Here is a 55,720-nt window from a genome sequence, read left to right on the forward strand (position 1 = left end):
GTCCGAATCGCGTCTGGCGCTCGCGCGGTCCGATTTGCAGACGGCCGAAGCGAACCTGATCACCAGCCGGGAGAATTATGTCGCGCTGGTGGGCGATGCGCCCGACGATCTGGAGCCGCCGCCCGCCTTGCCGGGCCTGCCCGATTCGCCTGCCTCGGCGGTACAGGTGGCGCTCAACGACAATCCCGACATCCTTGCGGCGAAGAAGGCCGCCGACGCCGCGCGCTATGATGTGAAGGTGGCGAAGGCAGGCACGTCGCCGCGCCTGTCGGCCTTCACGCAGGCGGGCTATACCAATTATCTGGACTCGCTGGAGAACAGCACGGGAAGCCAGATCAACAAGCAGGCGGCGGCGGGCGTCCAGATCAATGTGCCGCTCTATCAGGGCGGCGGGCCCGGCGCGCGGGTGCGGCAGAGCCAGGCGCTCGAATCGCAGGCGATGGAGCAGCAGGTCGAGGTGGAGCGCAGCATCATCGCCCAGACGCGCGCTTCCTATGCCAGCTGGCAGGCCTCGCTCCAGACCATCGCATCCAGCCAGAAGGCGGTGGATGCCGCCAGCCTGTCGCTGGAAGGCGTGCGCGCGGAAAATTCGGTGGGTAGCCGGACGATCCTCGATATCCTCAATGCCGAGCAGGAATCCTTGAACGCCCGCGTGGAACTGGTGTCGGCGCGGCGCAACGCCTATGTCGCGGGCTTCAGCCTGCTCGCCGCCATGGGCCATGCCGAAGCCCGCGATCTGGGGCTGGAGGGCGGCGCGCTCTATGACCCGATGGTCAATTACGACCGGGTGAAAGGCAAGTGGTTCGACTGGGACTATGACCCCGCGCCCGTGCCGCAGGCCACGCGCACCGTTGACACGCCCGCGCAAAACGCCAATGTGGAGGCGGAAACCGCACGGCCTTGAGTTGGCGGATATATTTGCGTGGCCTTTCAGAGCGGACAGGCCGGAAAAGCCGTTAGGGGACGTCCATGGGTGACATGAGCAAGGAACCCTCGATGGAAGAGATCCTCTCGTCCATCAAGCGCATCATCGCCGAGGAAGGCGAGGAAGCCGTCGCGCAGCAGTCCGCGCCGCGCCGCAGCCGGGGCGAAGGGACCAAGGCTCCGGTGGAACTGGGCGTGCCCGCTCCGGCGATCGAACCCGCCGTCGAGGAAGTGCTGGAACTGACCGATGAGGTCGGGATGGAGGAGGAACCCATGCCCGTTTCCAGGCCTGCGGCCGTCGACGCGCCGGAAACGCCGGAAGACGACGGCATCCTGTCGGTCGAAAGCGAAGTCGCCGCGCGCCATTCCCTGTCGGCGCTCTCCTCCATGCTGGTGACGCCCAAAGAGGGAAGCGGGAACACGCTGGAAGGACTGGTCCGCGCCATGCTGCGCCCGATGCTGAAGGAATGGCTGGACGCCCGCCTGCCCGCGCTGGTCGAGGATATGGTGGCGAAGGAAATCCAGCGCATTACGGGGCGATAGGGTTTTCGGGCGGCTGGTCGCTGGCGGTTGCTTTCACCCAGGATGTATTGGCTCGACCATCACTACACCGGCAATGAGGATGAGTTCGCGCCGAACTCCAATCGCCGCGCCGCCTGTGTCCGCCGAAGCATGACCGGCAATGGCGCCATGCCTCATCTGAACTTCAGAAGGCCGGACATCGCCGGACGCTCTGCATCCACAAATTCATCGATTCCCCATGTCGCGGCGTTCGGATTCTGCTCCACCACAAGGCGCGCCATCGTCGATGCCCGGGGCGCGAGATTCACGCCGCTCCGTGCTATCCTGACCTTGCCCGCCAGATAGACGCCATCGTCATAGGACTGGATTTTCGCTGGCGGAGCCTCCCGATAGGCGCCGGTGGCCTTATCCGTCACGCTCACATAAAGCCGCGAGGGTTCAGGAGGCGCGCCGATCGTCGTTGAAATTTCGACGATCTGCCTGGCGGACTCCCTGACCTTCAGCAGGAAACGGCAATCGCTCCCGCCAGCGCTCACAATCGCGGCCGCCCGGTCGATCAGCGCGCTGTCCTCCGGCTTGAGCGCCTTGAGGCAGGCCATGATCCCTGCGGCAGCACCCTGCTCGACATCCTCGCCCGGGAAGCCTCCGGGGACACCGACCGCCACCGTCCGAACCACCAGTCATCAGGCGTAAATCTTGGCGGTTCCGCTGCAACGGCGCCGATGGGAAGGTCGCAAATGTAGCTGACATACAGCGCCGGGCTATGCCCGATGCTGAAGCCTTCGCCGTTGAGCCACCAGCCCAGACGGCGGGCAAATGCCCACGCGTCGTGGTATCCCTCCAGATGATGCCGCCCATTGCCGACGAAGAAGCGGATATCGTGAAGCCGCGAGGGCGGCCCATCTTTTGTCATGGTCTGATGTTAATCGCAGTGTCCGGCAAATTCCACGCGTTTGAGCCGCCAAATTCATCGGCCCATGGTGCTTGCGGTCTCTGCTGCCGCAATGCCATGGGGGAGCCATGAAAAATATGTTCCGGTGGATAGGCGGCCTGTTTGCCGCGGTGGGATTGATCTTCCTCCTCTTCAGCGCCGTTCTGTTGCAGCGGGATGCCGGCTTTAGTGCGCGGGCGGCAAAGGCGCGAGGAACCGTCATGGAACTCGTCCGCCATGTCGACCGTGATCGCACGCAGGGCATCAGCTATACAGCCGTCATCGGCTTTGCGGATGGAAGCGGGCAGCGGCGGGAGTTCAGCGAGTCCGTGCGCTCCAACCCGCCGCGCTTTTCGGTGGGGGAGGACGTCTCGGTTCTCTATGATCCGGCGCGCCCGTCCCATGCCGTTGTCGATGATTTCTGGGGCCGCAGGGGTGCGATGGCGATCTTCCTCGGCCTCGGCGCGGTATTTGCCGCGCTTGGCACGGTTCTGCTGGTCATCGACCTGAAGCGAGGCAGAACAATTTCGCGATTGTTGCGCGAAGGCAAGCCAGTGGAAGCGGGTTTTCTCCATGTGTTTCGCGATAAGCGCATCACCCGCCATGGCGATCATCCCTTTCGGGTCGTGGCTCAGGCGATGGACCCGGCGACCGGGCGCCTGCGTCGTTTCGAGAGCGAAGCGATCTGGGTCGATCCGACGGCGCAACTGGCGGGGCGCACGCTGCGCGTGCTGCTCGATCCCGCCGATCCGCTGCGCTATCATGTCGACCTGTCGGACATCCAGCCCTTATAGGGTGACGAGGATGTGCGCCGGAGGCCATGGATGAGGCCCGCGACAAGGGCGCTGTCCGAACATCGCGGCTTTTGAAGCACAGGGCGGAGAGGCTACCGCGCGAAAATTGCGGTGGCATCCCGGATAAAAGGATATGCAGGCCGGTATGAGCGTAATGATGGGAATGAAATGGTCGATCATTGTCTTTGCCAGCGCGCTCGTCCTCGGTTTTCTCGGCATGGGAGCGCTCGGTGCGGCGCTCTACTATGCGTGCTACCCGCTACTGGCGCCATTCTATGGCAATCTCGTCAACTGGCACGGCGACTGGGTCTGGAGCGCGACCATCTGGGCAGGCGTTCTGTGGCCATTCACATTTCTCATTGCAGGCGGGCTCAATCTCTATCTCACGCCTTATGCGCCCGTTCTCCTGAGAGGGGCAGGCTATGTCCTGGTGCTGTGGCTCGGCGCGGCCCTGATCTGGGCGCTCATACTGGCTATATCCTACAAGACGCCGGAAGCGGCCTGTGCCGAGACCGGCAGCGCGCGTTTCGGGCCTTGCACACGGGCAGACATCATGACCGGGAACGCGACGCCCGTTTCCGCGCGAACAGGCGCCGCCATCCGATCACGACGCCGCTCATGGAAATGACGATGCCTGCCACGGACAGGAGCCAGACGACGATATGCCGCAGCGGCGGCCAGACAAGCAGCCACGGCAAATCAAAGCTGTGCAGCGCATTGAACAGCCAACGGTAGGAGCGCCCGCCCGATCCCAGCTTTCCGAGCAACGCGCCCGTGACCGGATCGATGTGGAGCCATGTGTGGGAAGGATCGTCGAATTTCAGCCGCCATATCGGCAGCGGCCGGCTGTCATCCCGTTCGTCGCCCGTCGAATACCAATAGCGGTCGGGGCGCTCCAGACGCTCCATGTCGACGAGTCGGGCGCCAGGCATGGCTTTCCCCGCCAGGGCGGCAATGCGCGTCCAGTCCAGGGCCACCACACCGGCCGTCCGCCCATCCAGCAACGTGGCAGGTCCGCGCCCCCACAGGCTGATGACCGGATCGCCGCCCAGATAGGCGAAACGCAGTTCGCGGGCGCCATGCGCGATCCGGGTCAGCGCCGCGATGTCGGTCGCGGGAAAGCCGGGCTTTGCGCCGACATAGAGGCTGGCCGCATCGGCATGGCTCCTGTCCCGCAGTCCGCCCCAGGGACTCATCGAGAGCCAGCCGCTGAAGACCCAGCCGATGAGAAACACGCCGCCGAGCAATCCGATGACATGATGCCATTTCATCCAGCCCGCATAGGGGCTGATCGAACCCGACCGATACCGCCGGGTCAGGCGGACGCGCAGCATGCCGACCCAGAAACCCGCGACCGCGCCCAACATGCCGATGCCCGATGTCCAGAGCACGACCTGCCGCCACGGTTCCTGAAACAGGCGCAGCGCCTCGAAATAGATCCAGTGCGGGACAGCGCCCAGCCAGTTCCAGAATCGCTCATGCGCGGTCGTGTTCTGCACGACCTCCCCGGTCTTCTGGCTGACATAGATGTCGGTCGACGCCGGATCGGCGAGCCGCACGCGCCAGAAGGGCGCCATCGCGTGATAGGCGCGGGTGACGACCCATTGGTCATGGGCAACGGGATCGACGGAGAGCGCCCGCGCCCCGGCAAGCTGCTCCGCGATCTGCCGGGCGCGGGGCGCGTCGACGCCGCCGATCTCCCGGCCGGTCCTTGCCGACACCGCCCGCCGCCCTGCTTTCGTGACGAAGCGATAGACGGGCTCCCCGCCTGTCATGCCCAGCCGCATCTCGGCGGGGAAATCCTTTTCGCCCAGGCTCGCCAGGGCCTGGCCGGGATCGACATGCACCTGCGGCCAGTCGATCGGCGCTGCCGTCCCGACCCGCTCCGGCGCGCGAAAGGATGGGAAAGACACATAGAGCATCACCAGTCCCGACAGGAACCAGATGGCGAAAAGGAGGCAAAGGATGATGCCCGTCCAGCGGTGGAAGACGTAAAGCCAGCGCTTCGCCTTCTTCCAGAGGGCGACGGGGACGGTTGGTCCCCGCCGCGCCGCTTGCCCCGGGTCAGAAGCCGACATGGAGCGTCGCTTCCACCGTGCGCGGGTCTCCCAGCACCCATTGCGTCGCGCCATAGGTGGAGCGGGCATAGGTTTCGTTGAAGACATTGCGCAGGCGCAAGGCGATGCTGGCCCCTTCGACCAGTTGCCGCCTCAGGCCGATATCGGTGAGGGTATAAGCGGGCACCACGCGGGTGTTCGCTGCGTCCTGATACCGCTTGCCGACATGGCTGACGCCGCCGTCGACGACCCACCCTTCGGCGAACTCCCAGCTGACGAAGGCATTGGCGCTTTTCGCCGCGACATTGCTCGGCCGGTTACCGGCGCGCTGGAAGAGGACGCCGCCCACGGACTCGGTGAAATCGTCGTAGCGCGCCCGCAGCAGCGCGCCGTTGAGGGTGATGCTGAAACCGTCCACCGGCTCCAGGAACAGGGATGCTTCGACCCCGCGCGAGGATTGCTGGCCGACCTGGACCTGGATGGTGGGCACCAGGGGATCGGAAGTCAGCAGCTTGCGCTTCACGATGTCATAGACCGCCAGCGTCCACTGGCCGCGCGTTCCCCAGAAGACATGCTTGATCCCGGCCTCATATTGGCGGCCGGTCGACAGGTCGAAGGCGCTTTGGGCGAAGCTGGTGGAAACGAGCGCGCCCACCGGATCGGCCGCCGTCGCATATTGTCCGTAGAGCGCCAATGCCGGCACCGGATTATAAACCGCGCCGACGCGCCAGGTGACGGCATCGGGGGTGGCCGTGAAATTATTGGCGGCGTTCACATAATCCGTCTTGGTGATTTCCGGCTGGTCGTAGCGCAGCCCGCCCACCAGCGAGAATTGCTCGCTGAACTTCAGCCGATCCTCGGCAAAGATGGAATATTGGCGGATCTTGTTGGTATAGCGCGGCCTGGTCGGCGCGCTCGCCTGATGGATGAAAAGGCCGGGCACCGGATCGATGGCGTCGACCAGCCGCGTCGCGTTGTTGCCGCTGTTACTGACATTCTTGTAGCTGATCCGGTTGATGTCGAACCCCAGGACCAGCTGGTTTTCCAGTCCGCCGATCTGGTGCGCCAGGTTCGCGGTGGTCCGGTTCCCCGTCTGCTTCTGGATATGGTAGAGTTCGAGAAAGCTCGACTGCCGCACCTGTGCCGGGCTGTCCGCCGTCGCAGGCACATAGGTGACGCTTTCCGCATTCTTCCAATATTTATTGGCCCAGAGATGATAGAAGGTGCTGCGGATCGTCAGCGCTTCGGAAGGAGTCCATTCCACCTTCGCCTGACTCCAATTGTCCCGGAAGCGCAGGTTGGCGTCGGCGGCATTGTAATTGTTGCGGCGAAGCGACCGGTCGAGCTTGCCGTTCACCAGCGGTACGCCGAACCAGGTGCGCGGGCTCTGGCTGCTATAGTCGTGCGAAAGGGTGATGCTGAGGTCCGCAGCCGGTTTCAGCCGAACCGCCCCGGAAAGCGCCAGCGCATGGGAATCCCCCCGATCCATCCAGCCTTCCGACCGACGATAGCTGGCATCGGCGCGGAAGCCGACGCCCGCGACGACCGGACCGCCCGCCCCCGCCGCAACGTTCAGGCTGTCATAGGACGCAAAGCCGATGCGGCCGCTGGCCATCATCTCGTCCGAAGGTTCTTTGCGCACGACGTTGACCGCGCCGCCAATAGCGCCCTCGCCATAGAGGACCGAGGCGGGACCGCGCAGGATTTCCACGCTCTGCGCCATCCACGGATCGGCCGGGAAAGTCAGCGTGTTGTTGTACATGCGCATCCCGTCATAAAGCGTCATAACCGAGTTCTGTCCGGTGAAACCGCGCGCCGAGAGGCCGTAGCCGAACACGCCCGACATATTGACGATACCGGTCGCGCGGGCGGCCGCATCCTGGATGGTGAGGTCGCCGCGCAGGCGAATCGCATCCCCATCCAGCGTTTCGACGCTGGCGGGCATCTCCAGCGGCGTCAGGCCAAGACGGCTCGCGCCTTCGGTCTTATGGTTCAGGCGGAGCGGATCGACCGTGCCGGTGACGACGATCGTCGCATTGTCCGCCACCGCACCGGGATGCTCGGCGTGGACAACGACCGGTGCGGCCAGTGCCGGGACCGCGATCGCGGCCGAAACATATTTCAACATTCTCTTCCCCCGTCGGCGTCTCACGACAAATGGGCGGGGGCGTGCCGTTCGCGAACGGTCGGCAACCGGCATCGGCCGGACGCCTGAGGCGACCGACACGCGGCTCCGATGCGGCCCCTGCCGCTCGTTCGTCGCTCAGACGGAGTTCACCGTGCCGCGGCCATCCCCTGGACCAGGGCAAGAGCGACCAGACGCCGGCAGGTCTCCTGGCTCATGGGTCATCGCTTGACATACGGCCTTCCCAGGCCCCGCAGGATTTAGCGTCCGGCCCAGTGGCTGGCGGCTCGGGCGCAATGCCGTCCGCACTTATATGTCGCGCTCGCCACTTACAGTTGCAGGGACAGCTGCGGGATAAGGCCTCGAACGACCCGCACCGCATTCCCTTTTCATCCCCGTCTCCGGGGAAACCGACGCGATCTTCATCCTCCCTACGGCCGAAGGACGCGGAAAGGACAAGGCTCTTTATATTTTAGGCTTGAACTAGGCAATAGCTATCCGACAGGGTCCGGCTGGCGCGGTCGCATCATGGCCGCCAGCGGCAGAAATCATCCTGCATGGCCCGGTCCAATGTCGCGCGGCAATCCGCATAGGCCGGGTGGGCCGGTTCGATCACGCCCATCGCCATGTCGGGCAACTGCGCCTGCGGCACGAAGGCAATCGGACAGGCAACCGGCACCAGTTGCGATCCCGCGCCGACCTGCAAGGTTGTCAGCAGGCCGAACATCCGCCCCTCGCGCGTCGGACGGCTGAGGATGATGAGCCGGTGCTGCCCCTGCTCATTGGTCGAAAGATAGATATGTCCCGACAGGTTGGGCATCGACACATGGCCCGACTGGGCGAAGGCGCCGTCCGCGCGGTCCGCCTCGGCGAAGCGCAGATAGCCCGCCGCCTCGTCCCATGCGACCCGCGTCCGATAGGCGATGACCGCGCCCGGCGTGCCGAAACTGGCCCGCAGCGTCACATAATCCTGTTCGATCCAGCGGATCGCGGCGCGGCTGTAGGCACCCATATGATCGGGCGCCAGATCACGCCCCACACCCGGATCGCCACCATTCCCGCCACGCAACGCCGCGCCCAGCGCCTCCTCGATCCTCACTACCGTCGCCAGGGTGAAGGGGCGGCTGCCCGATAGCGCCTTTTCCAGCGTCGACAGGCTGATCCGCGCCATATCCGCCAGCGCCTGCCGCGACATGCGCCGCCGCGCCAGTTCTTCGCGCAGCCTTTCGGCAAATCCCTCGTCCGCTTCCGGCTGCATCGGCTTCCCCCATAAGGACCGGACAATTCCGCACAAAACCGCACAATCCGTCAAGCCCCTTCGCGCGCGCCGCACATCCCTGCCCGCTCCGGCAAGAAACGGCATGGCTTGCCGATGGCTGTCCGGCATGGCGCGCGCCTAGTGGAAAGGCTCCTCATTTCATGGAGTCCGCCATGCCCCTTTGCCTCTTTCCCCGCCGGTCGCGCAGTCGTCTGGCGCTCGGCCTCTCGCTGCTTCTGGGCCTTGTCGCCCTCATCTTCCTGACGAGCCGCCTCACCGCCGCCGAACCGGCCGCCGATCCCGACGCCATCGGCAGCGGCACGCTGATGCTGCAAGGAAAAGGGGTCGCCACCGCCATGCCCGCCATGCGGCTGGGCACCGACATGGACGTAACCGTCAGCGGCCAGACCGCCCGCGTGCGCGTGACGCAGGCGTTCCGCAACAGCGGCAATCAGTGGATGGAGGCGACCTATCTCTACCCGCTGCCGGAAGAGGGCGCGGTCGACAGCCTGAAGATGGTAGTCGGCCAGCGCGTCATCATCGGCCATATCAAGCGCCGGGAGGAAGCCCGCGCCATCTACGAGAAAGCCCGCGAGGAAGGGAAGAAGGCGGGCCTCGTCGAATCCGAACGCCCCAATCTGTTCCGCAACAGCGTCGCCAATGTGGGACCGGGCGAGACGGTGCTGATCTCCATCGAATATCAGGCCCCCGTCCGCCAGCTCAGCGGCGAGTTCGCGCTGCGCCTGCCGCTGGTCGCGGGGCCGCGCTACACGCCGCAGCAGACCCCCGCCGCCGACGCGCAGGCCGTGACCGCGCGCCTCGCGCATCCCACGCTGGGCAAGGATCTGAACCCCGTTTCGATCACCGTCCGCCTCACCCCCGGCTTCAAGCCCGCCAATCTCATCAGCCCCTGGCACCGCATCGCGGTCGAGCAGGACGGCGAGCAGAACCGCACCATCCGCCTCGCCGACGGCGAAGTCCCCGCCGACCGCGACTTCGAGCTGCGCTGGCGTTCGGCCAGCGCCGATCCGACGATCGGCCTGTTCCGTCAGACCCTGAATGGCGAAGATTATCTGATGGCCGCCATCACCCCCCCGATGCAGGAGCGGAAACGCGCCGCGCCTCCCCGCGAAATGGTTTTCGTCATCGACAATAGCGGCTCCATGGGCGGCCAGTCGATGGATGCGGCCAAGGACAGCCTGCTCTATGCGCTCGGCACGCTCCGCCCGCAGGACCGCTTCAACATCATCCGGTTCGACGACACGATGACGCGCCTGTTCGACGACAGCGTCCCCGCCACGGCGGAGCAGATCGCGCTGGCCCGCCGCTTCACCGAGGGGCTGGAGGCCAATGGCGGCACCGAAATGCTGCCCGCGCTGCAATCGGCCCTGATCGACAGCCGTCCCGCCGACATGCAGGGCGTCCGCCAGATCGTCTTCCTGACCGATGGCGACATCTCCAACGAGAAGGAGATGATGGCCGCCATCGCCGCGAAGGCAGGCCGCAGCCGCATCTTCATGGTCGGCATCGGCTCCGCGCCCAACCAGTATCTGATGCGCCGCATGGCCGAAGCGGGCCGGGGCACCTTCACCAATGTCGGCACCGGCGAGGAAGTCGCCGCGAAGATGACGGCGCTGCTCGACCGCCTCGCCAGCCCCGCCGTCCGCGACCTCAAGGTCAGCGTCGAAGGCGCCAGCCTCGACCTGACCCCGCGCAAGCTGCCCGACCTCTATGCGGGCGAACCGCTGGTCCTGCTGGGCCGGGAGAAGCTGATCGGGGGCAACGCGCCTGGCGGAAAGCTGACCGTCACCGGCATGATCGGCGACAAGCCCTGGTCGCAGACCTTGGACCTGCGTGACGCCGCCGAAAGCCCCGCCGTCGCGAAGCTCTGGGCCAACCGCCGCATCGCCGATGCCGAAGCCGCCCGCTGGGCCGATGAGACGGACGACGCCACCGCCGACGAAACCATCGCGCAACTCGGCCTCGCCTACTCCATCGTCACCAGCCAGACGAGCCTCGTCGCGGTGGACGAAACCCCGGCCCGTCCCGAAGGCGCGAGCCTGACGCGGGAGGAACTGCCGCTGCTGCTGCCCGCTGGCTGGGATTTCGATGTCCTCTTCGGCGGACAGGCCGCCGGGGCCGCGAAGGGCGGCGACACGCAGCCCGCCGAACAGGCGCAGGCGATGGACCTGCCCCAGACCGCCACCGGCTATATGGGCATGATCGCCGGGGGCATGGCCCTGCTGCTCATCGGCCTTGCAGGGCTTGGCATCCAGCGCCGGAAGGTCCGCGCATGACCGCCGCCGCCGCGATGAAAGGGGGACGCGCCTTCAGGCGCGTCCTTCCCACGATCCTCCTGACGGCGCTCTGCCTGCTCGGCCTCACCCTGATGGCGAGGGGCGCGATCGTCCCGATCAAGGCATGGGCCGCGCAAATCCTGCTCGACCGCGCCTTCGACCAAAGCCTTGCCCGCCACCAGCCGGTCAAGCCATGGCCCTGGGCCGACACCGCCCCTGCCGCCCGCATCGCCGTGCCGCGTCTGGGCGTCAGTCAGGTCGTGCTGTCGGGTGGATCGGGACAGGCCATGGCGTTCGGCCCCACGGTCATGCCCGCCAAGCCGCCGGTCACGATCATGGCCGCCCACCGCGATACCCATTTCGCCTTCCTAAAATCGGTGCGCCCCGGCGACATGGTGGAGGTCCAGTCCATCGATGGAGAAACCCACCGATACACCATCATCGGCTCGACCGTCGTCCGCTGGGATCGCTTCGCCTATCCGGCGCATCCGGAACGCCCGCTGCTGGCGCTCACCACCTGCTATCCATTCGATGCGAACAGCCATGGCCCCCTGCGCTATATCGTCTGGGCGGAACGGCATGACGGATGAGATTGCCGGCATGATCGGGATCGGCGAGCGGCACGGGAAGGATGGCATCGAGCACTCGACTTTCTCCGCCCGGCAGCTAAAGCTGGGGCCATGATGAAGCTGTTCATTGGCAACAAGGCCTATTCGAGCTGGTCGCTGCGCGGCTGGCTGGCGTGCAAGCTATCGGGCCTGCCCTTCGAGGAGGTGGTCGTCCCCCTCTATGACGAGGCATGGGAAAAGCGGCGCGAAGGCGACGAGTTTGCCCCTTCCTCGGGCAAGGTGCCGATCCTTTGGGACGGCGACGACATCGTCGTGTGGGACAGTCTGGCCATCATCGAATATCTCAACGAGAAATCGGGTGGCGACAAATTCTGGCCCATCGATCCCGCCGCGCGCGCCATGGCCCGTTCCATGGCGGCGGAAATGCACAGCAGCTTCGCCGCCCTGCGCCGTGAGCACGGCATGAACATCCGCCAGATCTACGACCCGGCCCCGGTGTCGGAAGCCGTGGAACAGGACATGGCGCGCATCATGCAGCTTTGGGCGCAGGCCCGCGCCCGCTATGGCGGCGAAGGCGATTTCCTGTTCGGGGCGTTCGGCGCGGCGGACGTGATGTTTGCGCCGGTGGTGACGCGCTTCATCACCTATCAGCTTCCCGTCGCCCGCTTCGCGCAGGCCTATATGCACGCGATCATCGCGCATCCGTGGATGCAGGAATGGATCGGCGGCGCGCAGGCGGAAGAATGGGTGATCGACCGCTTCGAAGCGCCGCCGCAAACCTTGTGAAACCAAGGATGCGTGGCGCTGGCCGCCACGCCCATTCATGCCGAGCCGGGGCTCGATAGAGCTGGCGGCAAGCGACTTCGCGCCTCCCCTGTTTATATTGTGTATTTTATTTGCATGTTTTTCCGCGCCGCTATAGATGCATTTCATATGCATGATTGGAGTCGCGGCGCATGGCCGGGTTGCGGATGGATGAAAGCGGATTGGGACGACTGGTCGACGCTTTCTATGCGCGGATCAGGGAGGATGAGGCGCTAGGCCCCATCTTCAACGACGCCGTGGAGGACTGGCCGGAGCATATCGAGAAGCTGACCGCTTTCTGGTCGTCGGTCATGCTGGCGAGCGGGCGTTACAAGGGTCAGCCGGTTCCCGCGCATAACAAGCATCGCGAACGGATCAGCCCGGCGCTGTTCGACCGCTGGCTGGCTTTATGGGCGCGCACGACCGACGAGATGATGGAACCGCAAGCCGCGCGCGCGTTGCAGGACAAGGCGGCCCGGATCGCCGAAAGCCTGCAACTGGCGCTGTTCTTCCGATTGGATCGCACGGATTCTCCTGGGTGCGTGGCGGCACTGCCATGAGCGTGGCGATCCCGCTGCCCTATCGGTCGACGCCGGTATTCGATCAGGACAGCCTTCCCGCGGCATTGCGCAGCAACCATGCGACGAAGGCCAAGGTCTGGGGCGTGATCCGGGTGATCGAGGGACGGCTGAAGCTGACCTGCCTCGATCCTTTTTCCGAGCGGATGCTGGACCCCGATCATGCGGCGGTGTTGCAGCCCCGACAGGTGCATTTCGTCACGCCCGAAGGCGCGATGAAGATGCGGATCGATTTCTACGACCAGCCGCCCGGCGGCTGATTCCCCGTTTTCATGTCCCAAGGAGGTTTTATGTCGCAGACGTTGAATGAGCAGACCATTGCACTCGTCAAGGCCACCGTTCCCGCGCTGGAAGCGCATGGGCTGGACATCGTGCACGAAATGTATGGGCGCATGTTCCAGAACCCCGACATCCGCGACCTGTTCAACCAGTCGCATCATGGCGACGCCGGGTCGCAGCCTCGCGCGCTGACGGGCGCGATCCTCGCCTATGCCAGCAATATCGACAATCTGGGCGCTCTGGCCCCCGCCGTCGAGCGGATCGCGCAGAAGCATGTGGGCCTGCAGATTTTGCCGGAGCATTATCCGCATGTCGCCGAGGCGCTGCTGGGCGCGATCAAGGCGGTACTGGGCGACGCGGCGACCGATGAGATATTGGCCGCATGGGGCGAGGCTTACTGGTTCCTCGCCAACATCCTGATCGCGCGGGAAAAGCGCGTCTATGAGGAGCAGAAGGGGGCCGAAGGCGGCTGGAACGGCTGGCGCGAGTTCCGCGTCGAACGGGTGGTTCGCGAAAGCAGCGTCATCCGGTCCTTCATACTGCGTCCGGCCGACGGAGGGCCGGTGATCCGGCACAAGGCGGGGCAATATCTGACCTTCTGGTTCGAGATTCCGGGACATCCTCCGGTCAAGCGCAACTATTCCATTTCGGACGCGGCCAATGGCGAAACCTATCGCATTTCGGTGAAGCGCGAGCCGATGGGGCTGGCTTCGGGATGGCTGCACGACCATGTAACAGAGGGAACGATCCTGAAAGTCGCGCCACCGGCGGGCGAGTTCTTCCTGGCCGAGCATCCGGAGCGTCCGGCGGTACTGCTGTCGGGCGGGGTCGGACTGACGCCGATGGTCGCGATGCTGGAGACGATCGCATCGCGCCATCCGCAGCTTCCCACATGGTACATCCATGGCACGCATGACCGCGAAACCCATGCGATGCGCGACCATGTGCGCGCCGTCGCGGCGAAAGGGAGCGCGATCAAGGTCGTGGATTTCCACCAGACGCCGCTGGCCGGGGAAGTGGCCGGGCAGGATTATGACTATCCGGGGATCGTCACCGACGAATGGCTGATCGCCAACACGCCGGTGGGCGAGGCGGATTATTATATCTGCGGGCCGCGTCCCTTCCTGCGCGCCGCCGTTTCCGCGCTGTCGCTCGCCGGCGTGGAAGCGGGGCGCATCCATTATGAATTCTTCGGGCCGGCGGACGAATTGCTCGCCGCCTAGGGAAAGGATTTCCGCATGGACGACTTCATCCTGGCGCGCGTCCTTCATGTCGTCGCAGTGCTGATGTGGATCGGCGGCGTGGCGTTCGTGACGCTGGTGGTGATGCCGTCCGTGCGGGCCGGGCATGAGCCGGAGGACAGGCTGGCGGCCTTTCACCGGATAGAGGGCCGCTTCGCCCCGCAGGCGCGGTGGTGGGTGCTGATCGCGGGGGCGAGCGGGCTGTGGATGACGTGGCGGGCGGATATATGGGACCGTTTCGCCGATCCGCGCTTCTGGTGGATGCACGCCATGCTGATCCTCTGGCTGCTCTTCGCGGCGATGCTGTTCGTGGTGGAGCCTTTGTTCCTGCACCGGCGGCTTAAGGCGTCCGCCGATCCCGCCGCGGATTTCGCACGGATGGAACGGATGCACCGGATCGCGCTGGCGGCGTCCATCGTGACGGTGATCGGCGCTGTCGGGGGCAGTCACGGTCTTTTTTGAAGAAGGGCCATGCGGGCGGCGCGGAAACGGCTATCGATCGAGAAGGAACATCAAACAAAAGAGGCCGGAAGCATATGCCCCGGCCCCTTTTTTTTTGGATTTTACGCCTGATATCAGGATCAGCCGACGATCTCTTCCGGCTTGAAGAAATAGGCGATCTCGATCGCGGCGTTTTCCTCGCTGTCCGAACCATGCACCGAATTGGCTTCGATCGATTCGGCATATTCCTTGCGGATCGTGCCTTCGTCGGCATTGGCCGGGTTGGTGGCGCCCATGATGTCGCGGTTGCGTTTCACGGCGTCCTCGCCTTCCAGCACCTGCACGACGACCGGGCCGGAGATCATGAAGGCGACCAGATCGGCGAAGAAGGGGCGTTCCTTGTGGACCGCGTAGAAGCCTTCGGCCTGTTCGCGGCTCATGCGGATGCGCTTCGATGCGACGACGCGCAGGCCCGCTTCCTCCAGCTTCTTGGTGACGGCGCCCGTCAGGTTGCGACGGGTCGCATCGGGCTTGATGATCGAAAAGGTGCGCGTGACGGCCATGAGACCCGAAAACTCCGAATTGTTGGGATAAGATCGCGCGCCCTTTAGACCGGGCGGCTTCCCGCCGCAAGAGGCCTATGCGCCGCCGCCCGTCAGGCCACGCGAATCCATTTGCGCCCGTCCTGCCGCCAGAAGCGGGGTTCCACCCCTTCCCGCTTCGCCAGCGTCCGCCAGCTTTCCCGCGCCGCCTCGATCGTGTCGGCATCGAAGAAGTGGAAGGCGCGATCGAACCCCAGCGCCTCGTCCCGCCACCGGCCGTCCGCCAGCGCCACATGCCGCGCGCCATTATCCGCCGCGCAGGCGTGAGACAGCAGGATGGGCTGGACATACTCCCGCCCCTCCCCGGCGCGGCCATGCGCAAGGTAGCTCTCGGGCGGCCCGCTCCAAAGCCCGGCGGAAATCCGTGCCAGCTTTTCCGGCTCATCGGCCACTACCAGCAGCCGCTCCCCCAGGTCCAGGACACGCGCCGCGATGGCGGGCAGCACCTGTTCCACGGGATCGCGGCTCAACTGGTAGAAATCGACCTGCATCAGCCTTCGAACTTGTCCGCCACCAAACGGTCGATCAGCCGCACGCCATAGCCGGTCGCGCCCTTGTCCCACACCGGACCGGGCTTGTCGGCCCACACCATGCCGGCAATGTCGAGATGCGCCCATTTGACGCCATCGTCGACGAACCGCTTGATGAACTGCGCCGCCGTGATCGACCCGGCAAAGCGCGGCCCGATATTCTTCATGTCGGCGATCGGGCTGTCGATCAGCTTGTTATAGGCATCCGACAGCGGGAAGCGCCACAGCGGATCGCCCACCGCCTTGCCGGCCGCGACCAGATCGTCGGCGAGGCCGTCGTCATTGGAGAAGATGCCCGCATATTCGCTGCCCAGCGACACGATCATCGCGCCCGTCAGCGTGGCTAGGTCGACCAGCACCTCGGGATCGTAGGTCTTTTGCGCCCATGTCACTGCATCGCACAGCACCAGCCGTCCTTCGGCATCGGTGTTGAGCACCTCGATGGTCTGGCCGGACATAGAGGTCACGATGTCGCCGGGCCGCTGCGCCGCGCCGTCCGGCATATTTTCGACCAGGCCGCAAATGCCGACGACCCGCGCCTTCGCCTTGCGCCCCGCCAGCGCCTTGATCGCGCCCGCGACCGCGCCCGCGCCGCCCATGTCCCACTTCATGTCCTCCATGCCCGCCGCGGGCTTGATGGAAATGCCGCCGGTATCGAAGGTCACGCCCTTGCCGACGAACACCACGGGCTTCTTCTGGGCGCCGCCCGTGCCGTCCCATTCCAGCGCCAGCAGGCGCGGCTCGCGCATGGACCCCTGCGCCACGCCCAGCAACGCGCCCATGCCGAGTTCCGTCATCGCCGCCTTGTCGAGCACGGTGACCTTGACGCCCAGTTCCTCCAGATGCCGGCAGCGTTCGACGAAGCTTTCCGGATAGAGGATGTTGGCCGGTTCGGACACCAGTTCGCGGGTGAAGGCGACGCCCGCCGCGACGGCGGACAGCCTTTCCCACTCCGCCCCGGCATCGGCGGCAACGACCGTGATCGTCTGGAGCGTGGGCTTCGCCTTTTCCGGCTGGCGCGTGCGATAGGTATCGATCCGCCAGCCGCGCAGCAAAGCGCCGTAAGCCAGCCGCGCCGCATCCTTGCCCGAAACGCCCGCCGGAAACTCGACGGCGGCATGAACCGCGCCGCTGGTCGCCAGCTTCGCCGTCAGCGCGCCGCCCGCCCGTTCCAGATCGGCCTCGCCGCCCGCGCCGATTCCCAGCAGGACGACGCGCAGCACCTTGCCGCCTTCCTCCGCGAAGCTCTCGAAGCTCGTCCCCGCTTCGCCGGTGAAGCGCGCCGCGGCGGCTCCGGCCGTCAATGTGGACGATGCCGCCAACGGCAAAGCTTCGACCGGGCCCTTCGATACGGCCAACACCAGCGTATCGGCGTCGGGGCGGGAGGAGCTGAATGCGATATCCATCCTGGAACCTTTTCTTCATTTCTCATGCGGCCCATGCGGACCCATGCCTGCCAGATAGGCGGCTTTCTTCGTCTGGCAAAGGCCGTTCGACCGATTTTAGAGCAAAAGAGCCGCCACGACCGATTGCGGCGCGCGCCAAGCAATGCGATAGGCGATCGCAAAGAAGCGCCCCCGAAAAGGCACAATCCTTTGCAAACAACCCTTTCCTCTTCCCTTTTCCGTTCCGCGCTGCTCGCCGGCGCCGCGCTGCCCATGCTGGCCCTGTCCGCGCAGGCCATGGCGCAGCAGCTCAACGAACCGCAGGCGCCGATCAGCGCGCCCGACGCGCCGGTGCCAGCAACCGATGACGAGATTGGCTTCGCCGCGGACTCGCTGGTCTATGACAGCGATACGGAAATCGTGACCGCCAGCGGCAATGTGCAGCTTCTGCGCGAAGGCAACCGGCTGCGCGCGGACAAGGTGGTGTGGAACCGCAACACGGGCCAGGTGGTGGCGCAGGGCCATGTTTCCGTCACCGATCCGGAAGGCAATACGGCCTATGGCGACCGTTTCGACGTCACCGATACGCTGAAGGACGGCGCGGTCGACAACATGCTGCTGGTGCTGGAACAGGGCGGCCGCCTCGCCGCTGCCAAGGGCGAGCGCGTCAACGGCGTCTATACGCTGCACAAGGCCGCCTATACCGGCTGTTCGGTCGAGGATAGCGACGGCTGCCCCAAGGAGCCCACATGGCAGATCAATGCCGTGAAAGTGACCTACGACCCCAATCGCCAGCGCGTGACCTATAACCGCGCGACGATCGAGCTGTTCGGCTTGCCGCTGATCCCGCTGCCCGGCCTGTCGCATCCGGTGGGCGACAATGGCGGCACGGGCCTGCTCATCCCCAATATCCGCTACGACCGCACCAACGGCTTCGAAGTCGCGCTGCCCTATTATTTCAAGCTCGCGCCCAATCGCGACCTGACCGTCACGCCTCATGTCTATTCCGACACGCTGCCGATGCTGGAAACCAATTTCCGGCACCTGTGGGACCGGGGCGCTTACCAGATCACCGGCTATGTCACCCATGGCCGGCGCGTCGGCATCGGCGAGAGGCTGCCGGGCGGAGGCATCAGCACGGCCAATTCGCAAAAGGACCTGCGCGGCTATTTCGACGCCAGCGGCGGCATGCAGCTGACGCCGGAATGGAGCGTCAACGGATCGCTGCGGGTGGCGACCGACCGCACTTTCCTGCGCCGCTACGACATCAGCCGGGACGACCGGCTGCGTTCAACCCTGGGCGTGCAGCGGATCGGGACCAACAGCTATTTCTCGCTGGCGGGCTGGGCGGTCCAGACGTTGCGCGCGGGCGACCCGCAGGGGCAGACGCCCATCGCGCTGCCCGTCATGGACTATCGCCTGCGGATGGCCGATCCCCTGCTGGGCGGCCGCATCCAGTTGCAGGCAAACACGCTGGCCATCACCCGCACCCACGGGCAGGACACGCAGCGCGCCTTCGCCGCGTTCGAATGGAATCTCCGCAAGCTGACCGGCATGGGGCAGGAGGTGAACTTCACCACCTATCTGCGCGGCGACGTCTATCACAGCAGCGACAACCTGCTGACCAGCGTGGAGAGCTATCGCGGCCGTCCGGGCTGGCAGGCCCGCGGCATCGCCGCCGCCGCCATCGACGTGCGCTGGCCCTTCATCGGCGAAGCGTTCGGCGGGGTGCAGCGGATCACGCCGCGCATCCAGGTCGTTGCCGCGCCGCGCCTGGCGAATCTGTCCGTCCCCAATGAAGACGCCCGCGCCGTCGACCTGGAGGACAGCAACCTCTTCGCGCTCAACCGCTTCGCGGGCTATGACCGTTTCGAGGATTCGACCCGCATCACCTATGGCCTCGAATACAGCCTGACCCTGCCCGATTTTGCGCTGGAAAGCATCGTCGGCCAGAGCTATCGCCTCAACAGCCGGGAAAGCATCCTCCCCGACGGCACGGGCCTGTCGGACCGCACCTCCGACATCGTGGGGCGCACCACCGCCCGCTTCAAGGATTTCATCAGCCTGACCCACCGTTTCCGGCTGGACAAGGACAATCTGGCCATCCGCCGCAATGAGATCGACGCGACCGTCGGCAGCCGCAAGACCTATGTCATGCTGGGCTATCTGCGGCTGAACCGCGACATCGACGACACGCTGGAGGATTTGCGCGACCGTGAGGAACTGCGGCTGGGCGCACGCGTCCAGTTCGCCAAATTCTGGTCTGTGTTCGGATCGACGGTGATCGACCTGACCGACGCGAAGGAGGACCCGTTCAGCCTGGCCGACGGCTATGAGCCCGTGCGGCACCGGCTCGGCATCGCTTATGAGGACGACTGCCTGACGCTGGGCCTCACCTGGCGGCGCGATTATCAGACGACCGGTGACGCCCGAAAGGGCAACGCCTTCCAACTGCGTCTGGCTTTTCGCAATATTGGCATATAAGGATCGGCGTTCCCGCCATCGCTCAGCACGGGTTAAGGCGGACCCGCGCATGACGCGTCGGACCGTATGGAGAGTTTAGTCGACGATGCATTCTGTTTCCCTGTCGAACCGCATCAGCCGGACCATTGGTTTTGGAGCGCGCGCGCTTTTGCTGTCCACCGCCGTATCTGCGATGGCGCTGTCGAGCACGTCGGCGCAGACGGTAGGCGATGACGACATGATCGCGTCGCATCAACTCAACCTGCCGCAGGACATGACCGTCTTCGGCAAGAGCGATCCCAATGTCCGAAAGGCGACGGCCATCGTCAACGGCCGCATCATCACCGGCACGGACGTGGACCAGCGCCTCGCGCTCATCATCGCGGCCAATGGCGGCAAGGTGTCGGACGAAGAGAAGGAAAGGCTGCGCGTCCAGGTGCTCCGCAACCTGATCGACGAAACGCTCCAGATCCAGGAAGCCGCCGCCAACGACATCCGCGTGGCGAAGGAGGAGATCGACGAAAGCTATCAGCGGGTCGCGGCCAATTTCCGCCAGTCGCCCGCGCAGTTCGATCAGTATCTGCGCGCGCAGGGCAGTTCCGCCGCGAGCATCAAGCGCCAGATCGAAGGCGAAATGGCGTGGAGCCGCCTGCTCCGCCGCAACATCCAGCCCTTCGTCAATGTGAGCGAGGAGGAAGTGAAGTCGGTCGTGGACCGGTTGAACGCCTCCAAGGGCGCCGATGAATTCCGCATCGGCGAAATCTACCTGTCCTCCACGCCCGAAAACATGGCGCAGATCGAAGCGAACGCCCGCAACATCATCGAACAGATCAAGCAGGGCGGCAGTTTCCAGGCCTATGCCCGCCAGTTTTCCGAAGCCTCCACGGCGGCGGTCGGCGGCGATCTGGGCTGGGTCCGTCCGGGCCAGCTCCCCGACGCGCTGGCGCAGGCGGCCAATGAAATGCAGGTGGGCCAGCTTGCCGGCCCCATCGCGGTGCCGGGCGGCGTGTCGATCCTCTATGTGATGGACAAGCGCAAGGTGCTGACCGCCGATCCGCGCGATTCGCTGCTCAGCCTGAAACAATTGTCCGTCTCCTTCCCCGCCGGCACCACGAAGGAGCAGGCAAGCCAGAAGGCGGGAGCCTTCGCCGCCGCCGTCAAGGACATCAAGGGCTGCGGTCAGGCCAATGAACTGGGCGCGAAGATCGGCGCCGAGGTCATCGACAATGACAATGTGAAGGTGCGCGACCTGCCGCCGCAGTTGCAGGAAATCCTGCTTGGCCTTCAGGTCGGCGAGGCCACTCCGCCCTTCGGTTCCATCAACGACGGCGTGCGCGTCCTGATCCTGTGCGGCCGCGACGACGCCAGCGCGGGCGGCGCACCCAATGCCGACCAGATCATGGCGCAGATGGAAGAGGAACGGGTCAACAAGCGCGCGCGCATCTATCTGCGCGACCTGCGACGCGATGCCATTATCGAATATAACTGATCCCGCCGCTCTCCCGCCCTTCGCCGTTTCGCTCGGCGATCCGGCGGGGATCGGACCGGAAATCGTCGCCAAGAGCTGGGTCATGCGCGAGGCGCGCGGCCTGCCGCCTTTCTTCGCGGTGGGCGATGCCGCCTCCCTTCGCGCGGTGTGGCTCGGCCCCATCGCGGCCGTCAGCACGCCGGAGGAAGCCATGCAGGCCTTCGGTTCCGCCCTTCCCTGCCTTCAGGTGGCCGAAGCGGGAGAGATCGTTCCGGGCACGCCCAGCATCGACGGCGCCCGCACCGCGCTTCAGGCGCTGGAGGTCGCCGTCGGTCTTGCCCGTACTGGCTCCGCGGCGGGGATCGTCACCGCGCCGGTCGGCAAGGAACAGCTTTACGGCGTCGGCTTCGCCCATCCGGGGCAAACCGAATTCATTGCCGAACGCTGCGGCGTGGCTCCCCATAATGCCGTCATGATGCTGGCCGGGCCATCCCTCAAGGTCGTTCCCGTCACCATCCACATCCCTCTGGCGAACGTGTCCGACGCCCTCACGATCGACCTCATCCGTGCCCGCGCGCTCACCTCCGTCAAGGGGTTGCAGCGCAATTTCGGTATCGCCCGCCCCCGCCTCATCGTCGCGGGGCTCAATCCCCATGCGGGCGAAGGCGGCGCGCTGGGCCGGGAAGAAATCGAGATCATCGGTCCCGCCATCGAATCGCTTCGGGCCGAAGGGCTGGACATCAAGGGGCCTTTCGCCGCCGACGGACTGTTTCATTCGCGCGCGCGGGAAACCTATGACGCGGCGCTTTGCATGTATCACGATCAGGCGCTGATCCCCCTCAAGACGCTGCATTTCGACGATGGGGTGAACATGACGCTGGGCCTGCCCATCGTCCGAACCTCGCCCGATCACGGCACCGCCTTTGGCATAGCGGGCAAGGACAGCGCCAATCCCGGCGCGATGATGGCCGCGCTCAAAATGGCCGCCGAAGCCGCCCGCGCCCGCATCGCGCATGACAACTGAGCTTCGCCCGTCCCTGCCGCCGCTGCGCGACGTCATCGCCGCGCACGGGCTTCAGGCGAGCAAGGCGCTGGGCCAGAATTTCCTGCTGGACGAACAGCTTCTGGACCGCATTGCCGCCATCCCCGGCCCGCTGAAAGGCGAGCGGGCTTTCGAAGTCGGCCCCGGTCCCGGCGGCCTGACCCGCGCCATCCTGCGGACGGGCGCGCGGCTGGTCGCGGTGGAGCGGGATTCGCGTTGCCTTCCTGCCCTCGCCGAACTGGAAACGGCCTTCCCCGGTCAGCTTCGCGTGATCCCGGGCGACGCGATGGAAATCGACGCCCGCGCCGAAGCGGGCGATGGCGCCCATGTCATCGCCAACCTGCCCTATAATGTCGGGACGGCCCTGCTGGTCGGTTGGCTGTCGGCGGGATGGAGCCCGTTGCCTTGGTGGTCGTCCCTGACCCTGATGTTCCAGATGGAGGTGGCCGAAAGGATCGTCGCGAAACCGGGCGGCGACCATTATGGCCGCCTGGCCGTGCTGGGTCAGTGGCGTTCCGACGCGCGCATCGCGATGAAGGTGCATCGCAGCGCCTTCACCCCTCCGCCCAAGGTCATGTCGGCGGTCGTCCACATCACCCCCAAGCCAGCGCCGGAAGGGGTGCAGCTCAAGCATCTCGAACGCTTGACCGCCGCCGCCTTCGGCCAGCGCCGCAAGATGCTGCGCCAGAGCCTGAAGGGACTGCCCGGTGCGCTGGACGCGCTGGAAGCCTTGGGTATCGACCCGCAACGCCGCGCCGAAACGGTGAGCGTCGAGGAATTTGTCGCAGCCGCCCGCCATCTGGGCGAGGCGGCCGCCTGACCCTGCGTTCCGGTCAGTGCGCCGCCGACGTGTCCACCTTTCCGGTGGGCTTGGGGGCCAGCCATACCATCGCGGCCGCCACGAACAGCAATATCATGCTGATGAAGAACACATAATCCATCGCGATGACCGTCGCTTCCCGATCGACGATGCTGGAGATGAACTGCCGGATCTGCTCTGCTGACATGCCGCTGGCGGAAAGCTGCGCCTGCGTGTCGCCGGCTTGAAGCACGGACGCCATCTCGTTGCGCGAGACCCGCTGCCCGTCGCCCCATGCCGTCAGCACGACGGACGTGGAGATGGCGATCGCCATGGTCCGCAGGAAATTCTGCATCCCTGCCGCGGACGCCGTTTCCGAAGGCCGCACCGCACTCAATGTCAGGGTCGTCAGCGGGATCATGAAGAAGGGCATGGCAAAGCCCTGGAATATCTGCGGATAGCACAGGGTCCAGAAATCCGCCCCGCTCGTCCAATGCGCGCGCCAGAAGGACATGATGCCCATCCACGCCACCGCGATGGACATCAGGATGCGCACGTCCACCCGCGCCATCCACCGCGCGGCGAAGGGTACGGCGAGCAACGCGGTCATCGCGGTAAAGGCCGTGACGAAGCCCGCCCATGTCGCAGTATAGCCCATGGAAAGCTGCAACCATTGCGGCACGATCACGATGCTGGCGAAATAGGCGCCGAAGCACAAAGCCAGGGTGAACACGCCCGACGAAAAGCCGACATGGCGGAACACCCGCAGGTCGACGATCGGATGCTCTTCCGTCAGTTCCCATATGATGAACACCAGGAAACCGATCCCCGCCAGGATCGCCAGAACGACAATCAGGGGATCGGCGAACCAGTCATGATCCCGGCCGATGTCCAGCATGATCTGAAGGCATCCGATCCAGAAGACCAGCAACGCCAGTCCCGCAAAGTCGATCGGCAGCTTTTTCGTTTCGGTTTCCACCGGCGTCATCAGCGCGGTGGCCGCCAGAATACAGACGAAAGCGATCGGCAGGTTGATGAAGAAAATCCAGTGCCAGCTCCAGTTGTCGCTGATATAACCCCCGATGATCGGTCCCATGGCCGGGCCGAGCAACGTGGTCATGGCCCATATCCCCATCATCTTGCCGCGCTGTTCGGGCGGGAATATGCGCATCAACAGCGTCTGCGACATCGGCATGATCGGGCCGCCGCATAGCCCTTGCCCGATGCGGCAGGCGACGATCATGCCCAGCGTCACCGACAGGCCGCACAGAAGCGAGAAAATGCCGAAACCGATCATCGCCGCAGTGAACACGCGCACCACGCCGAAACGCTGCGCCAGCCAGCCGGTCAACGGCACGCAAATCGCCTCCGCCACCGCATAGGATGTGATGATCCACGTCCCCTGGTCGGGCGTGATGCCAAGATTTCCCGCGATATGCGGCACCGACACATTGGCGATGGTGAGGTCGAGCACGACCATGAAGTTGCTCATCGCCAGCACCAGGCCGGCCAGCAGCCGCTGGCGGGGCGACAGAAGCGAGAATGTGTTTTCGGAGCCGCCCACCGGCTTTCTCCTCAGCGGCCCGAGACGTTGACGTCGACTTCCATCGACAGCCCCACGCGCAACGGATGCTCGGCCAGTTCCCTGGGGTCGAGCGCGATGCGGATCGGCACGCGCTGAACCACCTTGATCCAGTTGCCGGTCGCGTTCTGCGCGGGGATCAGCGACATGGACGATCCGGTGCCGCCCGCGAAGCCGATCACCCGGCCATGATAGACGACATCGCCGCCATACAGGTCCGACGTGACCTTGGCGGGCATGCCCACCTTCACGCGGCGCAACTGGCGTTCCTTGAAATTGGCGTCGACATAGACCTGCGAGATCGGAACGATGCTCATGATCGGGCTGCCCTGCGTCACGCGTTGGCCGATCTGAACCTGCCGCTTGCTGATAACGCCGTCGATGGGCGCGCGGATGACGGTCCGCTCCAGGTCCAGCTTCGCATTGTCGAGCTTGGCCTTGGCGGCGAGCACGGCGGGATCGGTATCCTCGGTCGATCCCTTCACCAGCGCGTCATTGGCGGCCAACTGCCCGGCGGCGGCCACGCGCGTCGCCTCCGCCTGCGCCACGCCCGCGCGGGCGAGGTCAAGCGCCGCCTTCGCCGCCGCATAGCCCTTGCGCGCGCTGGTCAGTTCGTCGCCCGACACCGCGCCGTCGGGGGCCAGCGCCTCGCGCCGTTGCAGGTCGATGCGCGCCTTCTCGAAATCCGCCTGCGCCGTGGCGAGCTGCGCCCGCGCCTGCGCGATGTCCGCCCCCCGCGCCGTCACCTGCGCGGACAGCGCGCCGCTGGTGGCCGTGGTCTGCCGGAAGCGGCGACGCGCTTCGGCCAGATCCGCTTCCGCCTGCTCCACGGCAATGCGGGCATTGGTGGGGTCGAGCTTGACCAGAATGTCGCCCTTCTTCACCGCCTGCGTGTCGGTGACGCTCACCTCCGTCACCTGCGCGGACAGCAGCGGCGTGACCTGCGCGATCTCCGCGTTCACATAGGCATTGTCCGTGCCGACATGATTGCGCCCGACCAGCACATACCAGATGCCATAGAGCGCCCCCAGCACCAGCACGACAATCAGCAGGCGAAGCAGCCATTTCCGGCGCGTCGCCATCCGCTCATCCTTGGCGGCGTCGGGCGCCTGCTCGGTATCGGCGGTGAATTCCTGCGCGGCGTCAGCCATTGGGTCGGTCCTTGGCGATCATGTCGCTGGCAGCAAAGCCGCCGCCCAGCGCACGGATGAGAGAGATGTCCAGCGAGAAGGCGCTCGCTTCCAGTTCCGCGACCGATTGGCGCGCGGAGAGCAGCTGGTCCTCGACGTTGAGCACGTCGAGATAGGTGGAAAGCCCGCCCTTGTAGCGTTTCCCGGCGATGGCATAGGCTTCCTCAGACGCCGCGAGCGCCGCCCGCGCATCGGTCAGCCGCTGATCCAGCGTCCGGCGGCCGGTCACGGCGTCGGCGACCTGCTGATAGGCGGTCAGGACCGTCTTGTCATAATTGGCAACCGCCTCGTCATACGCGCCGCGCGCGCCACGATACTGTCCCTGCAAGGCGCCGCCCCGGAAGATCGGCAGGCTGATCGCCGGACCGGCATTGCCGAACAGCGAATCCTTCTTGAACAGCGTGTCGGTGAAGGGCTTGGCCTTGCCCGCGTTCTCCCCGAACATCATGTCGTAACCCAGCGATTGCACGCCCACCAGCGCGGAGAGCCTGAGCGCCGGGAAGAAATCCGCCCGCGCCACCTTGATCCGCTTGGCGGCGGCCTCGGTGCGGGCCAGCGCGGCGGCGATGTCGGGACGGCGGGCCACCAGTTCGGTGGTCACATCGGCGGGCAGGCCGAGCGACGCCAGCACGCCCACCCGCGGACGGCCGATCTCCAGTCCGCGATCCGGCCCCGCGCCGATCAGCGCCGCGATCTGATGCTGGCGCAATTCGATCGCCATCTTCGCCGCGGCCAGTTGCGCCCGCGCCGACGATACGGTCGCATCCGCCTGCCGCGCGCTGCCCCGGGTTTCGAGGCCGTTGGTCATCCTGTCGGACACCAGCTTCTGGCTGGCGAGCCGGATGTCGAGCGCGCGCTGCTGGATATCCGCATAGTCATAGAGCCGGGCAAGGTCGGCATAGGCGTCCGCGATGCCCGTGGTCAGCATCAGCCGCGCCTGCCGCGCCTCGATCTCGGCCGCGCGCGATTCGGAGGTCGCGGCGGCCAGCGCCGCGCGGTTCCGTCCCCACAGGTCGAGGTCGAGCCCGACATTCAGCGCGACCTGCCCGGTACCCAGCCATCCCTTGGGCACGAATTCCTTGGGCATGCCCATATTGTAGCTTTGCTTGGTCGTGCCTGCCTTGGCATCCAGGTCGACCGATGGGAGCAGCGGCGCGCCCGCCTGCTGCGCCATGGCCTGCGCCTGACGGAAGCGCGCCGCCGCCGCCGCCATGTCCGGGGCGTTGCGCAGCCCTTCTTCGATCAACGCCGTCAGTTGCGGGTCGCCATAGGCGGTCCACCAGCCCTCGCCCGGCCACGCGCGCTCCTCCGCTGCAAGGCTGCGAGTCGCGGCCACGCTTTGCGGGGAACGGATTTCCGGCTTTTTGCCGAGATCGGGCACCGCCGCGCAAGCCGACAGCGCCATCATGAGGCCCGCCGCGACCGTGCCACGCACCGAAAAAGGACGACGACTCATGGGCATGCCCAACCGTACCGACTATTAAAAAAAAGCGCGTTTGCGCCTGACACCTCTGCTTGTCAATAAAATATCATACTATATAGTACGCTTTCGTGATGAGCCCTTCTTCCGTCCCTCCCCTCAGCCGCCGCGAAGCGCGCCGTCGTGATCGGCGGGAGGCCATATTATGCGTGGCGGCCCAGTCCTTCCTCGAAAACGGCTATGCCGGCACCACCATGTCGGGGATCGCCGCGACCCTGGGCGGATCGAAAGGCACATTATGGAATCATTTTCCATCCAAGGAGGAATTGTTCGAATCGGTCCTGGAGGAGAAGACGGCGGCCTATCGCGCCCATCTGTCCCAGATACTCGATCCCGATGGCGATCTGGTGACCACCCTTCACCACGTCTGCGTCAGTCTGCTGGAAAAGATCACCTCTGCCGAAGCGGTCGCGCTGAACCGGCTTGTCGTGTCCGAGGCGGGGCGCTTCACGGAAATGGGCAAGATTTTCTATCTGCGCGGCCCGCGCCGAACCCTCAGGATGCTCGCCGATTTCCTGTCGGGCGCAATGGGAAGAGGACAGTTGCGGAAAGGCGATCCGGAGGCCGCCGCGCGCGTGCTGACGGCGCTGGTGACGTCGGGGTGCCACCAGCAGCTCTTGGTCGGCCAGATCGGTTCCGCGACGCCGGAGATGATCCGGAACGACGCCGATTTTGCGGTGAGCATCTTCATGCGCGCCTATGCTCCGGAACAGCCCATGGCCGACTGAGGGCATCCGCATCCGTTAACCATTTCTTTGCGCTCGATTCCTATTCTTCGGGCAAAAGGTGGGACGATGCAGATTTTCAAGCGCGGCGAACGAAATCAGCCCAGCAGGGAGTCGATGAGGAGCGACAGGCGGCTGCGCGTCCTCGTCATCGATGAAAATTCCACGGCCCGCTCCGTCATTGCCCGCCGCCTGTCCCATCTGGGCTATGACGTGGCCCTGGCGGAAAACGGGTTCGCGGCGCTTGGCCTGCTCGTCACGCGGCCTTTCGACATCGTGCTGATCGACATGGGGGTGACCCTGCTGTCCGCCGTCGCGACCATGGATAAAATCCGGGAATCCGGCCTTTCTCCCCATGCCTGTTTCGTGACCATCGCAGGCCGCCTGGAACGCCCGCTTGCGGTCGAAGCGCTGGAGTCGGGCGCCGCCGACCATATCGCCAAGCCGCTGGACTTCGATCTGCTCGATGCGCGCCTGCGCCATCTGTGCGCCAAGGCCGAACGGATGGACGCGCTTTCCCGGCACAATGCGGAACTTGACGCCCGTATTGCCCGCCGTGCGGTGGAACTGGGTGAAACGCGCGAAGCCCTGCATGAATTGCAGGCCGACCGCGCCCGGCTCGTCTCATCGATCCAGGCCCTGAATGACGAGATCGCCCGGCTGAACGGTCGCGCCTAGCCTTCCATCTCCAGCCAGAGCGAGAGACCTTCCCCCGGCGAAACCGGCGGACCCTCCGCAACGATCCGCGCCGCGTCTGCCCGGGCGCGGTCCAATATCGCCGCCGGCACATCGGCCCGGTGATAGATGCGATCCGCCTGCCCCAGCCACCGCGCCGCGCGAAGCGTCAGATCGTCGGGTTCGCCGGAAAGCAGCCGGATCGTGAGCAGCCTGCCCTCCGTCCCGCCATCCTCCCGTTCCAGCCAGAGCGGCACCGCCCTGTCCGGCGCGTCTCCCAGCGGATCGATCGGGCCGCCCGCCGCCAGCCCCGCATCGATGGCCCGCCGCCGCGCGCCCGCATCGGGCCAGCGCATTCGCACCGCCTGACGCGCATCGCGCAGCGCCATCGCCAGGGCGCCCAGCCGCGCGGGCAGGAGCGCCTCGATCCGTTGGCGCAGCGCCTTGGCGAGGCCCGCCGACGCCCCGCCCGTCCCGATGGCGATCAGCACCGGATCGCGATCCACGATGGCGGGAAGGGTGAAATCGCACAGGTCCGGCTTGTCGGTCACATTCACCAGAACGCCCCGCGCCTTGAGCCGCGCCGCCACAAGGGCATCGCCATCGGCGACGATGGCGATGGCTGCGGCCCCATCCTCGCCCACGATCAGCGCGCCGGCGCGTTCCAGCAGGCGCCGCTTGGCGGCGGCCGCCTCGCCTTCCCCGGTCAGGATGACCGCCCGCCCGCGCAACCGCAGAAAGACGGGCAGACTGTGCATCAGTCCCGCACCCAGTCGGGGATGCTGTCCCCTTCGATCAGCGCCTCGATCGGCGGACGCGCGCGGACAACGGCCCATTTGCCACCCGACACCAGTACCTCGGGCGTCAGCGCACGGCTGTTATAGGTACTCGCCATGGTCGCGCCATAGGCGCCCGCCGTCATGAAGGCGACCAGATCGCCCGCCTCCACCACGTCCATGTCGCGATGCATGGCGAAGGTATCGCCCGTCTCGCACACCGGCCCCACCACATTGGCCGCACTCCGCTCGGCCGCGGGTTCCACGGCACGAATGTCATGCCAGGCATCATAGAGGCTGGGCCGAAGCAGATCGTTCATGGCGGCGTCGACGATCACGAAGGGCGCCTGCGCGCCCTGCTTCACCCGCACCACGCGGGACAGGAGCGCGCCCGCATTGCCGACGATCACGCGGCCCGGCTCGAACATCAGCCGGACATTCCAGCCCGCCGTCACCCGGGTCACCATCGCGCCATAATCGGCGGGGCTGGGCGGCAGGGGCTTGGACGGATCATAAGGCACGCCCAGGCCGCCGCCCAGATCGGCGGTACGGATGTCGTGCCCCGCTTCCCGCAATCTCCCGATCAGCGCGCCTACTTTCACGAAGGCCGCTTCCAGCGGTGCAAGGTCGGTCAACTGGCTGCCGATATGCACCGCCACGCCCTGCACGTCGAGGCCGGGAAGGTCGCGCGCCCCCGCATAGGATGCCAGCGCCCGGTCATAGGGGATGCCGAACTTGTTCTCCGACTTGCCGGTCGAAATCTTGGCATGGGTGCCCGCGTCCACATCGGGATTGACGCGGTAGGCGACCGGCGCGCGCTTGCCCATGGACAACGCGACCTCCGAAAGCATTTCCGCCTCCGGCTCGCTTTCGAGGTTGAACTGGAAGATTCCATGCTCCAGCGCCAGCCGCATTTCCTCCGCCGTCTTGCCGACGCCCGAAAAGACGATGCGATCCGCCGGGATTCCCGCCGCCACCGCGCGCAGCAATTCCCCGCCCGACACCACGTCCGCGCCCAGGCCCAGCTTCGCCAGCGTCGCCAGCACCGCCGCATTGGGATTGGCCTTCACCGCAAAGGCGACCAGCGGATCGTCGAGCTGGCCCAGCGCATCGCGGAACACGCCGACATGGCGCGTCAGCGTGGCGGTCGAATAGACATAGACCGGCGTGCCCACGGCCTGCGCGATCGCGGGCATCGGCACCTGCTCCACATGCATGACGCCGTCCACATAATCGAAATGGTCCAAGGGTTTGTCCTGTCGGCTCTTATTGGGGGTCACGTTCGGGCGGCAGGTCGAACTCGTCGTCGCCGCGCGATTTGGATTGGGTCAGCAACTCGACATTGCGTTCGGGCCGCGCCTGCGTGCCGGGCGTGGTCAGATCCTGCGCGGTGGGCGCCGTCGCGGCGCCGACCGGCACGGCGGGCAGTTTCTGCCCCTGGACCGGCTTGAGCGGCTGACGACCGCCACAGGAAGCCAGCGCCACGGCCAGCGCCGCCATCGCCAGCCCCTTCGTCCAACGCATCGTCATGCCTTCTGCTCCCGTTTCGTCCGCGCCTCGCCGATCCGCGCCCGCACCTGATCGGGGGCGGTGCCGCCATGGCTCTTGCGGCTGGCGACCGACGCGTCGACCGTCAGCACGGCATAGATGCGCTCGTCGATGCGCGAATCAATGGCCTTGAGCGTCCCGATGGGCAGGTCGGCGAGCGCCACGCCCGCCTCCTCCGCCGCCGCGACCGCGCGGCCGGTGATATGATGCGCCTCGCGGAAAGGCACGTCGCCTTCCCGCACCAGCCAGTCGGCAAGGTCGGTGGCAGTCGCGAAACCGCTCTCCGCCAGCGCCCGCATCCGGTCCGTGCGGAAAGCGACCGTCCCGATCATTCCCGTCATCGCCGCGATGGAAAGGCCCAGCAGGTCATGCGCCTCGAACACCGGCGGCTTGTCGTCCTGCATATCCTTCGAATAAGCGAGCGGCAGCCCCTTCATCGTGACGCACAGCGCGTTCATGCAGCCCATGATCCGTCCCGCATGGCCGCGCACCAGTTCGGCGGCGTCGGGATTGCGCTTCTGCGGCATGATCGAACTGCCCGTCGAATAGGCATCGGGCAGCTTCACGAAGCCGAAGGGCTGGCTCGCCCAGATGATGAACTCTTCGGCCAGCCGCGACAGATGCAGGCTGCACTGGGTCGCGGCCATCAGATAATCGAGCGCGAAGTCCCGGTCCGAAACGCTGTCCAGGCTGTTGTCGGTCGGCTTGGCGAAGCCCAGTGCCGCCGCCGTCGCATGTCGGTCGATGGGAAAGCCCGTCCCCGCCAGAGCCGCCGCGCCCAGCGGGCATTCGTTCATCCTGACCCGCGCATCGGCAAAGCGGCTGCGGTCGCGCCGGATCATCTCATGATAAGCCATCAGATGATGCCCCAGCGTCACCGGCTGCGCGGACTGGAGGTGGGTGAAACCCGGCATCACCGCGTCCGCATGTTCCTCCGCGCGCGCCAGCAGCGCGTCCTGCAACGCCGCCAGCCCCGCATCCACCTCGTCCATCGCGTCGCGCACCCACAGGCGGAAATCGGTCGCCACCTGATCGTTGCGCGAGCGCGCCGTGTGCAGCCGTCCCGCCGCCGGACCGATCAACTCGGCCAGCCGCGATTCCGTCACCATGTGGATGTCCTCAAGGTCCAGGTTCACCGGGACTCCATCCGCTTCATATTCCTGCGCGATCCGGCTCAGCCCCTCGGTGATCGCCTGCGCGTCCTCGCCATCGACGATGCCCTGTTTCGCCAGCATCGCGACATGCGCCTTGGAGCCGGCAATGTCCTGTTTCCACAATCGCTTGTCGAAAGGGATGGAGGCATTTATCTCCCGCATGATCGAAGCCGGACCCGCCGCGAAGCGTCCGCCCCACATGCTGTTGGAGCCTTCTCCCGTGCGAACTTCCTTGCCCTGCGTAATGACACTGCTCCTGCTGGCTGGCCTTGCCGCGTGCGATAGGCAATCGCCGCCTCCGGAGCAAGCGGCTGCGAACGCCGGAGCGCCCGCGCCCGTCACCAGCGGCGAAGCGACCGCCCCCGCCGCGAGCGGCAAGGGCGACTTCAGCTATACACTGGATCGGTCCAAGGCCGGAACCCCCGCCCCCGACATCCGCTTCCGCAATCCCGATGGCGGGGACGCGACGCTCCGGGATTTCGCGGGCAAGCCGATGCTGGTCAATCTCTGGGCGACATGGTGCGCGCCTTGCGTGGCGGAGATGCCGACGCTGGATGCCGTGGCGGCTTCCCATGGGCCAAAGGGCCTTGGCGTCCTCACCATCTCGCAGGACACGCAGGGCGAGAAGGCGATCGCCTCCTTCTTCGAGAAGCACGACCTGCCGCACCTCAAGGGCTGGGTGGACCCGGAAAATGGTCTGGGCTTCCATTATGCGACCGGGATGCTGCCGACGACGGTCCTTTACGACGCGCAAGGCAAGGAAGTCGTCCGGGTCATCGGCGCGATGGACTGGAACGGAGAGGAAGCCCGCAAGCTGCTCGAGGAGGCGATGGCGTCCTGAACGCGGCACGGAAGCACCGGCTATAAGGGTCGCGCTTCCCGCGCCACCAGCACAGGCACCCCGTCTCGTACCGGATAAGCCAGCCCCGCCGCATCCGACACCAGCTCGCTCCGCTCCGCGTCCCATCGCAACGGGCCGCGCGTCGCCGGACATACCAGCTTGGCGAGCAGCCATGGATCGACCGGCACCGCGGTCATCGCCCCGCACCCCTCATTGCATTGTCGCGCCGCCGTCGCGTTCGGCGCGGCCCACGATCTGCATCAATTGGATGATGAGGTCCGCCCGCTCGTTCAGCGTATCGGCCTCCAGCAAGGTCTGCTTCGCGGCGGGGTCGAAGGGGGCGATCTGCGCGATGCCGTTCACCAGCGACTGGTCGTCCAGCCGCGCCACCGCCGTCCAGTCGACGACATAACCCAGCATCTTCGCGAAGCGCTGCGATTCCTGCTCCAGCGCCGCGCGCTCCACGGCGGAAAGCACCTCGTCCGGATCGGGCGCCTGCTCCACGTCCGCCTCGATCTGGCGGAAGGCGGTGGAGACCTCCAGTTCCCGCATCACGCGAAAACGCGCGAGCCCTTTGAGGACGATATTGAACCGCCCGTCGTCCAGCGCCTCGATATGGGAAATATGGCCCAGGCACCCCATGTCGAACAAAGCGGGCCTCAAACCGTCCCCGCGCGGCTGGATCATGCCGATGCGCCGGTCCCGCGCCATGGCGTCGTGGATCAGCGCCCGATAGCGCGGCTCGAAAATGTGCAGCGGCAAGTCCATCCCCGGCAGCAGCAAGGCCCCGGACAGCGGAAAGATCGAGACGCGCGCGGTCGGCACCGGCCGCGCCGTCAGGAAAAGAGGATCTGCGACAGTCGCCGCCGCTGCGCCGCGACCCACGGGTCCTCCAGCCCGACCGCGCCGAACAGCGTCAGCAACTGCGTGCGCGCCGCGCCTTCATTCCAGTCCCGGTCGCGCCGCACGATCTCCAGCAAGGCATCGGCCGCGCCGTCCCTGTCGCCATTGCCCATCAGGCCCGTGGCCAGTTCGAAGCGGGCTTCATGATCGTCGGGATCGGCGGCGACCCGCGCCTGCACGGCGGAAAGATCGGCCACCGGACGGGCATTGCGGGCGAGCGCGATGGCGGCCCGCGCCTGCTCGACATGGCTGTCCTTCGCGGCTTCGGACGGCAGGGCGTCCAATGCCGCCTCCGCCTCGTCCACCCGCTCCAGCGCCACGAGGGCACGGGCGCGGCCCGACGCCACCTCGGCATTGTCCGGCGCCATCTGCGCGATCTGCTCGAACACCGACAGGGCGCGTTCATGCTCGCCGTCCGCCAGCATTTCCTCGCCCATGGCGATCAGGGGAGCGATCTCCTGGGCCTGCGCCTTTTCCTCCGATTCGATCGGAAGCTGGCTCAGAAGCTGGTCGAGATATTGCTTGAACTGTCCCTCGGTCCGCGCCTGGCTCAGGTCCGCGACGGGCTGGCCCTGGAACACGGCATAGACGGTGGGGATCGATTGCACGCGGAACTGGGCGGCGATGAACTTGTCCTCATCGACATTGATCTTGACCAGCTTCACGCCCTTGGACGCATAATCGGCGCAGACCTTCTCCATGACGGGGGCGAGCTGCTTGCACGGCCCGCACCATTCCGCCCAGAAATCCACGATCACCAATTGGGTATGCGACGGCTCCACCACGTCCCGGCGAAACGCCTCTACCGACGCCTTGTCGCCGTCGCTCAATCCCAGGGTTGCCACGCTGTCGTCTCCTGCCTCATGCGGTGAATTCCGCTTCCATATAGCGGAATATGGGGAGCGTCACCCTCCCCTCACAAGGGCACGGCGGCATGGCTGCTCAGAAAGTATAACCCACGCCCAGCGCGCCGATCCACTGGTTCTTCGATCCGGCGACGGACACGACCGGCGAATCGCCGTAACGGCCCAGCATCCGCGAATATCCGCCCAGCACGAAGACGGCCCATCCCTTGCGGATGTCGCCGGACAGGGACTTGCCCGCCGTCAGGTTGACGCCGACCTTCTTGAAACCCGCCTTGTCGCCTGCCCTGTCGTAGAGAGGCAGTCCCGACGCCGTGGCGTCCGCCCCGTCCACGTCATAATAATAGCGGCCATATTTCTTGCTCACATATTCCGCCGAGACGGACATGCCGACAAAGGTCGTGATCGAAAGCGGCGTCACATATTCGATGGCGGGGGTGATGACATAGCCCTTGTGCGCGCCCGCCACGTCCTTGGCGATCGCCACGCGCGCGGAGAGATTGTCATAGGCGCTGGTGATGACGCCGGTCTTGCCGATGCCGACGAAGCCGCCCACTTCCACCGCCATGTCCCGCTTGCCCAGCGCGCGGACGGCATCGTCCTTCATGCCCTTGCGGCTCGTGCGGTCGAACCGCAAATTGACCAGCGGCCCCAGTTCGAAATCCACGCCGTCGCTGTCGCGATTGGGGATGGCGTCGACATAGAGGGCCGGGCCGCGCGTCCAGAAGGCGAAGTCATGCACCTTGCCCCGTGCCTGGGCGATGGGGATGGCGCGATAATCGTCCGACCCTTCATAGCTGGGGATATAGGCCCCGCCGATGCCGATGGTCAGGCTGCTGTGATCTTCTTCCTGGGCGGAAGCCGACGGCGCAAGCGCCAGAGCCGCGGCCATGGGCCCGGCGGACAAAATGAAGCGGCGAATCATGAACCTGGATTTCCTTCCCTTGAACCACGGCTGGAATGCTTCGAATGCCCGCAATGTTCCAGAGGCGCGCGCAACGCGGCGGCAACAGAAGGGATGGAACGCCTTCCGTCCCGCATATCCGGCCCTCGATCGTTTGCCGCCCTTTGGGAGGCATGGGACAATCGGCACCCGGCAAACCCTTCAGGTCCGCGGCCGCGCCTGCCGGTAGCTGCCCAGCATCCGCACCCATTTGGTGTGGAACTCCAGTTCCGCCAGCGCCCGGTCGATCGCGGGATCACCCGGCATCCCTTCGATGTCGCAGAAAAATTCCGTCGCCGCGAAGCTTGCGCCGCGCTGATAGCTTTCCAGCTTCGTCATATTGACGCCATTGGTCGCAAAGCCGCCCATCGCCTTGTAAAGCGCGGCCGGAACATTCTTCACCTCGAACAGGAATGTCGTCATCACCGGCCCGACGCCGGGCTCGGGCATGTTCGCTTCGCGCGCCAGCACCAGGAAGCGCGTCATATTGTCGTCGCTATCCTCGATATTCTCCGCCACCAGCCGCAGGCCGTAAAGCTCCGCCGCCAGATAGGGCGCGATGGCGCCTTCCCCCGGCGTGCGCGTTTCCGCGACCAGCGCCGCCGCGCCCGCCGTATCGGCATAGGCGACCGGCTGGATACCCCGTTCCCGCAGATAATGGCGGCACTGGCCCAGCGCTTGCGGATGGCTGATCGCGCTTTTGACCGGCGTCGTGTCCGGCGCCATCAGGCAATGGCGGATGCGCAGGAAATATTCGTCGACGATGTGCAGCCCCGATTCGGGCAGCAGGAAATGCATGTCGGCGACGCGGCCATGCAGGCTGTTTTCGATCGGGATGATCGCCCGCGCGGCCTGCCCGTTGCGCACCGCATCGATCGCATCCTCGAACGCGAAGCAGGGAAGCGGCACGCAGCCGGGCGCATAGCCCAGCGCGGCCAGATGCGAATTGGCGCCCGGCGCGCCCTGATAGGCGACCGCCTTCGCCGGGTCGGCGGCGGCCTTCTCGCTAAGCTGGGCGACGAGCGCGCGGGCGGGGGCGGGATAATTTTCCATCGGTGGCTGCGCGCTTAAGCTCTCCCCTCCACGCGCGCAAGCATCCGGCGGCCATTTTCCGCGAAGGGGGAAAGGGGCGCTTTTGCCCTCAACCATGCTTGCACGTTCGCGATTGCGACATTATGGCAGCGCGCAGAGGGGGCGCGGGTAGCCGCCAGAACAGAAATTCAAGGGATAGCGAGCGAATGGGCGATCGTTTCAACACCATTGCAGGCTGGGCGTTGTTTGCAGGGATCATCGCGCTGGGCGGCGCCATCGTCAGCTCCCAATATTTCCATAGCGAACGCCCCGAAAAGATGGGCTATGCGATCGAGGGCGTCGAAGCGGAAGGCGAAGGCGGCGGCGACAGCGGCCCCGGCCTCAACACCTTGCTGGCGCAGGCCGACGTCGCGGCCGGTGAGAAGGTCTTCGCCAAGTGCGCGGCCTGCCACACGGTAAATCAGGGCGGCGCCAACGGCATCGGTCCCAATCTCTACGCGACGGTGGGCGATGAAATCGGTCACGGCAAGGCAGGCTTCGCCTTCTCCGACGCGCTCAAGAGCAAGGGTGGCACCTGGACCTTCGAAGCCATGGATCACTGGCTGAAGAGCCCGCGCGAATTCGCGCCGGGCACCAAGATGACCTTCGCGGGCCTGGGCAATCCGGTCGACCGCGCCAACCTGATCGCCTGGCTGAACACCCAGGGTTCGAACCTGCCTCTCCCGGCGGCTGACGCGGCTCCCGCGGCGGAAGGCGACAATGCCGCCGCTCCCGCCGGGGGCGCGAACGCCGCCAATTCAGCGGAAGCGCCTGCCGCAAACGCCGCCGAATAAACAGAGGCCGCATGAATCATGAGGAGCGTGGCCATGGCCGCGCTCCTTTTGTTTTAGGCTGGAAACGTCAGCATCCCCCATGGGCATGACGGCTTGCGGCCGGACGGAGCGTCCATGCCCGCTTCAGGCAGCATAACGCCAAGGAGCCCGTATCGGACGGAGGAACGAGGTTCCCACCTTCGCAACAGCACCGCTGGGTCTTGAACCCCGCCCGCAAACGCCATCGCGCTCATCCTGCACCCCACGATCGATGCCAGGCCGCCCCGCGACCAGCCTCACCGTTCCGCGATGAGCAGCTTGTCGATCTTGCGTCCATCCATGTCGACCACCTCGAAACGCCATCCCTGATCGTCGACATAATCGCCCACTTCCGGCAGGCGCTTGAGCAGCCACAAGGCGTGGCCCGCGACCGTCGCATAATCGCGGTCTTCCGGCAGGGCGATGCCGATCCGCTCGGCAAGCTGGTCGACCGGCATCTGCCCGGACACCAGCAGGCTGCCGTCCTCGCGCTCGACCAGATCGGGCTCCTCGTCCCTGTCCCGGTCCGAAGCGAAATGCCCGGCAATGGCCGACAGCAGGTCGGCAGGCGTCACGATCCCTTCGAAATGCCCATATTCGTCATGCACCATCACCATCGGCACGTCGGACCGGCGCAGCACCTCCAGCGCGTCCATCGCATCGACCTGATCGGGCACCACCTCCGCCTTGCGGATCAGCGCTTCCAGATCCAGCATTTCTCCCCGGAACAGCGCCGCCATGATGTCGCGCGCCTGGACGACGCCGACCAGATCCTCCACCGATCCGCGTCCTACCGGCAGACGGGTATGCGGCGTTTCCAACAGACGGGCGCGAATCGTCGCTTCGTCCGCGCCGATGTCGATCCAGTCCACATCCATGCGTTGCGTCATCACCTCGCGCACCGGCCGGTCGGCCAGCCGCACCACGCCGGAAATGATCGCCCGCTCGCTTTCCTCGATCACGCCCGACCGGCTGGCTTCCGCCACGATCAGGTGCAATTCCTCCGCCGTCACATGATCCTCCGACTCGCGGGTCATGCCCAGCAGGCGGAAGATCAGCGCGCTCGACCCGTCCAACACCCACACCAGCGGCGCGGTCAGCTTCGCCAGCCATTGCATCGGCTTGGCGACCAGCACGGCGATGGCTTCAGGCCGGCGCAGCGCGAACTGCTTGGGGACCAGCTCGCCGATGATGAGCGAGGCATAGGTCGTCGCGCCGATCACCAGCGCGAAGCCCAGATTTTGCGCCAGACTGGGCGACAGGCCCAGCAGCCCCAGCCGCTCGCCCACCGGCCCGCCAAGGCTCGCGCCCGAATAGGCGCCCGCGATGATGCCGATCAGCGTGATGCCGATCTGCACGGTGGAAAGGAACTTGCCCGGATCGGACGCCAGCGCCAGCGCCGACCGCGCGCCGCGCCGCCCCGCCTTCTCCATCGCTTGCAGGCGCGGCTTGCGCGCGGACACGATGGCCAGCTCCGACATGGCGAACACGCCGTTCAGCGCCACCAGCGCGAGGATGATGAAGAGATCGACCCAGGGAAAGGGCGACAGCGAATGAGGGGGGATCGTGGCCATGGCGGTCAATATTCCCCCTATAACGCCTATTCTTTCAATTTCACAACAGTCCCCTCATGGTGCATTCAGTTCGCTAGTGGAACAAAATGCGCCACTCGACATTTGAACGTCATCGTCCCCCGAGGGACGCATAAGACAAGGGATCAGGACCGATGAAGACTTCCTACGCTATCATGAGCGCCATGGGCCTTGCCGCGATGTTGGCGACCACCGCCTGCACCACCGATCCCGAGACCGGGAATCGCCAGGTTTCGAAGGCAGCAATCGGCGGCATCGGCGGTGCGCTGGGCGGCTATCTGCTGGGCGATCTGGTCGGCGGGCGGCATGACCGCACCGAAAAGATACTGGGCGCGGGCATCGGCGCCATCGCGGGCGCGGGCATCGGCAGCTATATGGACGCGCAGGAACGCAAGCTGCGCGAGCAGACCGCGGGGACAGGCGTCGACGTGATTCGCGACGGCGACAATCTGCTGCTCCGCATGCCCTCGGGCATTACCTTCGGCTTCGACAGCGCCACGGTGCAGCCGCAGTTCCAGCCGACGCTGAACGATGTGGCGTCGGTTCTGGCGCAATATCCCAAAACCTATATCGACATATATGGCCATACCGACAGCGACGGCAGCGACGCCTATAATCAGAGCCTGTCCGAACGGCGCGCCCAGTCGGTCGCCAATTACCTGACCAGCCACGGCGTCCAGTCCGCCCGCATCGCGACGCGCGGCTTCGGCGAGACGCAGCCCATCGCCTCCAATACGACGGAAGAAGGCAAGGCCGCCAATCGCCGCGTCGAAATCAAGGTCGCGCCCGTCACCGAAGCCGACGTGCGCTCCTGATCCCCTCGATGGCCCCTCCCAGGCGTGGAGGGGTCATCCGCCGGCTGCGAAATGGGATCAAAACCTCTGGACCGCGATCAAATCGCCCGCGACTTCGCCGCAGCCGTCAACATGGGCGTCGAAGAACTGGCAGAATGGCTCGATACGCCTGAGAGCAAGGCCGTCGGCTGGAAGGGCGCCGACGGGAAGGCGCGGGAAAGCGTCGGCCACGCCAGCGGCCGGCGGATTGTCGGGATTCTGGGCATGGCGCGCAACGAACTGAGCGCCGACGACTATGCGCATATGCGCAAGGTGGTGAGCTATATAAGGCGTCACACGGCGCAACAGCCCGCCAATATCGTTACGTCCCGCTGGCGTTATTCACTGAAAAACTGGGGGCACGATCCCCTGAAGGCCCTCTGATCGGCCTCAGAAACTCGATTTCAGCCCGTCGATCACGAACTGCGCCGCCAGCGCGGCCAGCAGCACGCCCAGCAGGCGGGTGATGACCGCTTCGATCTTCTGCCCCAGCAGCGCCATGATCGGCCCCGCCGCCAGCAGCGACCCCAGCATCAGCGCCAGAGTCAGCCCGACCGCGCCCAGCACCACCAACCGTTCCGTCAGGCCGTCGGCGCGTGACATCATCAGCATGACGGTCGCGATGGAGCCCGGCCCCGCGATCATCGGCATCGCCATGGGAAAGACGGAGACATCCTCCACCTCCGGCGTGTCGGCGATCTTCTGCGCGCGGTTCTCGCGCCGTTCGGTCCGCTTTTCGAACACCATGTCCATGGCGATCATGAACAGCATGATCCCGCCCGCGATCCGGAAGCTGTCCAGTTCGATGCCCAGGATATGGAGCAACTGCTTGCCCCACAGCGCGAAGACGAACAGGATCGCCGTTGCGATCACGACAGCCCGGATCGCCATGCTGCGCCGCTGCGCCACACTCGCGCCGGTGGTGAGGCTCGCATAGATCGGCGCGCAGCCCGGCGGGTCGATCACCACGAACAGGGTGACGAAGGCCGAGAGGAAAAGCTCGCTCATGATCCGGGCGCTCCCACCCTGTCGTCGATCACCGTCTCATAGTCCGTGCCGTTCCACATCCGCACGGTGACATGGCGGCTGCCGTCCGTCGCGACATCGGCGGACCAGAGCAGGCTTTCATCCACGGGCGGCGGCATGGCGCCCTTGGTCCGCGCCCCGGCCGCAGGCGGCGGATTAAGGGGAGCGGCTCCCTGCCCCTCGCCGGGCGCGCGCCGCTTGCAGGTCGCGACCTTGCCGCTCAGATATTCGGGCGCTTCCCGTGGACTGGCGAGGGCATCGCCATGATCCATGATCCACTTCCATGCGCCCTTCTTGTCGCGCCGCCAGATGGTCGTGAAATAGCCGACCGATCCGTCCGGGCGCTTCCAATTGCCGGTACTGGCCGCCAGATTGCCGCCGCAGGACACATAGACGATGGCGGGCGACCACTGCACCGAAGCGGGCGGATCGGCCTGTTTCCTGAGCCAGTCCCTCGCCAGCACCCGCTGCGGCACGAACATCACCGCATCTTCCGCCGCGGTTTCGCGAAAGGCTGTCCACTGCCCTTTCGTCTGCGCCAGCCGGTTGAACGCCATTTCCGCCGCGATCACGGAACTGGGATCGGGCTGGAACCGCATCGGCGGCCGCGCGCCGATCAGGGCGAACGCCCCGGCCAGCAGGAGCGCGGCGCGTGCCTTCACAGCCCCTCCGGCCCGGGCAGCCCCGCCCGCGCATGGGCCGCGACCAGCGTGTTGCGCAGCAGCACCGCGATCGTCATCGGCCCGACGCCGCCCGGCACCGGCGTGATGGCGCGGACATGGGCCAGCGCCTCGGCGGTGGCGACATCGCCCACGATCCGGGCCTTGCCGTCCTCGGTATCGACGACGCGGTTGATGCCGACGTCGATCACGGTCGCGCCGGGCTTGATCCATTCGCCCTTCACCATCTCGGCGCGGCCCACCGCCGCCACCACGATGTCGGCGCGATGCACCACGCTGGCGATGTCGCGGGTGCGGCTGTGCGCGAGGGTGACGGTGCAATTTTCCGCCAGCAGCAGTTGCGCCATAGGCTTGCCCACGATGTTGGAGCGGCCCACGACCACCGCCTCCAGACCGCTCAAATCGCCCAGTTCGTCCTTCAGCAGCATGATACAGCCCAGCGGCGTGCAGGGCACCAGCGCTTCCTGCCCCGTCGCCAGCCGCCCGGCATTGACGACATGGAAGCCGTCCACATCCTTGTCCGGGCTGACCGCCGCGATCACCGAAGCCTCGTCGATATGCCCCGGCAGCGGCAACTGGCAGAGGATGCCGTCGATCCGCTCGTCCGCGTTCAGTTCCTCGATCAGGTCGAGCAGTTCATCCTCGCCGATGGTCGCGGGCAGCTTGAATTCGAAGCTTTCCATGCCCGCCTCGACCGTCATCCTGCCCTTGTTGCGGACATAGACGGAACTGGCCGGGTCTTCCCCCACCAGCACGACCGCCAGCCCCGGCTTGCGCCCGGCCTGCGCCGCGAAGGCCGCCACGCCCTCGGCCACCTGCGCCCGCAGGCCCGCGGCGAACGCCTTGCCGTCGATGATCTTGCCGATGGTCATGCCTGTCCCTGTTCCTCGATCGCGGCGCCAAGCCGCTGGAGGGCGTCCGCCGCGCCGCCGCCCTTCATCCGCAAACGCTTTAGCCGGTTGGTGTCACCCGATTCCAGCAAAATCGCGCTTTTGGGCCAAGCCAGCCGCCTGGCCAGCAAAGCGATCAACGCCGCATTGGCCTTGCCCTTTTCCGCCACGGCCCGGACGCGGGCGCTGAGCCAGGGCGCGCCCTTCTCATCCGTCCAGACGCCGCCCACTTCCTCCCGCGCCGCGCCGGGCGTCAGCCGGACGCGCAGCAGCAGGTCGTCGCCATCGCGGCTCCAGACCGTCACACCAGCCCGAACAGGGGCGGCAATATCGCCTGCCGGATGATGAGGATCGCCAGCAGCACCACCATCGGCGACAGGTCCAGCGCGCCCAGATCCGGCATCACCTTGCGGATCGGATTATAGATGGGTGCGGTGATCCGGTCGAGCGTGACCATGATGGTGCGCACCACGTCGCTATAGGTGTTGATGACGTTGAAGGCGATCAGCCAGCTCATGATGGCCTGGATGATGATGATCCACCACAACACGTCGAGCAGGATGACGATGATCTGATAGAGCGCGTAGGCCATGAAGTCTCCGATATGCTGGACGTTTCCTCTAGCCGAGGCGGACGCCGCGCGACAAGCCGCCAACGCGGCTTATTCCACCAACAACGGGCTCAGGTCGCCGAACCGACCGCTCAGCGCCGGACCAGCGTGCCCGCGCCCTTGTCGGTGAAGATTTCCAGCAGCATCGCATGAGGCACCCGCCCGTCGAGGATGACGGCCGCGTCCACGCCGCCCTCCACCGCCTTCACACAGGTCTCCAGCTTGGGGATCATGCCGCCGCTGATCGTGCCGTCCTCCTGCAACCCCTTGATCGCGGCGGGATCGAGGTCGGTGAGCAGATGCCCCTGCTTGTCCAGCACGCCCGCCACGTCGGTCAGCAGGAAGAAGCGCGACGCACCCAGTTCCGCCGCGATCGCGCCCGCCATGGTGTCGGCGTTGACATTATAGGTATGGCCGTCCGCGCCGATGCCCACCGGGGCCACCACCGGAATGATGCCGTCCTGCGACAGGGTATCGAGGATGCGCCGGTCGACCTTCACCGGATCGCCCACGAAGCCCAGGTCCACATGCCGCTCGATCCCGCTATGGGGATCGGGCGCGCGGCTGCCGCCCACCTTCTCGCACAGGACGAGGCCGCCATCCTTGCCCGAAATGCCGACCGCCCGGCCGCCCGCGCCCGAAATCCAGCCGACGATTTCCTTGTTGATCGACCCGGCCAGCACCATTTCCGCGATATGCGCCGTCTCCGCATCGGTGACGCGCAGCCCGTTGATGAAATGCGATTCGACCCCCAGCTTCTTGAGCATCGCGCCGATCTGCGGCCCGCCGCCATGGACGACGACGACATTGATGCCCACCGCCTTCATCAGCACGACATCTTCCGCGAAATCGCGCGCCGCTTCGGGATCGCCCATGGCATGCCCGCCATATTTCACGACGAAGGTCTTGCCCGCATAGCGCTGCATATAGGGCAGCGCCTCGACCAGGGTTTCGGCCTTCGCGAGGAGCGCGGGTTCGGGGGCGTGCTTATCGTTCATGCGCGCGCGCATTAAAGACAATGGCGCCGCGCCGCAAGTTCATGCGGCCTTCCTTCTCTTGCAGCCGGGCCGCGATGGATCTTGCAATGACATGAAGGGATGGCGTCATATTTCCTCCGCCCCATGGGGAGAGGGTTGCGGCGACTGGGGTGGCTTGCCGCCTTCGTCGGTGCTGGGTGAGGGGGGACATGCTCCGTCAGACTATCCCTTTCCCAAAGGGGAGAAGGGAAAGCGAAGGTCCGTCTCCCTGCAAACCCTGCCCCACCGGAGATCAGGGCATCAGGCGATATTCCAGGACCATGGCCTGCGCCAACTGGCGGAGCCGCCGTTCGACCGCCTCGCCCAGCAGGTCCCGGTCGCCGTCGCGCAACGCCAGTTCCAGCACATCCCCCTTCCGATCCAGACGGGATGCGATCAGGGGGCCTTCAATGCCGCCCGACAGCCTCTGCCCCAGACGGATGGCAAGGCCCCACAGCATCGCGCGTTTCAGCGCTTCGGGTGAAGCCAGGCGCTCCAGTCCGGCCGGAACCTGCGTTCCGCCACCGAAATTGCTGTAGAGCGCCTGCGCCAGCATGGCCCGTTCCGGCGTGGTGACGCCCACCCAATTGCTGTGCAGGGCGATCTCCATGCCCCGTTCCGCCCGGAAATCGGGATTGGCGCGCCAGCCGACATCGGCCAGCAGGCAGGCGGCCCGGCGAATCCGGCGCGCGGCGGCATCGTCGTCACCGAACAGGGGCGCGATCCAGCGCTCTATCCTGTCCCCATGCCCGCGAAAGCGCGCCTGCGCCTCCCCTTCCGCTTCCGCCGCGACCAGCAACGGGTCATGCGCGCGCAGCGAAGCGGGCAGGTCTTCGAACAGCAAGCCTTCGCGCAGGCCGTAAGCCGACACGACCAGCCTGCCCGTCTTCAACTGGCGCACCACGACCGACAGCAAGGCCGCCGCATCCGGCAGCGTCGGGACGCGCGATCCGGTGATGGCCGGAATCGCCTTGAGCCGCGACTTGCCGATATGGGACACGATCCGCGTCAGTTGCTCGGCCCGTTCCGCGGGCATTTCATATTGGTGGACCACCGGCAGCGGGAAATGCGTCGCCTGCATGTCGAACCGCGCCAGGGCGCGCCACGATCCCCCCACCATATAGAGGGGCAGACCCGGCTCCTTCGGCCAGCCCGCCTTCCCCAGCATCTTGGTCAGCATCCGCTCCAGCGCCTTGGAGCCCTTGGCGCGAATCTGCGGCAGGCGAAGCACACCCAGCGGCAGCGACACCGTCTGGTGCACCGCGCCGTCCCGCACCCGCGCCAGTTCCAGGCTGCCGCCGCCCAGATCGCCGACGATGCCGTCCGCGCCGGGGATGCCCGACAGCACGCCATGCGCCGCGCCGATCGCCTCCTGCGCGCCGGACAGCAATTCGACCTTCAGCCCCAGCGCCTGCGTCCGCGCGATGAACTCCGGGCCGTTGGTCGCATCGCGCACCGCCGCCGTGGCGACGCAGCGCACCTGCGCGACCTGCATCTCCCGGCACAGATGAGCGAAACGCGCCACGGCCCGCAATCCGCGCTCCATCGCGTCCGGCTCGATCCGCCCGGTCCTGCCCAGCGACGCGCCCAGCCCCGCCATCACCTTTTCATTGAACAGGGTGAAGGGGATGCGGCGCGGCCCGTCATAGACGACCAGGCGCACGCTGTTGGACCCGATATCGATGATCGCCGTCCGCGCGGTGGCGGCTTGCGGAGAAGTCGCCATCGTCTCGGCCACTTCCCTCACGCGGCTCAGCATGGAATTCATGCGCGTCAGCCCGCCCGTCCGCGCAGGCGCAGCGTCGGCACCGCCTCGCTGTCTAGCGCCGCGCCGCGCCCCGACAGCGACGGGTTGGTCATGAAATAACGATGCAGGTTGAACGGCCGGTCGCCCGGATCGACCCGCCGGTAATGGCCGTCGCTCGCCAGTTCCCAGCTTTGTTCGGTGTCGATCAGGTTGGCGACCATCACCTGGTCGAGGATCTGGTCGTGCACCGTCGGATTCTCGATGGGCGCGAGGAATTCCACGCGCCTGTCGAAATTGCGCGGCATCCAGTCGGCCGAGCTGATGAAGACCTTCGCGCCGTTATTGGGCAGCGTCTTGCCGTTGCCGAACACGGTGATGCGGCTATGCTCCAGGAAGCGGCCGACCACCGATTTGACGCGGATATTCTCCGACATGCCCGGGACGCCGGGGCGCAGGCAGCAAATGCCCCGCACGATGAGGTCGATCTCCACCCCCGCATTGCTGGCGGCATAGAGTTTTTCGATGATCGCGGGATCGACCAGCGAGTTCATCTTCGCCCAGATGGTGCCGGGCCGTCCGGCGCGGACATGCTCGATCTCCGCCTCGATCAATGCGCAGAGGCGATTGCGCAGGTCGCGCGGCGACATCACCAGCTTCTCCAGCTGCTGCGGCTCGACATAGCCGGTGATGTAGTTGAACAGCGCCGCCGCATCGCGCCCATAGGCCGGATCGGCGGTGAAAAAGCTCAAATCGGTGTAGATTCGCGCGGTAATCGGGTGATAATTGCCTGTTCCGAAATGGCAGTAGGTGCGGAACTGCTCGCCCTCGCGCCGGACGACCATCGACACCTTGGCGTGGGTCTTCCAGTCGATGAAGCCATAGACCACCTGCACGCCCGCGCGTTCCAGCGCGTCGGCCCACATCAGGTTCTGCTCCTCGTCGAAGCGGGCCTTCAATTCCACGACGGCCGTGACCGACTTGCCCGCTTCCGCCGCGTCGATCAGCGCGCGGATGATCGCCGACTGCTTGCCCGCGCGGTACAGCGTCTGCTTGATCGCCACGACATCCGGGTCCGAGGCCGCTTGTTTCAGGAACGAAACAACCACGTCGAACGCTTCATAGGGATGGTGAACCAGAATATCCTTGGCCCGGATCGCCGCAAAGCAATCCCCGCCATATTCTCTGATTCGTTCGGGGAATCGCGGCGCATAAGGCTCGAACTTCAGGTCGGGCCGGTCCTCGTCCACGATGTTCGACAGGTCGCCGATGCCGACGAAACCCTCAACCTCCGCGATGATCGCCTCATGCCCCTGGAGCATGTCCTGCAACATCTCTTCCACCGGTTCGGGGATGCGCTCCTCGATCTCCATGCGGATCACCCGACCCCGGCGGCGGCGCTTGATGGCGCTGCGGAAATAGCGGACCAGATCCTCCGCCTCTTCCTCTATCTCGATGTCGCTGTCTCGGATGATGCGGAACACGCCGCTGTTGCGGACGCGATAGCCGGGAAAGAGGTCCGCCGAAAAGCGCCGGATCACTGCCTCCAGCGCCATGAAGCGCGCCGGCTCCCCCGGCATCCGGACGAAACGGGCCAGCGAGGAAGGGATCATCACCAGTTCGCGGATCGGCTGCCTGTCCGACAGGCGTTCGAGGTCGAAGACGATCGACAGGCCCTGATTGGGAATGAAGGGGAAAGGATGCGCCGGGTCCAGCGCCTGCGGCGTCAAAATCGGGAATATCTGCGTCAGGAAATGCTCGCGCAGCCAGGCTTCGGCCAGCGCGTCGATCTCACTGGACGGGCCAATCACCTCTATACCCACCTGCGCCAGTTCGCCGTGCAGCGCACCCCACACCTTCTGTTGCGCCGCCATCAGCCGCACCGTTTCCTCGGTGATCGCGGCCAGTTGCTGCGCCGGGGTCAGTCCGTCGGCGGAACGCATGTCCACGTCCTGCAACTGCTGGCCCTTGAGGCCCGCGACGCGCACGCTGAAGAACTCGTCCAGATTCGCACCGGAGATCGACAGGAAACGCAGGCGCTCCAGCAAGGGGTGCGCCCGGTTCATCGCCTCTTCCAGCACTCGCTGATTGAAAGCCAGCCAGCTCAGTTCCCGGTTGAAATAGCGTTCGCCCGTCAATGTCAGGCTGGCGGAGGGATCAGCTTCGGCCACGAAAGTCTCGCATGGGATCAGTGGGAAGGGTCGGGCGGCAATATAGGCAGAAAACCGGCTCCTTGCAGAGCCTCTTTCGCCATTGCGACGGAAATCTTACGCCCGGATGACAGAGCCGCTTCATCCAGCAGGCGCGTGACCGCCGCGATGGCGGCATAGCTTCGCTCGATCCGCCGCAGCAGCCAGTCGGGCAGGTCGGCCGCATAATACGCGCCCGCCGATGCCAGCCCCCGCTCGATCAGGGCACGGGCCAGCGGTTCGTCCGGTTCCGCGATGGCCACGTGAGACACGGCGGCAAGACGGGATCGCAGGTCCGGCAATGCCACCGTCCATTGCGCGGGAGGGGCCTGTCCGATCATCAACAGGGGCCGGCACTGGGTCTGCGCCTCGTTCCATGCGTGGAAGAGGCGGTGTTCATCCTGCCCCTGCGCGTCGTCGATGACCGTGCCGCCGCTCATGCGGGCGAACTGCCGCGCCAGCGTTGAGCGGCCGGACAGGCGCGGCCCGGTGAGTATGCTGACCGACAGGCGCCAGTCGCGCCAGCTTTCCAGATGCCGGACCGCGATGCGATTGGCGTCGCTGACCAGGAAATGATCACCCTTCCCCTGGCCCGCCCAGTCGAACGGCAGGCTGATCTGGCTCATGGGGCGCTGGCGGCTCCGGCGGCGGGCGCGGCGGCGCGGCGGATGCGGATCGTGTTGCCCGACACCGCGACGCCATAACCCTTTGCCTGCAAGGCCGAACGCAAGGCATCGACGCCGCCGACGAAATTGACCTGCATCACCGAAGTCCCGCCCAAGGCCAGGCTGCTGGTCGATGCGGACCGCACGCCCGGTATCGAGCGCATCATCGATTCGCCTTGCGATACCGATCCCACGTCCGGCGTGTCGAACTGTACCGAGAAGGTAGCCACGCCCGCTTCGGGCGGAGCCTCGAAGGTCTCGACCGGCAGGTCGGCGGCATTTTCGATCGCCAGTGCCTCGGGGTCCACCGGTTCTTCGATGATGAGCGACGGGTCGGGCCGCAGGCGACCGTCATTCAACGCCGTAATATAAAGCCCGTCGATCCGCCGCGCGGCTTCATCCAACATCTTCGGAATCGCGCTCTCGCTGGAGGCGCGGAGCGAGAAGCTGCCGATCAGGCTGTCGTCGGGACCATAACGCGCCGTGAAGGTGCCCAGCACCGGCCCGCCCGGCCATTGCCGATCCAGCCGGGCGATGGGGATCACCACGTCCGCCGCCCCATATTGGTCCAGCAACACGCGCCACCACAACCGCCCGCGCCTTCCGGTCTGTCCGGCGTTCAAGAGGATCGGATCGGCCACCGATCCCGCGACGCGCACATAGTCGATGGCGCTGTCCCCGGTACGATAACGCGCCCATGCTTCCTGCCACGCATTGATCCGCTCATAGGAGACGGCCGATCCGCCGTCCCACAATATCGGGATCACCAGCAATGGCGGGGATCGTCTGACATTGCCGCTCACGCCCAGAAGCTGCCCGGTGCGCGACCGGTCGAACAGCACGCCCAGAGTCGCGACATAGCGCGTCGGACCGATCTGCTCATATTCGATCTCGATGCCCGAGATCATGCCTTCCAGTTGCGAATCGGAGAGGCCCGGCGCGCCCGCGCCACCATGGGTGCGCGCCCACAGCATCTTCCACGCCTGCCGCTGCGCCAGCCGCCAGCCCGCCTTGCGGGCACTGTCGGCATCCTTGGCGAAGACATCCACCTTGACGTCCCGCACTTCATAATCGCCGCCGCTGGCGATGGGCGGGACGCCGCGTTCCCCTTCCATCTGCGCGAACAGCGCCGCCGCGGCGAGGCCAAGGGCGATGGCGCCCGCGATCTGCGCGGGGCGCGACAGGAAAGAAAGCAGGCGCTGGGGAGATATCGTCCAGCGGCGAAGGGCAAGGTTGAGGCTCACGCGCGCCCTTTTGGCGGGATTTGCCCGATATGCCAAGCGGCAACCCATTTCCCGTTCCGTTTTCCCGCGCTTTGCTCTAGTCGCGCGGATATGAGCGACAACGAATCCTACAGCTACGCCAAGGCTGGCGTCGATATCGCGGCGGGCAATGCGCTGGTCCGCGCCATCGCCCCTCTCGCCAAGTCCACCCGCCGTCCGGGCGCGAACGCGGAACTGGGCGGCTTCGGCGGCTTTTTCGACCTCAAGGCGGCGGGCTATAGCGATCCGCTGCTGGTCGCGGCCAATGACGGCGTCGGCACCAAGCTGAAGCTCGCGATCGACCATGACCGGCATGACGGCGTCGGCATCGACCTCGTCGCCATGTGCGCCAACGACCTGATCGTACAGGGCGCGGAGCCGTTGTTCTTCCTCGACTATTACGCCACCGGCAAGCTGGAGAGCAGCGTCGCCGAGCGCGTGATCGCGGGGATCGCCGAGGGCTGCCGTCAGGCGGGCTGCGCGCTCATCGGCGGCGAAACGGCCGAGATGCCGGGCATGTATGCCGATGGCGACTATGATCTCGCCGGTTTTTGCGTCGGCGCGGTGGAACGGAACGAGGCGCTCACCGGCAACCGGGTGCATCCGGGGAACGTGCTGCTGGGCCTTGCCTCGTCAGGCGTTCATTCGAACGGCTATTCGCTGGTCCGCCGCCTCGCTTCCGACAAGGGGTGGAAACTGCATCGGCCTGCCCTGTTCGATAATGAGGTGCTGCTGATCGACGCGCTGATGGCGCCGACGCGCATCTATGTGCGATCGCTGCTGCCGCTGGTGCGCGCGGGGAAGATCAACGCCCTTGCCCACATCACCGGCGGCGGCCTGCTGGAGAATATTCCCCGCGTGCTGCCTGAAGGCTGCCATGCTGTCGTCGACGCCGATGCATGGGAGCAGCCGCGCCTGATGGCCTTCCTGCAAGCGCAGGGCCATATCGAGCCGGGCGAAATGGCGCGCACCTTCAACTGCGGCGTGGGCATGGTGCTGGCAGTGGACGAAGACCAAGCCGCCGCCGTCGCCGCCGCCCTCGAAGCGGCGGGCGAAACCGTCTTCCGCATCGGCGCGGTCGAGCCGGGCGAGAAAGGCTGCACGGTCAGAGGCTCCGTCGAGACATGGAGCGCCAAAACCGACTGGAAAGCAACGCATCTGGGTTGAGCGCGAGTTGGTCATGACCAAGGCAAAAGTCGCCATTCTGATTTCCGGGCGCGGCTCGAACATGGCGGCATTGCTCTATGCGGCGAAGCACCCCGCCTGCCCTTATGAGATCGTGCTGGTCGCCTCCAACAACCCAGACGCGCCCGGCCTCATTCTCGCGGCGGCAGAAGGGGTGCCGACCTTTGCCCATAGCCATAAAGGCATGAAACGCGCGGAGTTCGATTCCCTCATCGACCGCGAGTTGCGCAAGGCTGGAGCGGAATATGTCGCGCTGGCGGGCTATATGCGCCTGCTCTCGCCGGAGTTCGTCGCGGGCTGGGAAGGCCGGATGCTCAACGTCCACCCGAGCCTGCTGCCGAAATATAAGGGGCTCGATACCCATCAACGCGCCATAGACGCGGGCGACAATCATGGCGGCTGCTCAATCCACATCGTCACGGCCGAACTGGATGACGGCCCGGTCCTCGGCCAGACCACGGTCGCGATCCTGCCCGGAGACACCGCCGACAGCCTCGCCGACCGCACGCTCGTTGCCGAGCATCAGCTTTATCCGCGCGTCCTCGCCGATTTCGTGACGCGCGAGCGCGATCCCGACTGGCTGCTCGACCAGGTGCGCCAGCGCGCCCTTGCACTCCCCCAGTCCGACGAGGGCCTGTCGCACGGGATGGCCAGCTTCGGCATCGAGAAGGGCAAGAAATTCGCCTATTTCACGCGCGATCATCATGGCGACGGGATCACCGCCCTGCTCGTCAAGACCAGCGCACCGGAGGAACAGGCGATGCTGATCGAAAGCGACCCGGACCTTTATTACCGGCCCGCCTATCTCGGTCCGGCAGGCTGGGTCGGCATCCGCCTCGATATGGGCGAACTGGACTGGGATCTGGTGGAAGATCGCCTCCAGCGAAGCTGGCGAACCGTCGCGCCGAAGAAGCTCACCGCGCTGATGGATGCCGCCGATCAGTTCTGAATCCTTTGCGTCGCGCCGCCCGATCCCCCATATGGACGCCATGACCGACCGACCGTCCCAGCCCGCCATCCAGATCACCGATCTTTGCAAAGTCTATGCGGGCGGCAAGCGCGCGCTGGACAATATCTCCCTCACTATCCCGCGCGGGCAGATCTACGGCCTGCTGGGACCGAATGGCGCGGGCAAGTCGACCACGATCAACATTCTCGCGGGGTTGGTCAACAAAACCAGCGGATCGGCCAGCATCTGGGGTTTCGACATCGACCTGAATCCCCGCAACGCCAAGAACAGCATCGGCATCGTCCCGCAGGAGATCGTCTTCGACCCCTTCTTCACACCCTTCGAGACGCTGGAGAATCAGGCGGGCTATTATGGCGTGCCGAAGGATCGCCGCCGGTCGATGGAATTGCTGCGCGCCGTCCATCTGGACGACAAGGCAAACGCCTATGCCCGCACCTTGTCGGGCGGGATGAAGCGCCGCCTGCTGGTGGCGAAGGCGATGGTCCATTCCCCACCCATCCTGGTGCTGGACGAACCGACCGCAGGCGTGGACGTGCAGCTTCGCCAGCAACTCTGGGCCTATGTCCGCGAGTTGAACGCGCAGGGCGTCACCATCGTGCTCACCACGCATTATCTGGAGGAAGCCGAGGAGCTTTGCGACCGGATCGGCATCATCAACCATGGCCGCCTCATCACCGACAAGCCGACCCGCGAACTCATCGCCATGGCGCAGGAGAAGGTCGTGCAGGTGACGGTGGACCGCGACATCATCGCCGCGCCTGACGCCCCGTGCTTCGAAAAGGTCGAACTGTCGGGCGACCGCACCCTGACGATCACCTATATGAAAGACCGGGCGAATGCGGGACAAGTGCTTTCCGCCGTGCAGGAAAGCGGCCTTGCCATCGTCGACGTGGTGACGCGCGACCCTGATCTGGAGGACGTGTTCCTCAATCTCACGGCGGCGGCCTGACGACCGACCGACGCTCGCCCCAAGCTTGCCGAAGGGCGCTTCTTCCTTTCATAAGTAAGACCGGGCTTCGACAGACTCAGCCCGAACGGAAAGAAGCCAGGACAAGATGCCCACAACCACCCATGACGTCGTCATCATCGGCTCCGGCGCGGCGGGCCTGACCGCCGCGATCAACCTCGCGCAGGATCGAAAGGTCGTGGTATTGGCGAAGGGGGCGCTCGACGGCGGATCGACCAATTGGGCGCAGGGCGGCATCGCGGCCGTGCTCGATGCGGGCGACAGTTTCGACGCGCATGTCGAGGACACGATGATCGCGGGAGCGGGACTCAACAATCGCGAGACCGTGGAATTCGTCGTTTCCGAAGCGCCGGCCGCCATTGAGCGGCTCGCCGCGCTCGGCGTCCCCTTCAACGCGGGCGAGGATTTCGGCGGACGCTGGCACCTGACCCGCGAAGGCGGACACAGCCATCGCCGCATCGTCCATGTCGACGACGCCACCGGCCATGCGGTGCAGGTGGCGCTGCTGAAGGCCGCCCGCGCCAATCCCAACATCACACTGCTCGAAGACCTGATCGCCATCGACCTCATCACATCCCGCCATGGCGAGAAATATTCAGGCGACGGCCATGTCTGGGGCGTCTACGCCCTCAACAAGAAAACCGGCCATGTCGATGCGCTGCTGGGCAAGGCGACGATCCTGTGCACCGGCGGCGCGGGGCGCACCTATCTCTTTTCCACCGCCCCGCGCGGTGCGACGGGGGACGGCATCGCGATGGCATGGCGCGCGGGATGCCGCGTCTCCAACATGGAGATGAACCAGTTCCATCCGACCTGCCTCTACAATCTGGAGGTCAAGAATTTCCTCATCACCGAAGCCGTGCGCGGCGAAGGCGGGCATCTGAAGCTCCCGCCCGGCGTCCCCGGCGGCGGCGAACGTTTCATGCCCCGATTCGACCCCCGCGCCGAACTCGCCCCCCGCGACATCGTGGCGCGCGCCATCGACCATGAGATCAAGCGGCTCGGCCTCGATTATGTCCATCTCGACATCAGCCACAAGCCGCCGGAATTCGTGCGGCATCATTTTCCGACCATTTATGCGCGCCTTCTGGACCTCGACATCGACATCACGAAAGAGCCGATCCCCGTCGTCCCGGCGCAACATTACACCTGCGGCGGCGTCGTCATCGATCTGGACGGGCGCACCGACCTGCCCGGTCTCTATGCCGCAGGAGAGGTCACCGAAAGCGGGCTGCATGGCGCGAATCGCCTTGCCTCCAATTCGCTGCTCGAATGTTTCGTCTTTGGGGAAGCGGCGGCGAAGCATATCCGCGCCCATTGGGACGAACTGCCCCTGCCGCCGCCGATCCGCCCATGGGACGAAAGCCGCGTCACCAACAGCGACGAGGAAGTCATCGTCCAGCATAACTGGAAGGAAATCCGGCGCTTCATGTGGGATTATGTCGGCATCGTCCGCACCACCAAGCGGCTGGAGCGCGCGCAGCATCGCGTCGCCCTGCTGGCGCAGGAAGTCGACGATTATTACGGCAATTTCCGCGTGACGCCCGACCTTATCGAATTGCGCAACCTGCTGGAGGTCGCGCGGCTCGTCGTCCGGTCCGCCCTGCATCGGAAGGAAAGCCGGGGGCTGCACTATACGCTCGACTATCCCGACAGGCTGCCTCAGCCTGTCGACACGGTGCTGACGCCTTAAAGAAAAAGGCGCGGCAGATGATCCGCTGCCGCGCCTGAGGTGGAGGAAGGAAGCGCCTGAAAGGCGCCACCGGGACTTCATTCATGATATGATGGACAGGCCTTTTCCTTGATGCCGGTCAAATCCGGATCAGCGCGTTAAAAAACGGCGAAGCGCGGCTTGGAAACGCGCGGGCTGGTCGGCCATCACCATATGGCCGCTCGGCCCGATCGGGACCAGCCGCGCATCCGTCTTGGGCGCATAGGCGGCGCGGAATCGCGTGCCGATTTCCTTCGCCAGCGTCTCGTCCTCGCCCACGGCATAGACCACTTCCAACGGCACCGACAGGCGCGGCAGTTGCGGCCCCAGATCGACATGGGCCAGGTCGCGCAGGGCATTGGCGATCACATCCGGATCGCTGCCCCTGGCGCCCGGGGTCTGCGCCAGGATTCGCGCCAGATAAGCGCGGCCAGCCTTGGTGCCTGTGAAATATTGGCCCAGCTGATCGGCGAGGAAACCCATGCCTCCCGCCGTCCCGCCGACCATCGCCGCTCCGGCGGGCAACATGTCCACCACCATCACCCGGCCGCTCGCCCCTTGCAGCCCCTGCATCATCGCCAGCGTGCCGCCCATGCTGTGTCCGATGACCGCCGGGCGCGTCAGCCCCTGCGTCCGCATGTAGCGGGCAATCTCGTCCGCCAACGGCCCTAGCAGCGGTCCGTCGGCATTGGCGTCGGCCGCCAACCC

56 protein-coding genes and 1 riboswitch (2 of these 57 running past the window's edge) are annotated in these 55,720 nt (G+C 65.8%); of the genes, 25 read left to right on the plus strand and 31 right to left on the minus strand.

What is annotated here, in order from left to right; genetic code table 11:
- Positions 1 to 904, plus strand: partial view of a TolC family outer membrane protein gene (locus tag SCLO_RS10170; RefSeq protein ID WP_066517237.1) — the 3' portion only. 560 nt of this gene lie to the left of the window's left edge; 904 of the gene's 1,464 nt are visible here — the last part of the coding sequence; its start codon lies off the left edge, out of view; it ends in the stop codon at positions 902 to 904.
- A 65-nt stretch (positions 905 to 969) separates the two neighbouring features.
- Positions 970 to 1,467, plus strand: a complete 498-nt coding sequence (locus tag SCLO_RS10175; protein ID WP_066517239.1) for a DUF2497 domain-containing protein — start codon at positions 970 to 972, stop codon at positions 1,465 to 1,467.
- Positions 1,468 to 1,619: 152 nt separating this feature from the next.
- Here SCLO_RS10175 and SCLO_RS10180 read toward each other — a convergent pair whose 3' ends face one another.
- Positions 1,620 to 2,123, minus strand: coding sequence for a hypothetical protein (locus SCLO_RS10180; RefSeq protein ID WP_145980669.1), 504 nt, complete (start codon positions 2,121 to 2,123; stop codon positions 1,620 to 1,622).
- A gap of 343 nt (positions 2,124 to 2,466) precedes the next feature.
- Between SCLO_RS10180 and SCLO_RS10185 the strand changes: the two genes are divergently transcribed.
- Both SCLO_RS10185 and SCLO_RS10190 read left to right on the plus strand, forming a co-directional pair.
- The gene (locus SCLO_RS10185) at positions 2,467 to 3,171 is read left to right on the plus strand and encodes a DUF3592 domain-containing protein (protein WP_066517241.1); all 705 of its coding nucleotides are present in this window, start codon (positions 2,467 to 2,469) and stop codon (positions 3,169 to 3,171) included.
- Positions 3,172 to 3,316: 145 nt separating this feature from the next.
- Positions 3,317 to 3,799: a hypothetical protein gene (locus SCLO_RS10190; RefSeq protein ID WP_123905479.1), complete on the plus strand. Its 483-nt coding sequence runs from the start codon at positions 3,317 to 3,319 to the stop codon at positions 3,797 to 3,799.
- On the opposite strand, the gene SCLO_RS10195 is transcribed toward SCLO_RS10190, so the two are convergent.
- The 3 genes from SCLO_RS10195 to SCLO_RS10205 form a co-directional block, all read right to left on the minus strand.
- Complete coding sequence (locus tag SCLO_RS10195) at positions 3,723 to 5,249, minus strand: PepSY domain-containing protein (protein ID WP_066517242.1); 1,527 nt, start codon at positions 5,247 to 5,249, stop codon at positions 3,723 to 3,725. The two genes, SCLO_RS10190 and SCLO_RS10195, sit on opposite strands and share 77 nt — an antisense overlap.
- The gene (locus tag SCLO_RS10200; protein ID WP_066517246.1) at positions 5,236 to 7,356 is read right to left on the minus strand and encodes a TonB-dependent receptor; all 2,121 of its coding nucleotides are present in this window, start codon (positions 7,354 to 7,356) and stop codon (positions 5,236 to 5,238) included. The genes SCLO_RS10195 and SCLO_RS10200 overlap by 14 nt, the downstream gene beginning before the upstream one ends.
- 179 nt (positions 7,357 to 7,535) lie before the next feature.
- Positions 7,536 to 7,783: riboswitch (cobalamin riboswitch) on the minus strand.
- Positions 7,784 to 7,879: 96 nt separating this feature from the next.
- Positions 7,880 to 8,611, minus strand: coding sequence for a helix-turn-helix domain-containing protein (locus SCLO_RS10205; RefSeq protein WP_066517247.1), 732 nt, complete (start codon positions 8,609 to 8,611; stop codon positions 7,880 to 7,882).
- Between the two features lie 173 nt (positions 8,612 to 8,784).
- Between SCLO_RS10205 and SCLO_RS10210 the strand changes: the two genes are divergently transcribed.
- The 7 genes from SCLO_RS10210 to SCLO_RS10240 all read left to right on the plus strand — a co-directional run bounded on the left by SCLO_RS10210 (position 8,785) and on the right by SCLO_RS10240 (position 14,841).
- Positions 8,785 to 10,908, plus strand: coding sequence for a marine proteobacterial sortase target protein (locus SCLO_RS10210; protein WP_066517248.1), 2,124 nt, complete (start codon positions 8,785 to 8,787; stop codon positions 10,906 to 10,908).
- Complete coding sequence (locus SCLO_RS10215; protein ID WP_066517250.1) at positions 10,905 to 11,498, plus strand: class GN sortase; 594 nt, start codon at positions 10,905 to 10,907, stop codon at positions 11,496 to 11,498. The genes SCLO_RS10210 and SCLO_RS10215 overlap by 4 nt, the downstream gene beginning before the upstream one ends.
- A gap of 90 nt (positions 11,499 to 11,588) precedes the next feature.
- Complete coding sequence (locus SCLO_RS10220) at positions 11,589 to 12,263, plus strand: glutathione S-transferase family protein (RefSeq protein ID WP_174521958.1); 675 nt, start codon at positions 11,589 to 11,591, stop codon at positions 12,261 to 12,263.
- 170 nt (positions 12,264 to 12,433) lie between these two features.
- The gene (locus tag SCLO_RS10225) at positions 12,434 to 12,841 is read left to right on the plus strand and encodes a group III truncated hemoglobin (RefSeq protein WP_066517254.1); all 408 of its coding nucleotides are present in this window, start codon (positions 12,434 to 12,436) and stop codon (positions 12,839 to 12,841) included.
- Between the two features lie 2 nt (positions 12,842 to 12,843).
- Positions 12,844 to 13,119 (plus strand): DUF1971 domain-containing protein, encoded by a 276-nt coding sequence (locus SCLO_RS10230; RefSeq protein WP_096362218.1) that lies wholly within the window; start codon positions 12,844 to 12,846, stop codon positions 13,117 to 13,119.
- Between the two features lie 30 nt (positions 13,120 to 13,149).
- On the plus strand, positions 13,150 to 14,361 hold the full coding sequence (gene hmpA, locus SCLO_RS10235; RefSeq protein WP_066517258.1) for an NO-inducible flavohemoprotein: 1,212 nt from the start codon (positions 13,150 to 13,152) through the stop codon (positions 14,359 to 14,361).
- Positions 14,362 to 14,376: 15 nt separating this feature from the next.
- A complete protein-coding gene (locus SCLO_RS10240) occupies positions 14,377 to 14,841 on the plus strand; it encodes a hypothetical protein (RefSeq protein ID WP_066517259.1) in 465 nt (154 codons plus the stop codon).
- 119 nt (positions 14,842 to 14,960) lie between these two features.
- On the opposite strand, the gene ndk is transcribed toward SCLO_RS10240, so the two are convergent.
- From ndk to SCLO_RS10255, 3 genes are all read right to left on the minus strand, one after another.
- A complete protein-coding gene (gene ndk, locus SCLO_RS10245; RefSeq protein WP_037461517.1) occupies positions 14,961 to 15,383 on the minus strand; it encodes a nucleoside-diphosphate kinase in 423 nt (140 codons plus the stop codon).
- Positions 15,384 to 15,475: 92 nt separating this feature from the next.
- A complete protein-coding gene (locus SCLO_RS10250; protein WP_066517263.1) occupies positions 15,476 to 15,913 on the minus strand; it encodes a DNA polymerase III subunit chi in 438 nt (145 codons plus the stop codon).
- The gene (locus SCLO_RS10255) at positions 15,913 to 17,358 is read right to left on the minus strand and encodes a leucyl aminopeptidase (RefSeq protein ID WP_066517265.1); all 1,446 of its coding nucleotides are present in this window, start codon (positions 17,356 to 17,358) and stop codon (positions 15,913 to 15,915) included. The genes SCLO_RS10250 and SCLO_RS10255 overlap by 1 nt, the downstream gene beginning before the upstream one ends.
- A gap of 252 nt (positions 17,359 to 17,610) precedes the next feature.
- Here SCLO_RS10255 and SCLO_RS10260 point away from each other — a divergent pair, with 252 nt between their 5' ends.
- The 4 genes from SCLO_RS10260 to rsmA all read left to right on the plus strand — a co-directional run bounded on the left by SCLO_RS10260 (position 17,611) and on the right by rsmA (position 23,130).
- Entirely contained in the window at positions 17,611 to 19,821 is a 2,211-nt protein-coding gene (locus SCLO_RS10260; RefSeq protein ID WP_096362219.1) for an LPS-assembly protein LptD, read from the plus strand.
- 85 nt (positions 19,822 to 19,906) lie between these two features.
- A complete protein-coding gene (locus SCLO_RS10265; protein WP_066517269.1) occupies positions 19,907 to 21,289 on the plus strand; it encodes a peptidylprolyl isomerase in 1,383 nt (460 codons plus the stop codon).
- Complete coding sequence (pdxA, locus tag SCLO_RS10270) at positions 21,267 to 22,292, plus strand: 4-hydroxythreonine-4-phosphate dehydrogenase PdxA (RefSeq protein ID WP_066517389.1); 1,026 nt, start codon at positions 21,267 to 21,269, stop codon at positions 22,290 to 22,292. Before SCLO_RS10265 ends, pdxA begins: the two co-directional genes overlap by 23 nt.
- Positions 22,282 to 23,130, plus strand: coding sequence for a 16S rRNA (adenine(1518)-N(6)/adenine(1519)-N(6))-dimethyltransferase RsmA (gene rsmA / locus SCLO_RS10275; RefSeq protein ID WP_066517270.1), 849 nt, complete (start codon positions 22,282 to 22,284; stop codon positions 23,128 to 23,130). Before pdxA ends, rsmA begins: the two co-directional genes overlap by 11 nt.
- A 13-nt stretch (positions 23,131 to 23,143) precedes the next feature.
- Here rsmA and SCLO_RS10280 read toward each other — a convergent pair whose 3' ends face one another.
- Genes SCLO_RS10280 through SCLO_RS10290 form a run of 3 tightly spaced genes read right to left on the minus strand, consistent with a single transcriptional unit; the run spans position 23,144 to position 27,343 of the window.
- Positions 23,144 to 24,673 carry a DHA2 family efflux MFS transporter permease subunit gene (locus tag SCLO_RS10280; RefSeq protein ID WP_066517271.1) on the minus strand — a complete coding sequence of 510 codons (1,530 nt, stop codon included), beginning with the start codon at positions 24,671 to 24,673 and terminating at the stop codon, positions 23,144 to 23,146.
- Positions 24,674 to 24,684: 11 nt separating this feature from the next.
- A complete protein-coding gene (locus tag SCLO_RS10285) occupies positions 24,685 to 25,842 on the minus strand; it encodes an EmrA/EmrK family multidrug efflux transporter periplasmic adaptor subunit (protein WP_066517273.1) in 1,158 nt (385 codons plus the stop codon).
- Positions 25,835 to 27,343, minus strand: a complete 1,509-nt coding sequence (locus SCLO_RS10290; protein ID WP_066517392.1) for an efflux transporter outer membrane subunit — start codon at positions 27,341 to 27,343, stop codon at positions 25,835 to 25,837. The genes SCLO_RS10285 and SCLO_RS10290 overlap by 8 nt, the downstream gene beginning before the upstream one ends.
- 92 nt (positions 27,344 to 27,435) lie before the next feature.
- Here SCLO_RS10290 and SCLO_RS10295 point away from each other — a divergent pair, with 92 nt between their 5' ends.
- Entirely contained in the window at positions 27,436 to 28,089 is a 654-nt protein-coding gene (locus SCLO_RS10295) for a TetR/AcrR family transcriptional regulator (RefSeq protein ID WP_066517274.1), read from the plus strand.
- 66 nt (positions 28,090 to 28,155) lie between these two features.
- Positions 28,156 to 28,764, plus strand: a complete 609-nt coding sequence (locus SCLO_RS10300) for a response regulator (RefSeq protein ID WP_066517278.1) — start codon at positions 28,156 to 28,158, stop codon at positions 28,762 to 28,764.
- On the opposite strand, the gene SCLO_RS10305 is transcribed toward SCLO_RS10300, so the two are convergent.
- From SCLO_RS10305 to argH, 4 genes are read right to left on the minus strand one after another with little or no spacing between them, the layout of a single operon-like run.
- Positions 28,761 to 29,519 (minus strand): precorrin-2 dehydrogenase/sirohydrochlorin ferrochelatase family protein, encoded by a 759-nt coding sequence (locus tag SCLO_RS10305; protein ID WP_066517280.1) that lies wholly within the window; start codon positions 29,517 to 29,519, stop codon positions 28,761 to 28,763. The two genes, SCLO_RS10300 and SCLO_RS10305, sit on opposite strands and share 4 nt — an antisense overlap.
- Positions 29,519 to 30,784, minus strand: coding sequence for a diaminopimelate decarboxylase (gene lysA / locus SCLO_RS10310; protein WP_066517282.1), 1,266 nt, complete (start codon positions 30,782 to 30,784; stop codon positions 29,519 to 29,521). Before lysA ends, SCLO_RS10305 begins: the two co-directional genes overlap by 1 nt.
- A gap of 19 nt (positions 30,785 to 30,803) precedes the next feature.
- The gene (locus SCLO_RS10315; protein ID WP_066517285.1) at positions 30,804 to 31,067 is read right to left on the minus strand and encodes a hypothetical protein; all 264 of its coding nucleotides are present in this window, start codon (positions 31,065 to 31,067) and stop codon (positions 30,804 to 30,806) included.
- Positions 31,064 to 32,440: an argininosuccinate lyase gene (gene argH, locus SCLO_RS10320; protein WP_066517294.1), complete on the minus strand. Its 1,377-nt coding sequence runs from the start codon at positions 32,438 to 32,440 to the stop codon at positions 31,064 to 31,066. The genes SCLO_RS10315 and argH overlap by 4 nt, the downstream gene beginning before the upstream one ends.
- 43 nt (positions 32,441 to 32,483) lie before the next feature.
- Between argH and SCLO_RS10325 the strand changes: the two genes are divergently transcribed.
- Complete coding sequence (locus SCLO_RS10325) at positions 32,484 to 33,080, plus strand: TlpA family protein disulfide reductase (RefSeq protein ID WP_066517296.1); 597 nt, start codon at positions 32,484 to 32,486, stop codon at positions 33,078 to 33,080.
- 20 nt (positions 33,081 to 33,100) lie between these two features.
- Here the strand turns inward: SCLO_RS10325 and SCLO_RS10330 are convergent, their stop codons facing one another.
- The 5 genes from SCLO_RS10330 to SCLO_RS10355 form a co-directional block, all read right to left on the minus strand.
- Complete coding sequence (locus SCLO_RS10330; RefSeq protein ID WP_083949080.1) at positions 33,101 to 33,277, minus strand: Trm112 family protein; 177 nt, start codon at positions 33,275 to 33,277, stop codon at positions 33,101 to 33,103.
- Between the two features lie 13 nt (positions 33,278 to 33,290).
- On the minus strand, positions 33,291 to 33,905 hold the full coding sequence (locus SCLO_RS10335; RefSeq protein ID WP_083949082.1) for an LON peptidase substrate-binding domain-containing protein: 615 nt from the start codon (positions 33,903 to 33,905) through the stop codon (positions 33,291 to 33,293).
- Positions 33,906 to 33,916: 11 nt separating this feature from the next.
- A complete protein-coding gene (locus tag SCLO_RS10340; protein WP_066517299.1) occupies positions 33,917 to 34,828 on the minus strand; it encodes a tetratricopeptide repeat protein in 912 nt (303 codons plus the stop codon).
- A 97-nt stretch (positions 34,829 to 34,925) separates the two neighbouring features.
- Positions 34,926 to 35,771, minus strand: coding sequence for a MipA/OmpV family protein (locus SCLO_RS10345; RefSeq protein WP_066517301.1), 846 nt, complete (start codon positions 35,769 to 35,771; stop codon positions 34,926 to 34,928).
- 180 nt (positions 35,772 to 35,951) lie between these two features.
- Complete coding sequence (locus tag SCLO_RS10355) at positions 35,952 to 36,842, minus strand: prephenate dehydratase (RefSeq protein ID WP_066517308.1); 891 nt, start codon at positions 36,840 to 36,842, stop codon at positions 35,952 to 35,954.
- Between the two features lie 185 nt (positions 36,843 to 37,027).
- On the opposite strand from SCLO_RS10355, the gene SCLO_RS10360 reads away from it, so the two are divergent.
- Positions 37,028 to 37,654, plus strand: a complete 627-nt coding sequence (locus SCLO_RS10360) for a c-type cytochrome (RefSeq protein ID WP_066517310.1) — start codon at positions 37,028 to 37,030, stop codon at positions 37,652 to 37,654.
- Positions 37,655 to 37,929: 275 nt separating this feature from the next.
- On the opposite strand, the gene SCLO_RS10365 is transcribed toward SCLO_RS10360, so the two are convergent.
- Positions 37,930 to 39,246 carry a hemolysin family protein gene (locus SCLO_RS10365; RefSeq protein ID WP_066517313.1) on the minus strand — a complete coding sequence of 439 codons (1,317 nt, stop codon included), beginning with the start codon at positions 39,244 to 39,246 and terminating at the stop codon, positions 37,930 to 37,932.
- A 152-nt stretch (positions 39,247 to 39,398) separates the two neighbouring features.
- Here SCLO_RS10365 and SCLO_RS10370 point away from each other — a divergent pair, with 152 nt between their 5' ends.
- Both SCLO_RS10370 and SCLO_RS10375 read left to right on the plus strand, forming a co-directional pair.
- Positions 39,399 to 40,079, plus strand: coding sequence for an OmpA family protein (locus SCLO_RS10370; protein ID WP_066517317.1), 681 nt, complete (start codon positions 39,399 to 39,401; stop codon positions 40,077 to 40,079).
- A 111-nt stretch (positions 40,080 to 40,190) separates the two neighbouring features.
- On the plus strand, positions 40,191 to 40,481 hold the full coding sequence (locus SCLO_RS10375) for a DUF3140 domain-containing protein (protein ID WP_231923215.1): 291 nt from the start codon (positions 40,191 to 40,193) through the stop codon (positions 40,479 to 40,481).
- A gap of 6 nt (positions 40,482 to 40,487) precedes the next feature.
- Here SCLO_RS10375 and SCLO_RS10380 read toward each other — a convergent pair whose 3' ends face one another.
- From SCLO_RS10380 to SCLO_RS10425, 10 genes are all read right to left on the minus strand, one after another.
- Positions 40,488 to 41,105, minus strand: coding sequence for a MarC family protein (locus SCLO_RS10380; protein ID WP_066517323.1), 618 nt, complete (start codon positions 41,103 to 41,105; stop codon positions 40,488 to 40,490).
- Positions 41,102 to 41,785: a YybH family protein gene (locus SCLO_RS10385; RefSeq protein WP_066517325.1), complete on the minus strand. Its 684-nt coding sequence runs from the start codon at positions 41,783 to 41,785 to the stop codon at positions 41,102 to 41,104. Before SCLO_RS10385 ends, SCLO_RS10380 begins: the two co-directional genes overlap by 4 nt.
- The gene (gene folD / locus SCLO_RS10390) at positions 41,782 to 42,675 is read right to left on the minus strand and encodes a bifunctional methylenetetrahydrofolate dehydrogenase/methenyltetrahydrofolate cyclohydrolase FolD (RefSeq protein WP_066517335.1); all 894 of its coding nucleotides are present in this window, start codon (positions 42,673 to 42,675) and stop codon (positions 41,782 to 41,784) included. Before folD ends, SCLO_RS10385 begins: the two co-directional genes overlap by 4 nt.
- Positions 42,672 to 42,998 (minus strand): DUF167 family protein, encoded by a 327-nt coding sequence (locus SCLO_RS10395; RefSeq protein ID WP_066517336.1) that lies wholly within the window; start codon positions 42,996 to 42,998, stop codon positions 42,672 to 42,674. The genes folD and SCLO_RS10395 overlap by 4 nt, the downstream gene beginning before the upstream one ends.
- Positions 42,995 to 43,285: a YggT family protein gene (locus SCLO_RS10400; RefSeq protein ID WP_066517338.1), complete on the minus strand. Its 291-nt coding sequence runs from the start codon at positions 43,283 to 43,285 to the stop codon at positions 42,995 to 42,997. The genes SCLO_RS10395 and SCLO_RS10400 overlap by 4 nt, the downstream gene beginning before the upstream one ends.
- Positions 43,286 to 43,395: 110 nt before the next feature.
- Positions 43,396 to 44,313, minus strand: coding sequence for an acetylglutamate kinase (gene argB, locus SCLO_RS10405; protein ID WP_066517340.1), 918 nt, complete (start codon positions 44,311 to 44,313; stop codon positions 43,396 to 43,398).
- A 259-nt stretch (positions 44,314 to 44,572) separates the two neighbouring features.
- Positions 44,573 to 46,087, minus strand: a complete 1,515-nt coding sequence (locus tag SCLO_RS10410) for a Ppx/GppA family phosphatase (protein WP_066517341.1) — start codon at positions 46,085 to 46,087, stop codon at positions 44,573 to 44,575.
- Between the two features lie 5 nt (positions 46,088 to 46,092).
- Entirely contained in the window at positions 46,093 to 48,234 is a 2,142-nt protein-coding gene (locus tag SCLO_RS10415; protein WP_066517342.1) for an RNA degradosome polyphosphate kinase, read from the minus strand.
- 17 nt (positions 48,235 to 48,251) lie between these two features.
- Positions 48,252 to 48,878 carry a P-loop NTPase family protein gene (locus SCLO_RS10420; RefSeq protein ID WP_066517343.1) on the minus strand — a complete coding sequence of 209 codons (627 nt, stop codon included), beginning with the start codon at positions 48,876 to 48,878 and terminating at the stop codon, positions 48,252 to 48,254.
- Complete coding sequence (locus SCLO_RS10425) at positions 48,875 to 50,209, minus strand: heavy-metal-associated domain-containing protein (protein WP_407695305.1); 1,335 nt, start codon at positions 50,207 to 50,209, stop codon at positions 48,875 to 48,877. Before SCLO_RS10425 ends, SCLO_RS10420 begins: the two co-directional genes overlap by 4 nt.
- 42 nt (positions 50,210 to 50,251) lie before the next feature.
- On the opposite strand from SCLO_RS10425, the gene purM reads away from it, so the two are divergent.
- The 4 genes from purM to nadB all read left to right on the plus strand — a co-directional run bounded on the left by purM (position 50,252) and on the right by nadB (position 54,994).
- Positions 50,252 to 51,346 carry a phosphoribosylformylglycinamidine cyclo-ligase gene (gene purM, locus SCLO_RS10430; protein ID WP_066517344.1) on the plus strand — a complete coding sequence of 365 codons (1,095 nt, stop codon included), beginning with the start codon at positions 50,252 to 50,254 and terminating at the stop codon, positions 51,344 to 51,346.
- 13 nt (positions 51,347 to 51,359) lie between these two features.
- The gene (purN, locus tag SCLO_RS10435; protein WP_066517345.1) at positions 51,360 to 52,313 is read left to right on the plus strand and encodes a phosphoribosylglycinamide formyltransferase; all 954 of its coding nucleotides are present in this window, start codon (positions 51,360 to 51,362) and stop codon (positions 52,311 to 52,313) included.
- A gap of 40 nt (positions 52,314 to 52,353) precedes the next feature.
- Complete coding sequence (locus tag SCLO_RS10440) at positions 52,354 to 53,283, plus strand: ABC transporter ATP-binding protein (protein ID WP_066517397.1); 930 nt, start codon at positions 52,354 to 52,356, stop codon at positions 53,281 to 53,283.
- 106 nt (positions 53,284 to 53,389) lie between these two features.
- Entirely contained in the window at positions 53,390 to 54,994 is a 1,605-nt protein-coding gene (gene nadB / locus SCLO_RS10445; protein WP_066517346.1) for an L-aspartate oxidase, read from the plus strand.
- A gap of 129 nt (positions 54,995 to 55,123) precedes the next feature.
- On the opposite strand, the gene SCLO_RS10450 is transcribed toward nadB, so the two are convergent.
- Positions 55,124 to 55,720 carry the 3' portion of an alpha/beta fold hydrolase gene (locus tag SCLO_RS10450; RefSeq protein ID WP_066517347.1) on the minus strand. The gene runs 240 nt beyond the window's last position, so the window shows 597 of its 837 coding nt (coding positions 241–837); its start codon lies beyond the right edge, outside the window; the stop codon is at positions 55,124 to 55,126.

This window comes from Sphingobium cloacae, assembly GCF_002355855.1.
Taxonomy (GTDB): Bacteria; Pseudomonadota; Alphaproteobacteria; order Sphingomonadales; family Sphingomonadaceae; genus Sphingobium; species Sphingobium cloacae.

Excerpts from the sequence above, each read along its gene's own strand:
- SCLO_RS10175 (WP_066517239.1), top strand. The coding sequence starts at position 970 with ATGGGTGACATGAGCAAGGAACCCTCGATGGAAGAGATCCTCTCGTCC.
- SCLO_RS10185 (WP_066517241.1), top strand. The coding sequence starts at position 2,467 with ATGAAAAATATGTTCCGGTGGATAGGCGGCCTGTTTGCCGCGGTGGGA.
- SCLO_RS10190 (WP_123905479.1), top strand. The coding sequence starts at position 3,317 with ATGAGCGTAATGATGGGAATGAAATGGTCGATCATTGTCTTTGCCAGC.
- SCLO_RS10195 (WP_066517242.1), bottom strand. The coding sequence starts at position 5,249 with ATGTCGGCTTCTGACCCGGGGCAAGCGGCGCGGCGGGGACCAACCGTC.
- SCLO_RS10200 (WP_066517246.1), bottom strand. The coding sequence starts at position 7,356 with ATGTTGAAATATGTTTCGGCCGCGATCGCGGTCCCGGCACTGGCCGCA.
- SCLO_RS10205 (WP_066517247.1), bottom strand. The coding sequence starts at position 8,611 with ATGCAGCCGGAAGCGGACGAGGGATTTGCCGAAAGGCTGCGCGAAGAA.
- SCLO_RS10210 (WP_066517248.1), top strand. The coding sequence starts at position 8,785 with ATGCCCCTTTGCCTCTTTCCCCGCCGGTCGCGCAGTCGTCTGGCGCTC.
- SCLO_RS10215 (WP_066517250.1), top strand. The coding sequence starts at position 10,905 with ATGACCGCCGCCGCCGCGATGAAAGGGGGACGCGCCTTCAGGCGCGTC.
- SCLO_RS10220 (WP_174521958.1), top strand. The coding sequence starts at position 11,589 with ATGATGAAGCTGTTCATTGGCAACAAGGCCTATTCGAGCTGGTCGCTG.
- SCLO_RS10225 (WP_066517254.1), top strand. The coding sequence starts at position 12,434 with ATGGCCGGGTTGCGGATGGATGAAAGCGGATTGGGACGACTGGTCGAC.
- hmpA (WP_066517258.1), top strand. The coding sequence starts at position 13,150 with ATGTCGCAGACGTTGAATGAGCAGACCATTGCACTCGTCAAGGCCACC.
- SCLO_RS10240 (WP_066517259.1), top strand. The coding sequence starts at position 14,377 with ATGGACGACTTCATCCTGGCGCGCGTCCTTCATGTCGTCGCAGTGCTG.
- ndk (WP_037461517.1), bottom strand. The coding sequence starts at position 15,383 with ATGGCCGTCACGCGCACCTTTTCGATCATCAAGCCCGATGCGACCCGT.
- SCLO_RS10250 (WP_066517263.1), bottom strand. The coding sequence starts at position 15,913 with ATGCAGGTCGATTTCTACCAGTTGAGCCGCGATCCCGTGGAACAGGTG.
- SCLO_RS10255 (WP_066517265.1), bottom strand. The coding sequence starts at position 17,358 with ATGGATATCGCATTCAGCTCCTCCCGCCCCGACGCCGATACGCTGGTG.
- SCLO_RS10260 (WP_096362219.1), top strand. The coding sequence starts at position 17,611 with ATGCTGGCCCTGTCCGCGCAGGCCATGGCGCAGCAGCTCAACGAACCG.
- SCLO_RS10265 (WP_066517269.1), top strand. The coding sequence starts at position 19,907 with ATGCATTCTGTTTCCCTGTCGAACCGCATCAGCCGGACCATTGGTTTT.
- pdxA (WP_066517389.1), top strand. The coding sequence starts at position 21,267 with ATGCCATTATCGAATATAACTGATCCCGCCGCTCTCCCGCCCTTCGCC.
- rsmA (WP_066517270.1), top strand. The coding sequence starts at position 22,282 with ATGACAACTGAGCTTCGCCCGTCCCTGCCGCCGCTGCGCGACGTCATC.
- SCLO_RS10285 (WP_066517273.1), bottom strand. The coding sequence starts at position 25,842 with ATGGCTGACGCCGCGCAGGAATTCACCGCCGATACCGAGCAGGCGCCC.
- SCLO_RS10290 (WP_066517392.1), bottom strand. The coding sequence starts at position 27,343 with ATGCCCATGAGTCGTCGTCCTTTTTCGGTGCGTGGCACGGTCGCGGCG.
- SCLO_RS10295 (WP_066517274.1), top strand. The coding sequence starts at position 27,436 with ATGAGCCCTTCTTCCGTCCCTCCCCTCAGCCGCCGCGAAGCGCGCCGT.
- SCLO_RS10300 (WP_066517278.1), top strand. The coding sequence starts at position 28,156 with ATGCAGATTTTCAAGCGCGGCGAACGAAATCAGCCCAGCAGGGAGTCG.
- SCLO_RS10305 (WP_066517280.1), bottom strand. The coding sequence starts at position 29,519 with ATGCACAGTCTGCCCGTCTTTCTGCGGTTGCGCGGGCGGGCGGTCATC.
- SCLO_RS10315 (WP_066517285.1), bottom strand. The coding sequence starts at position 31,067 with ATGACGATGCGTTGGACGAAGGGGCTGGCGATGGCGGCGCTGGCCGTG.
- argH (WP_066517294.1), bottom strand. The coding sequence starts at position 32,440 with ATGTGGGGCGGACGCTTCGCGGCGGGTCCGGCTTCGATCATGCGGGAG.
- SCLO_RS10325 (WP_066517296.1), top strand. The coding sequence starts at position 32,484 with ATGACACTGCTCCTGCTGGCTGGCCTTGCCGCGTGCGATAGGCAATCG.
- SCLO_RS10330 (WP_083949080.1), bottom strand. The coding sequence starts at position 33,277 with ATGACCGCGGTGCCGGTCGATCCATGGCTGCTCGCCAAGCTGGTATGT.
- SCLO_RS10345 (WP_066517301.1), bottom strand. The coding sequence starts at position 35,771 with ATGATTCGCCGCTTCATTTTGTCCGCCGGGCCCATGGCCGCGGCTCTG.
- SCLO_RS10355 (WP_066517308.1), bottom strand. The coding sequence starts at position 36,842 with ATGGAAAATTATCCCGCCCCCGCCCGCGCGCTCGTCGCCCAGCTTAGC.
- SCLO_RS10360 (WP_066517310.1), top strand. The coding sequence starts at position 37,028 with ATGGGCGATCGTTTCAACACCATTGCAGGCTGGGCGTTGTTTGCAGGG.
- SCLO_RS10365 (WP_066517313.1), bottom strand. The coding sequence starts at position 39,246 with ATGGCCACGATCCCCCCTCATTCGCTGTCGCCCTTTCCCTGGGTCGAT.
- SCLO_RS10370 (WP_066517317.1), top strand. The coding sequence starts at position 39,399 with ATGAAGACTTCCTACGCTATCATGAGCGCCATGGGCCTTGCCGCGATG.
- SCLO_RS10375 (WP_231923215.1), top strand. The coding sequence starts at position 40,191 with ATGGGCGTCGAAGAACTGGCAGAATGGCTCGATACGCCTGAGAGCAAG.
- SCLO_RS10380 (WP_066517323.1), bottom strand. The coding sequence starts at position 41,105 with ATGAGCGAGCTTTTCCTCTCGGCCTTCGTCACCCTGTTCGTGGTGATC.
- folD (WP_066517335.1), bottom strand. The coding sequence starts at position 42,675 with ATGACCATCGGCAAGATCATCGACGGCAAGGCGTTCGCCGCGGGCCTG.
- SCLO_RS10400 (WP_066517338.1), bottom strand. The coding sequence starts at position 43,285 with ATGGCCTACGCGCTCTATCAGATCATCGTCATCCTGCTCGACGTGTTG.
- argB (WP_066517340.1), bottom strand. The coding sequence starts at position 44,313 with ATGCGCGCGCGCATGAACGATAAGCACGCCCCCGAACCCGCGCTCCTC.
- SCLO_RS10410 (WP_066517341.1), bottom strand. The coding sequence starts at position 46,087 with ATGAATTCCATGCTGAGCCGCGTGAGGGAAGTGGCCGAGACGATGGCG.
- SCLO_RS10420 (WP_066517343.1), bottom strand. The coding sequence starts at position 48,878 with ATGAGCCAGATCAGCCTGCCGTTCGACTGGGCGGGCCAGGGGAAGGGT.
- SCLO_RS10425 (WP_407695305.1), bottom strand. The coding sequence starts at position 50,209 with ATGGGTTGCCGCTTGGCATATCGGGCAAATCCCGCCAAAAGGGCGCGC.
- purM (WP_066517344.1), top strand. The coding sequence starts at position 50,252 with ATGAGCGACAACGAATCCTACAGCTACGCCAAGGCTGGCGTCGATATC.
- purN (WP_066517345.1), top strand. The coding sequence starts at position 51,360 with ATGACCAAGGCAAAAGTCGCCATTCTGATTTCCGGGCGCGGCTCGAAC.
- SCLO_RS10440 (WP_066517397.1), top strand. The coding sequence starts at position 52,354 with ATGACCGACCGACCGTCCCAGCCCGCCATCCAGATCACCGATCTTTGC.
- nadB (WP_066517346.1), top strand. The coding sequence starts at position 53,390 with ATGCCCACAACCACCCATGACGTCGTCATCATCGGCTCCGGCGCGGCG.